We start from the raw sequence: 57,149 nt of genomic DNA, 5'->3' as shown, positions 1-57,149 counted from the left end.
CGTACTCAGGCGTCGGCTGATTCATGAAGGTGTGGTAGATCTCGCTGCTGGCAACCACTGCACCGAGCGGGATGGCGCCGTTGGTGACTTGCTTGGCGATGCACATCAAGTCCGGGGTGACGCCGAACGCTTCGGCACCGGTCATGGCGCCCATGCGGCCGAAACCGGTGATCACTTCGTCGAAGATCAGCAGAATATTGTGCTGGGTGCAGATTTCACGCAGGCGCTTGAGGTACCCCTTCGGCGGCGGCAATACACCCGCCGAGCCAGCCAGCGGCTCGACGATCACCGCAGCGATATTGGAGGCATCGTGCAGCTCGATCAGCTTGAGCATCTCGTCGGCCAGGGCGATCCCGCCCTCTTCCGGCAAGCCCTTGGTGAAGGCGTTGACCGGCAGCACGGTGTGCGGCAAGTGGTCGACATCGAGCAGCTGACCAAACATCTTGCGGTTGCCGTTGACGCCACCCAGGCTGGTACCGGCGATGTTCACCCCATGATAGCCACGGGCGCGACCGATCATCTTGGTCTTGGTCGCCTGGCCTTTCAGGCGCCAGTAGGCACGCACCATTTTCAGCGCGGTATCGGCGCACTCGGAGCCGGAGTTGGTAAAGAACACGTGATTCAGATCACCCGGGGTCAGCTGGGTAATCTTTTCAGCCAGCTGGAACGACAGCGGATGGCCGTACTGGAATGCCGGGGAGTAGTCGAGCACGCCAACCTGGCGCGCGACCGCTTCGCTGATTTCCTTGCGGGTATGCCCGGCACCGCAAGTCCACAGCCCAGACAGGGCATCGAAGATGCGCCGGCCCTTGTCGTCGACCAGATAGTTGCCATCGGCGGCAACGATCAGGCGCGGATCGCGCTGGAAATTACGGTTGGCGGTGTACGGCATCCAGTGCGCGTCCAGCTTGAGCTGGCTAGCGATACCGGAAGGCGCGGTTTCGGGCATGTTCATCGGGCGGTTCCTCGGCAAACGAATAGGCAACGATGGATGTTGTTGCAGCTAAATTGGCACGGAGATAAAGTCTAGAAAAGCCTACTTTTCAAATCTTCAGTTAGCAGTGGACTAAACTAATGAGCCGACGCCCCGATCCACTCGCGCAAGTCAGCGATTTTGACATCCGCCTGCTCAAGATCTACCGCAGTGTGGTCGAGTGCGGCGGTTTTTCGGCAGCGGAGAACGTGCTGGGCATCGGCCGCTCGGCGATCAGCCAGCAAATGAGCGACCTTGAGCAGCGCCTCGGCCTGCGCCTGTGCCAACGCGGCCGCGCCGGTTTTTCGCTGACCGAAGAAGGCCGCGACGTGTACCACTCGGCGCTGCAACTGCTGAGCGCCATCGAGACCTTTCGTACCGAGGTCAACGGCTTGCACCAACACCTGCGCGGCGAGCTTAATATCGGCCTGACCGACAACCTGGTGACACTGCCGCACATGCGCATCACCCATGCCCTGGCCGAGCTCAAGGACCGCGGCCCGGACGTGCGCATCCAGATCCGCATGATCGCCCCCAGCCAGGTCGAACAAGGCGTGCTCGATGGCAGCCTGCATGTTGGCGTGGTGCCGCAGGCCAGCCCGCTGTCGGGCCTGGAGTACCAGCCGCTGTACAGCGAGCGTTCGTTGCTCTACTGCGCCGTTGGCCACCCGCTGTTCTATGCCGACGACCACAAGATCGACGATGAGCGGCTCAACAGTCAGGATGCGATCGCGCCGACCTTCCGCCTGCCCGGTGAAATCCAGGCGCACTATCAGGCGCTGCACTGCACGGCGAGTGCGTCCGACCGCGAGGGCATGGCGTTCTTGATCCTGACCGGGCGTTACATCGGCTACCTGCCCGATCATTACGCCAGCACCTGGGTACAACAAGGCCGCCTGCGGGCCCTGAAACCTGCGCAGCGCCATTACGACCTGAGCCTGAATTGGGTGACACGCAAAGGCCGGCGGCCAAACCTGGTACTGGAAAGCTTCCTTGAAAGCCTTGCTGCCACACGCTAAAGGCTTGTCACTTCGGCACAGGCAGGTAATCTGTCGGACAATCCCGTTGCCTCAGCCCGTTCGGAACCGTCCATGACCCTAGAAGTCCCAGCGCATCGCCTCTCCGCCTCGGGCAAGCCCGCCGGCCGCATTCGCCAAAAGAACGAGCAGGCGATCATCCAGGCCGCCGAAGACGAGTTTGCCCGCCACGGTTTCAAGGGCACCAGCATGAATACCATCGCGCTCAAGGCCGGCTTGCCCAAGGCCAACCTGCACTACTACTTCACCAACAAGCTCGGCCTGTATATCGCCGTGCTGAGCAACATCATCGAGCTGTGGGACAGCACCTTCAACGCCCTGAGCGTTGATGATGACCCTGGCCAGGCGCTGAGCCAGTACCTGCGCACCAAGATGGAGTTCTCGCGGCGCAACCCGCAGGCCTCACGGATCTTCGCCATGGAAGTAATCAGCGGTGGTCAGTGTCTGACCGAATACTTCAGCGCCGATTACCGTGAGTGGTTCCGCGGCCGTGCCGCTGTGTTCCAGGCCTGGATCGACGCCGGCAAGATGGATCCGGTCGACCCGGTGCACTTGATCTTCCTGCTCTGGGGCAGCACCCAGCACTACGCCGACTTCGCCACTCAGATCTGCCAGGTTACCGGCCGCAGCCGCCTGACCAAGCAGGACATGGAAGACGCCAGTAACAATCTTATCCACATCATTCTCAAAGGTTGCGGCATCCAACTGCCCGCCTGACCCGGACTTATGCCATCTACCCTGCTCGACCTCTGCGAGTTTCGCGAAGAGATCCGCAAGAGCCGCTTCATCACCCTCGCCGGCCCGATCAACAGCCCTGCCGAAGCGCAGAGTTTCATCGAGCGCCACAGCGACCTCGCCGCCACCCACAACTGCTGGGCCTGGAAAATCGGCGGGCAATACCGCAGCAATGACGACGGCGAACCCGGCGGCACCGCCGGCCGGCCGATCCTCGCCGCGATCGAGGCGCAGGACTGCGATCAGGTGGTGGTACTGGTGATCCGCTGGTACGGCGGTATCCAGATAGGCACCGGCGGCCTCGCCCGCGCCTATGGCGGCGGCGCCAACAAATGCCTGCAACAGGCGCCCAAGCGTCTGTTGGTGCAGCGCAGCGAATACACCTGCAGCTGCAGTTTCAGCGAATTGGCCTTGGTCAAACTGCGTCTGGCTGACGTTGACGGGCTGGTCCTGGATGAACAGTTCACTGCCAATGGTGTAGATCTGCGGCTGGCTATCGGGCCCAGCCATCTGCCGGCACTGCAGCAGCAACTGGCCGACCTGAGCCGCGGCAGAATTGTCCTCAGCGCGTAACGCTGAAACATTACTCACAACTACTGTGCGCCTGCCTGTGGATAAGCTTGGGGCAGTCCGACCCAGGCCACGAATTACAAGGCGCGCAGAGCATTGATCATATTTTGATCACAGTTTCGTCACAGCGCTGAAAAGCTCCGCATTACAGTAAGTTATCCCCAGCCTGCAATGACAATACGCCCGCCGGCAGGCAAAACCTGGCCCGCCCGCTTGCGCACAAATACTGTGGAGCAGCCTGTGGATAAACCGTTAGCCACTGGCTCCGGCCCTGACGGCGCAAGGCCCGCAGCCTGCTGATCATTTTTTGCACAACCGTGCATCGGCTGCCACACGCTGGCAAACTGCAGCGACTACGCTGGCAGCTCTGGTGATGGCTGCCCGGCACGCGCTACCTCTGAAGGAGTACAGGAATGACCGCAACCAAGACCGCCCTGATCATTGGCGCCTCACGAGGCCTGGGCCTTGGCCTGGTGCAGCGCCTGCACGAAGATGGCTGGAAGGTAATCGCCACCGTACGCGACAAGGCCAACCCGGGCGACCTGGGCAGCATTGTCGGCGTGCACATCGAAACGCTCGAGATCAACAACACCGCCCAACTCGACAGCCTCAAGCAGCGCCTGCATGGCGAGACGCTGGATCTGCTGTTCGTCAACGCTGGCGTCATGGGGCCACTGCCGCAGGATCTGGAAGCGGTCAGCGAAGAGCAGATCGGCGCCTTGTTCATGACCAATGCCGTGGCGCCGATCCGAATCGCCCGCCGCCTGGCCGGGCAACTGCGCGAAGGCAGCGGCGTGCTGGCCTTCATGAGTTCGGTACTGGGTAGCGTGAGCATCCCTGATGGCGGCGAGATTCCGTTGTACAAGGCCAGCAAGGCCGCCTTGAACTCGATGATCAACAGCTACGTCGGCGAACTGCAGCGCCCCGACCTCGCCGTGCTGGCCATGCACCCGGGCTGGGTGAAAACTGCAATGGGCGGAGAAAACGCTGAAATCGACGTGTTCACCAGTACCAGCGGCATGCTCAAGCAGATCAAGGCGCACAGCGGCAATGGCGGCCTGCGCTTCATCAATTACAAGGGCGAACCATTGGTCTGGTGAATTGAAAGCTGCGGGGCGAGGCAGTAGACTCGACGCCTCGCCCCCGCGGCGAACCTGGATCAGCAGACAGGGCAAAACTGAGCTGGCTTACCTGAACCCACTTTCAGAGGAGCCGGCACCATGCCTGCGACCCGTACCTGGTTGAAATCCCCCCTTGCCATCTTCACCGCCAACGACAGCGACGCGCGCGGCGGGCTGGTTATCGAAGACGGCAAAATCGTGCAACTGCTGGCCCTGGGCGAAAGCCCTAGCATCCCTTGCTCACAGGTGTTCGACGCCCGCGAGCACGTGATCCTGCCTGGTCTGATCAACACCCATCATCACTTCTATCAAACCCTGACCCGCGCCTGGGCGCCGGTGGTCAATCAGCCGCTGTTCCCCTGGCTGAAGACTTTATATCCGGTCTGGGCACGCCTGACTCCGGCCAAGCTCGAGCTGGCCAGTAAAGTGGCCTTGGCCGAGCTGCTGCTGTCGGGCTGCACCACCGCCGCCGACCACCACTACCTGTTCCCGCAGGGCCTGGACAACGCCATTGATGTACAGGTCGAAGCAGTCCGCGGGCTGGGCATGCGCGCCATGCTGACCCGCGGCTCGATGAGCCTGGGCGAAGACGACGGGGGCCTGCCACCGCAGCAGACCGTGCAACAGGGCGAGGTGATCCTGGCCGACAGCCAGCGACTTATCCACAGCTACCACGAACGTGGCGAAGGCGCGCAGATCCAGATCGCCCTGGCGCCCTGCTCACCGTTCTCGGTAACCCCGGAAATCATGCGCGCCAGTGCCGAATTGGCCGCAGAGTTGGACGTGCGCCTGCACACCCACCTGGCCGAAACCCTTGATGAAGAGGAGTTCTGCCTGCAGCGCTTTGGCCTGCGTACCGTGGATTACCTGGACAGCGTCGGCTGGCTGGGCCCGCGCACCTGGCTGGCGCACGGCATCCACTTCAACCCCGACGAAATCGCCCGCCTCGGCGCTGCCGGTACCGGCATCTGCCATTGCCCAAGCTCGAATATGCGTCTTGCTTCGGGGATTGCACCCACGGTGGATCTGGAAGCTGCCGGCGCCACGGTTGGCCTCGGCGTCGATGGTTCGGCCTCCAACGATGCCTCGAACATGATCCTCGAAGCGCGTCAGGCGCTGTATCTGCAACGGCTGCGGTATGGCGCCGAACAGATCACCCCGGAGCGCGCCCTGGGCTGGGCCACCCGTGGCTCGGCGCACTTGCTGGGGCGCAGCGACATTGGCCAGCTGGCGGTTGGCAAACAGGCTGACCTGGCCCTGTTCAAGCTCGACGAGCTGCGCTTCTCTGGCAGCCATGATCCGCTGTCGGCACTGCTGCTGTGCGGCGCCGACCGTGCCGATCGGGTCATGATCGGCGGCAAATGGCGCGTGATTGACGGCCAAATCGAAGGCCTCGACGTCAAAGGCCTGATCGCCGACCACCGCCAGGCCGCAGCGCAGCTGATCGCCGGTTGATATGCGCAGGCCAGGCCGGGCGCATTGCCCGGCCTGGCCCTGTAGAATGGCGACAACCGTTCCTGATCGAGATCACACACATGTACGACTGGCTGAACGCCTTGCCCAAGGCGGAACTGCACATGCACCTGGAAGGCTCGCTCGAGCCCGAGCTGCTGTTCGCCCTGGCCGAACGCAACAAGATCGCCCTGCCCTGGGCGGATGTAGAAACCCTGCGCGGCGCCTATGCCTTCAACAACCTGCAGGAGTTTCTCGACCTCTATTACCAGGGCGCCGATGTCCTGCGTACCGAGCAGGACTTCTACGACCTGACCTGGGCCTACCTGCAACGCTGCAAGGCGCAGAACGTTATTCACACCGAACCGTTCTTCGACCCGCAGACCCACACTGACCGGGGCATCCCCTTCGAAGTGGTCATGGCCGGCCTGAGCAAAGCACTGAAGGATGGCCGTGAGCAACTGGGCATCAGCAGCGGGCTGATCCTCAGCTTCCTGCGCCACCTCAGCGAAGAAGAAGCGCAAAAAACCCTAGACCAGGCGCTGCCGTTCCGCGATGCATTCATTGCCGTGGGCCTCGACAGCTCGGAGAAAGGCCATCCGCCGAGCAAGTTCCAGCGCGTATTCGAGCGCGCCCGCAGCGAAGGCTTTGACGCAGTAGCCCACGCCGGCGAAGAAGGCCCGCCCGAGTACATATGGGAAGCCCTCGACCTGCTCAAGATCAAGCGCATCGACCATGGTGTACGCGCCATCGAAGATGAGCGGCTGATGCAGCGCATCATCGATGAGCAGATCCCGCTGACGGTGTGCCCGCTATCCAATACCAAACTCTGTGTATTCGAACACATGGGCCAGCACAACATCCTCGAGATGCTCGAGCGTGGCGTCAAAGTCACGGTCAACTCCGACGACCCGGCCTACTTCGGCGGTTATGTCACCGAGAACTTCCACGCGCTACACACCCACCTGGGCATGACCGAAGATCAAGCTCGGCGCCTGGCGCAGAACAGCCTGGACGCTCGCCTGGCCTGACCGGCAACGGTCGCCGGCAGCTCAACCGACCAGCAAGGACGGCTCTGCGCGAGCGATACGATTGATCTGCTGGATACCCAGCGGTGATATCTGCAGCCCGCGCGCACCGTCCTGTTCCTGCAGCCAGCCCGACTGCAGGAACAACGTCAGCAAGGCCTGCCCCAGGCTTCCGCCCAGATGCGGCCCCTGATCGCTCCACTCATTGCAGTGACAGATCACACAGTTGCTCAGGGGCCGCTGTGCCAAGGCCTCGATGTACACGCCGACATTGGCCAACTGCGTGCGACCTGCAAAACTTACCCGCAGCTCACCGTCGTACCCCTCCAGCCAGCCGGCAGTGACCATTCGTTGCAGCAATTCAGCCGCCAGCTCACCGCCCATATGCCCATTGCACAGGCGCGCACGGCGCATCGACAGCGGCACCTGCAGCGGTTTGACCTGAGTTACCCGCGGGCGCAACTCATTCAGATGCAGGCTGGCCAACGCCTCGATCGCCGCCCCCACAGCAGGCGTCGCCAGACGGAAATAGCGTTTGCGGCCACGGGCTTCCAGCCGCAGCAAGCCTGCCGAGGAGAGCAGGGACAAATGCGCACACGCTGAAGACGAACTCACGCCGGTCATCACCGCCAGCTCGTCGGCAGGGCGGGGCGTGCCATCGATCAACGCCCACAACATGGCGCTGCGCTTGGGATCGGCCATCAGGCTGGCGATCTGGCTGATACTGCTGACTGCTTTCATAAGGTAACTCCCTGCTGAATCATGTCTGGGTCCATTGGCCAAACACGCCAGCGCGCCGACCTGCTTACGGTCTTGGCATAGCATTCCCTGGCAGGGAAGTCCCTCTCGCTGACGCTGGCTGCTGGGGCCAGTATAAGCCGGGCAAAGTCCCGCGATAGCGCTTCCCGGTTCCTCTACAGACGGGACAAGGCGGTGGGTGGGGCGACCCTCGACGCATTCCCCAGCAGGGCAGACCTGGCCGGCCAGAACCACCCAGCAGGCGCGAGCCTGTCTGGCCAAGGCCAAAAGCGCCCTTAACGCGAGATGAAAAGAGAAATATCCTCAGACGCTGCCGACATCGCCTTTCCGCAAATATGGCAAACAGAAGCGAAGGATCCACTGGGATTGCGCCTCAGCACAACTAGACAGGGCTTGTGGGAAAGGTCCACAGGCTACCGTCAGTCCGGAGCGAGCCAAGGATTGGTGGCGCCTGGGGGCAGTAGCGCTAGACTGAATCGGCACCTGTTCTGTGGAGGTATGCGATGAAGATCGTCGTCAGTAGATCTGACCGTCACCCCAACTGCCCGTGGCAGGTTCGGCTCGACCAGCACGTGGTGAGCTTTCGCAGTGAGAGTGAAGCGCGGGCCTTTGTCGCAACACTGCAGAAGCGCCTGCAGGCCCCTCACTCGTTCAGCCTTGACGCCTGGCCTGCAAGCGCCGAGTCAGCGTCGCGACACTGACCACCAGAGCCCCGCACAGGCTGATCACCATGGCCATTGGTACCGCACTGCCATCATGCAGCAAGCTGACCAGCGCCGCCGAGCCAGCGGCAACGCTGAACTGCAGGCAGCCCATCAATGCCGACGCGCTGCCTGCGCGTTGGCCCTGACCGCTCATGGCCAACGCCGAGGCGTTGGGGATGATGCAGCCCAGGCTGGCGATGCACACGAACAACGGCAACAACAGGGGCCACAATTGCGTCGGCCGCAACGCCGCCACGCCGAGCAGGGTCAGCGCCGCCGCCAGGTACAACCACACTGCTCGCCCCAGCAATACTGCCGGGCCGCGCTTGGCCAACAAGCGTGCATTGACCTGTGCAATCAGAATGAAACCCGCTGCGTTGGCACCGAACAGCCAGCCGTAATGCTCTGTCGGTACCCCGTACAGCTTGATGAACACGAACGGCGAGCCGGCGATGTAGGCAAACATGCCGGCAATGGCGGTGCCGCCAGTCAACGCGTGGCCGATAAACACTCGGTCAGCAAACAGCCGCAGGTATTGGCGAAACGCCCCTGACAGCGGCTGGCGCGGCATATCCGCCGGCATGCTCTCGGGCAAGCCGAAGCTGATCGCCAGCAGGCAGCCTGCGCTGAACAGGCTCAAGGCCAGGAAGATCGACTGCCAGCCAGCCAGGTTGACCAATACCCCGCCAAGCATTGGCGCAAGAATCGGCGCCAGGCCCATCACCAGCATCAATTGCGAGAAGACCTTGGCCGAGGCAACCGGGTCGCACTTGTCGCTGACAATCGCCCGTGACAGCACCATCCCCGCGCAGCCACCCAAGGCCTGGACGAAGCGCGCGACAATCAATGTATCCAGATTGGGCGCATAAGCGCAGGCCAGTGAGGCCAGGGTGAACAAGGTCACCCCGAACAGCAGCGGGATGCGCCGACCAAAGCGATCGGCTACCGGGCCGTAGGCCAACTGGCCCAGCGAAAGGCCAAGGAAGTACGCAGCCAGGGTAGTCTGGATGTGTTTTTCGTCAGTCAGAAAGGCCTGGGCCATGGCCGGGAATGCTGGCAGGTAAAAGTCGATCGCCAGCGGCCCGAACGCACTCAAGGCGCCGAGAATCAGCACGTAACGCAGGTTCATCAGGAATCCATTAGCAGGCTAAGCAAGCTGCCAAGTCTAACTGCAAAGGCGGATTCTGGCGAAAACCTTTGTGACAATTCCCTGCCCAGAAGCGGCACCGGTGACATTCAGCAGCATGCTCGATCACCGCCACCGCAACACTCCAGCGTCGTCAGGCCGATTGCGCCTCGTAGCCTTCCTCACGAATGGCGGCAAGAATCTGCTCGCTGGACAACTGGCTGTCGACAGTCACTTGCCTGGCAGCCAGATCCACCTTCACCTCGGCCTTGGCATCCTGCCCCTGTACTGCCGCAGTCACTGCTTTGACACAGTGGCCACAGGTCATGCCTTGTACATTGAATACTTGCATTGGTCAGTCTCCTTCGTGGGTTTGCCACAGTTTCAAGCTTGCCATCGGGTCAAGGTCAAGTTATGCCGTCATCGGCCGGACTGGCAATCCGCGCCTGGCTCAGCCAAGCTGCGCCTTTGACGGTTTATGAAGCAGGAGATTGTTCATGATCAGGCCAGCACTGAGCCTTGTCGGCTTGCTCGCCGCTTTGACCGTGGTGCCTGCGGCCAGCGCCGCTGGCAACTCGGACTACAGCGTGCTGATTATTTCGCGCGAGCGGCTCGAGGTGGCGACCACCTGCGAGATCGGCGTGTACCTCAATGACCAGCTGTCCGGGCGCGTGTTCCAGGAACAATCGACCTCGTTCAACCTGCCGCCCGGCCCGGTGGATATCCGCTTGCGCCTGTTACCGGGGCAAGCCCCCGGTTGCAACCCTGGCCTGGAGAACCAGCACAATCAGCGCCTGACCCTGCAGGCCGGACAGATCAACAAGTATCGCATCGCCATGGACCACAGCGGCCTGCACCTGACCCGAGCCAGCCTGGACTATTGACCTTGCCCCTGTGGCAGGGTTGATGCTGCAGGCCTGTCCAAGGAGGCCAGCCATGTCTGCATCTACTGTTTTTGACCTGCCCATCAGCGGCATGACCTGCGCCAGCTGCGCCGGGCGTGTCGAGCGCGCCCTGCGCAAGGTGCCCGGCGCGGCGCAGGTGAGCGTCAACCTGGCAACCGAGACCGCCCGTGTCGAAGCTCCAGCGCAAGCCCTGCCTGCGCTGGTCGAGGCTGTACGTCAGGCCGGCTACGAGGCATCCATGCCGGATGCCGCTGCTCCCGACCCTGATGATGCCCAGCGCCATTTGCGCAATGAGCGCCTGGCCGTGACCGCTGCGGTGCTGCTGGCGCTGCCACTGGTGTTGCCGATGCTCCTGCAGCCGTTCGGCGTGCACTGGATGCTGCCGGCTTGGGCGCAGTTTGCCTTGGCTACGCCGGTGCAGTTCATCCTCGGTGCACGTTTTTACAGAGCGGCCTGGAAAGCCGTGCGCGCAGCCGCCGGCAACATGGACCTGCTGGTTGCGCTCGGCACCAGTGCCGGTTACGGCCTGAGCCTGTATCAATGGGCCAATGCTCCGCTAGGGGTAGAGCCGCACCTGTACTTCGAGGCCTCGGCAGTGGTCATCGCCCTGGTGCTGCTCGGCAAATACCTCGAAAGCCGCGCCAAACGCCAGACCGCCAGCGCCATCCGCGCCCTCGAGGCGCTGCGCCCGGAGCGCGCCCTGCGCGTGCTCGATGGGCGTGAGGAGGATGTGCCGATCAGCCAACTGCGCCTGCACGACCTGGTCCGGGTCAAACCCGGCGAGCGCTTCCCGGTCGACGGCGAAGTCATCGAAGGCAGCAGCCACGCCGACGAGGCGCTGATCAGCGGCGAGAGCCTGCCGGTACCCAAGCACCCCGGCGACCCGGTCACCGGCGGCGCCATCAATGGCGAAGGCCAATTGCTGGTGCGCACCCTGGCACTCGGCACCGAAACGGTACTCGCGAGGATCATTCGCCTGGTCGAGGATGCCCAGGCGGCCAAGGCGCCGATTCAGAAACTGGTCGACCGGGTCAGCCAGGTGTTCGTCCCGGCGGTGCTGGTGATCGCTCTGATTACCCTGCTCGGCTGGTGGTGGTATGGCGCACCGCTGGAAACCGCCTTGATCAACGCCGTCGCCGTACTGGTAATTGCCTGCCCATGTGCGCTTGGCCTGGCGACGCCTGCAGCGATCATGGCCGGCACTGGCGTGGCCGCCCGCCACGGCATTCTGATCAAGGATGCCGAAGCGCTGGAGCGCGCCCACGCCGTCAACCGCGTGGTGTTCGACAAGACCGGTACGCTGACCTCAGGCAGCCCGCGCATTGTCCACAGCCTGGCCGCAGTTGCCGATGAAGCGCAACTGTTGCGTCTGGCCGGGGCACTGCAACAGGGCAGTGAGCACCCGCTGGCCAAAGCGGTACTCAGCGCCTGCAGCGAACACGGCCTGGACGTGCCGTCCGTCAGCGACAGCCAGTCACTGACCGGGCGCGGCATCGCCGGCGTGGTCGAGCAACGCCAGTTGGCCCTCGGCAACCGGCGTTTGCTTGAAGACAGCCAGCTGCAACCCGGCGAGCTTGCAGGCAAAGCGCACGCTTGGGAAGCAGAAGGCCGCACCTTGTCATGGCTGATCGAACGGGCGCCGCAGCCGCAGGTGCTCGGCCTGCTGGCCTTTGGCGACAGCCTCAAGCCCGGTGCCGCAGAGGCCGTGCGCAGTCTGCGCGCGCGTGGCGTCAGCAGCCACCTGCTGACCGGCGACAACCGCGGCAGTGCCAAGGTGGTTGCCGACGCGCTGGGCATCGAGGATGTCTACGCCGAAGTACTCCCGGCCGACAAAGCCGCTACCGTGGCCGTGCTCAAACGCGACGGCGTGGTGGCCATGGTCGGTGACGGCATCAACGACGCCCCGGCCCTGGCTGCCGCCGACATCGGTATCGCCATGGGCGGTGGCACCGATGTCGCCATGCAGGCCGCCGGCATTACTCTGATGCGCGGTGACCCGCGGCTGGTGCCGGCAGCCCTGGAAATCAGCCGCAAGACCTACGCCAAGATCCGCCAGAACCTGTTCTGGGCCTTCATCTACAACCTGGTCGGCATACCGTTGGCCGCGTTTGGCCTGCTCAACCCGGTTCTGGCAGGCGCGGCCATGGCCCTGTCGAGCGTCAGCGTCGTGAGCAATGCGCTGTGGCTGAAAACCTGGAAACCCGACAACGATCAGCAGGAGGCACCATGAATATCGGCCAGGCTGCCCGCCTCAGCGGGCTGAGCAGCAAGATGATCCGTTATTACGAGTCGATCGGCCTGCTCAAACCGGCGCAACGCAGCGACAGCGGCTATCGTCTCTACCAACAGCAGGACCTGCACAGCCTGGCCTTCATCAAGCGCTCACGCGATCTTGGCTTTTCTCTGGAGGAAGTCGCCAGGCTGCTGACTCTGTGGCAAGACCGTGAACGCGCCAGCGCCGATGTCAAAGCCCTGGCCAACGAGCACATCGCTGCGCTGAACACGCGCATCGAAGAGCTGGTCAGCCTGCGTGACACTCTCAGCCAGCTGGTTGCCGATTGCCACGGCGATGACCGCCCCGACTGCCCGATCCTCAAGGATCTGGCCAGCGGCAAAGCCTGTTGTAGCTAAGAGCACGCTGCCCTGCCCAGTTTTGGTATGCCGTATTAGCCCAATCACGACCGAATCGTCGCCAAATGCGACGTCGGCCAATAAATACAGGGATTTGACCTCTATAAATCACCCACGCTGCCGATGCCCTGAAGTGCCTGTTTCATGCGTCGATAAAAAATACTCCGGGAGCGTGGATGAACATCAAACAAAAACTGACTTGGGCGTTTGCGGTGATTGCCGGCTTGCCCATCGTCCTCGTAGCTACCCTGGTAGTGGTCAACCTGCGCGGCGAGGCCCGCGATGATTTTCTCGACAACAGCAGCCGAGAGATTCGCCAGGTCAGCAATGCGATGAACATCTTCTTCCAGGGCATCGACCAGAACGTCAACTACATGGCCGCGCAGCCAATGGTTGCCGCCACCGGCAGCGAGCTGAACAAGTACACCAGCGCCAACCCGTCCTACACCCTGGGCGAGCAAGACGCCAAGGTGCTCGACTTCTTCACCCGCCTGGCCGACGCCCACCCGGCATACGCCTACCTCTCCTACGGGGTCGCCGACGGCGGCTACGTCGGCTGGCCGGCCGGGCAGAAGTTCGTCAATTACGATCCGCGCCAGCGCCCTTGGTACCAATTGGCGATGGCCAACCCCGGCAAGACCATCCGCACCGGCGCCTACTACTGGGCCGCCGATGATGCCGTGCTGGTCAGCACCGTGCGTACGGTAACCAACCAGCTGGGCAACCCCGGCGGTGTGGTCAACATCGACGTCTCGCTGAACGGCCTCACCGAAATCGTCAAGAAGATCAAGCTGGGCGAAAGCGGCTACCTGATCCTCATGGAAAACAACGGCAACGTGATGGTCGACCCACGCGACGCCAGCCACAACTTCAAGCAACTGAGCAGCTTTGGCGGCGGCTACGCCGAGCTGGCCAAGGCCGGCAAGGGTTTGGTTGAAGTCGAGATCAATGGCGAGCGCTACATGGCCAACATCTACCCGGATGAAACCCTCGGTTGGACCTTCATTGGCCTGATCCAGGAAGGCGAAGTGATGCAGACCACCACCCGCCTGACCTGGCTGATCGGCACCATTGCGCTGGTCCTGGCCGCGTTGTTCGCAATCGTCGGTGCCGCGTTCGCCAAGCTCATCGTGCGCCCGATCAACAGCGTCAGCAGCGGCCTGGAAGACATCGCCCAAGGCGAAGGCGACCTGACCCGCAGCCTGGAAGTCCGCGGCCGCGACGAAACCGCGCAACTGGCCGGCTGGTTCAACCAGTTCCTCGGCGCGATTCGTAGCCTGATCCAGCATATCGGCGCTGCCGCTGGCAAGATTCTCAGCACCTCCAGCAGCTCGACGCGCGTCTCCAACGACATGGCCGAAGCGGCCGGGCGTCAGCGCGAAGCAGTGGACATGGTGTCTACCGCCTTCCACGAAATGGTCGCCACCGCCAACGAAGTCGCCCGTTCCTGCAGCCAGGCAGCGCAGTCGGCCGACAGCGGCCAGCAGCAGGCGCGCGAAGGTCAACAGCAGATCGACGCCGCGGTGCAGAGCGTTGATCGCCTGAGCCAGGAGATCGAGCAATCAGCCCAGTCGATCCAGCAACTGGAGCGTGACAGCAACGCGATCCAGTCGATTCTGGGCACCATCCGCTCGATTGCCGAGCAGACCAACCTGCTCGCCCTCAACGCCGCCATCGAAGCCGCCCGGGCCGGCGAGCAAGGCCGCGGCTTTGCTGTGGTAGCCGACGAAGTCCGCGCGCTGGCCAAGCGCACGGCCGACTCCACCGCCGAAATCGACGGCCTGCTCGGCAACCTCGCCAGTCGCACCGCTGAAGTTGCCCAGCAGATGCACGCCAGCCTGGATGTCTCGCAGCAGTCGGTCAGCCGGATTGGCCTGGCCCGCGACAGCTTTGGCCAGATCCGTGAGTCGGTCGACGTGATCCGCGACATGAACACGCAGATCGCCACCGCCGCCGAAGAGCAGCATCAGGTCGCGGAAGACATCAACCGGCACATCAGCCAGATCCACGGTGATGCGCAGTTGGTGGCAGAACTGGCCCAGGCCGCGCGGCAGGACTCGGAGAGCCTGGCCGGCCTGTCGAACGAGCTGGACAGCCTGGTCCGCCGCTTCCGTACCTGATCAGCCGGCCCGCGCCTGCTCTTGGCCAACCGCCGTCAGAGCAGGCGCAGCTCGCCTGGGGTCACGCCGAACATCTGCTTGAACGCGGCGATGTAAGCTGAGGTTGAGTCATAGCCACAGCCCAGCGCCGCTTCGGTGACACTCTCTCCGGCTTCCAGCAACGCCAGGGATGACAGCAGCCGCATGCGCTGACGCCATACCCGAAAGCTCAGGCCGGTCTCGCGCTGCAACAGGCGCATCACGGTCTTCTCCGAACAGCCCAACTGCAGCGCCCAGTCTTGCAGGGTCTGCGCCTGATCCGGCGCGGCAATCAACTGGTTGCACAAGCGCAGCAGACCCGGATGCCGCGGCAGCGGCAAACTGAAGCCGACTTCCGGCAGCCCGCGTAACTGATCGAGCAGCACCGCAACCAAGCGCGCCTCTGCGCTATCTTCCTCTGGATAATGCGCAGGCAGCAGGCAGAACTGCTTGATCAGCTCGCGCGCCAGGGGCGTGACCTCAAGTACCCGGCATTGCTCGCTGGCCCACGGGCAGGCATCGCGGCGCACATACAGGCTGCGCATTTCGGCTTGCATCGAGGTGGCGACATCGTGCTCGAGGTCAGCCGGGATCCACACGCCCCACTGCGGCGGGGCGAAGTAGCTGCCGTCGCTGGTATAGACGCTCAAGACTCCACTGATGGCGTAGGAAAACTGCACCCAGTCATGCCGATGGCGAGTGGTCCATGAGCCGGCGCCGAGGCTCTCGGCGCGGGCATAGACGGGGCGTGGCAGGCGCTCCAGCGTAGGGATGGGGCGCGGGGCAGTCAGTTGTCCGTTGCTCGGCATGGCGTCGATCTAGTTGTTCTGATCAGACAAGCCTAACAGGTTTGCCCGAGCAGCCAGCCCAGGCTCAACGCTCGACGATCATGGTCACGCCCTGCCCGCCCGCCGCGCAGATCGAAATCAAACCGCGGCCCTTGCCGGCCGTTGCCAGAAGCTTGGCCATGTTCGCCAGCACCCGACCACCGGTCGCGGCAAACGGATGCCCCGCTGCCAGCGAACTGCCTTTGACGTTCAACTTGCTGCGGTCGATTGGCCCCAGCGCTGCATCCAGCCCCAGCCGCGTGCGGCAATACTCGTCATCTTCCCAGGCTTTGAGCGTGCACAGCACCTGGGCGGCAAACGCCTCGTGGATTTCGTAGTAGTCAAAGTCCTGCAAGCTCAGGCCATTGCGCGCCAGTAGACGCGGCACCGCATACACCGGCGCCATCAGCAGGCCTTCCTGACCTTTGACGAAGTCCACCGCCGCGCTCTCGCCATCGACCACATAGGCCAGCACCGACAGGCCTTGCTCGGCTGCCCATTGCTCGCTGCCCAGCAGCACCAGCGAGGCGCCGTCGGTCAACGGCGTCGAGTTGCCGGCAGTGAGCGTGCCGAGGCCGCTGCGATCGAACGCAGGCTTCAATTTGGCCAACTGGTCCAGGTTCAGCTCCGGACGCAGATTGTTGTCGCGGCTCAAGCCCAGGTAGGGCGTGAGCAAGTCATCGTGCCAGCCCTCGGCGTAAGCTGCAGCCAGCTTCTGGTGGCTGTGCAGAGCCAATTCGTCCTGGGCCTCGCGGCTGATCTGCCAGGTCTGCGCCATGCGCTCGCAATGCTCACCCATCGACAACCCAGTACGCGGCTCGCCAATGCTCGGCAAGGCCGGTTTGAGGTCGGCCGGGCGCAATTGCAGAAACGGTTTCAGGCGCTCGGCCAGATTTTTGCCACGCCCGGCCTGCAGGAGAATTCGCCGCAAGCCTTCACTGACCGCGATCGGCGCATCCGAGGTGGTGTCGACGCCACCGGCAATGCCACTGTCGATCTGCCCAAGGGCAATCTTGTTGGCCACCAACAAAGCAGCCTCAAGGCCGGTACCACAGGCCTGCTGAATATCGTAGGCCGGAGTTTGCGCCGACAAGCGTGAGCCGAGCACACATTCGCGGGTCAGGTTCATGTCGCGTGAATGCTTGAGCACCGCCCCGGCGACTACTTCACCCAGGCGCAGCCCGTGCAGACGGTAGCGCTCAAGCAGGCCTTCGAGGGCAGCGGTTAGCATCGCCTGGTTGCTGGCCTTGGCGTAGGCGCCATTGGAGCGGGCGAACGGGATTCGATTGCTGCCCAGAATTGCGACCCGGCGAGATGAACGCATGCGGTTATTCCTCCTGAAACAATTTGATCCGTACAGACTAGGTGTTTTTAACCCGGTCGAACGACCGTTACATAAACTTGGTCCACACTTGCATGCTTGCCTTACGGGAGACCCGCAATGACTGACCGCTACCTCGGCTTCGCCAACTCCAACCTGGGCCGTCGCCTGGTCGACGCCCTCGGCCTGCCGCAACCAGCACCGCTGGAGCGTTGGAGCGCTGGCCGCCTGCGCCCGGTCGAGGGCGCGCTGGTGTTGGGCGGCGGGCCGCTGGCCAATCGGGTCGAAACCATTGCCGCTCGGCTCACCGACGAACTCTACAGCTTTGCCGGCGATGGGCTGCAAGCGCAGCCTTGGGTAGCGGGCCTGGGGCCCAAGCTCAAGGCTGTGGTGTTCGACGCCAGCCATTTGTCCGACAGCGATCAGCTCTGCCAGTTGCGCGAGTTTTTCCAGCCGCTGCTGCGCAGCCTGGCGCCAAGTGCCCATGTCGTCATCCTAGGGCGCGCTCCGGAGAGCCTCAGCGATCCGCTGGCCAGCGTCGCCCAACGCGCGCTGGAAGGCTTCAGCCGCTCGCTGGGCAAAGAGCTGCGCAACGGCGCCACCGCGCAGTTGCTGTATGTCAGCGAAGAGGCCGACGAGCAGCTGGAAGGCGCATTGCGCTTCTTTCTGTCTCCCAAGAGCGCCTTTATTTCTGGCCAGGTGTTGCGCCTGCAAGGCTGCGCCAGCCAGGTACAGGACTGGACCCGCCCGCTGGCCGGGCGCCGCGCCTTGGTCACCGGCGCTGCCCGTGGGATCGGCGCGGCCATTGCGCAAACCCTCGCTCGAGATGGCGCCGAGGTGATCCTGCTCGACGTGCCGCAGGCCCGCCAGGACCTCGAAGCACTCGCGGCACGCCTGGGTGGCCGCGCACTGGCGCTGGATATCTGTGCCAGTGATGCCGCCGAGCAACTGCTGGCAGGCTTGCCCGAAGGTATCGACATCGTCGTGCACAACGCTGGCATCACCCGCGACAAGACCCTGGCCAACATGACCCCGGATTACTGGGACGCAGTCATGGCAGTCAACCTCAAGGCCCCGCAGGTGCTGACCCAGGCGCTGCTGGACGCCGGCGCGCTCGGCGACAACGCACGGATCATCCTGCTCGCCTCGGTCAGCGGCATCGCCGGCAACCGCGGCCAGTCCAACTACGCCGCCAGCAAGGCCGGCTTGATCGGCCTGGCCCAGGCCTGGGCACCTATCCTGGCCAGCCGGGGCGCCAGCATCAATGCCGTAGCACCCGGGTTTATTGAAACGCACATGACCGCATCGATGCCGATGGGCCTGCGCGAGGCTGGCCGGCGCCTGAGTTCGCTGGGCCAGGGCGGGCGCCCGGAAGACGTTGCCGAAGCGGTTGCCTGGCTCAGTCAGCCCGGTTCCGGCGCAGTCACCGGCCAGGCCCTGCGGGTATGTGGCCAGGCCTTGATGGGAGCATGAGCATGACGCGCCAATGGCAAGACCTGCACAGCCCCGATTCCAGCGCCAGCCTGTACTTACGGGCCTTGAGCAAACGCAAGATCAGCGGCGACCAGTTACCCACCAGCGGCTTGCGCTGCCGGTTGCGGGTGCAGCCTGACAATCTCACGGCCTATCGCCGGCTGTGTCACTTCACCGACAACGGCCGTTTGCCGGCCACCTATCCGCATGTAATGGCCTTTACCCTGCAACTGCAACTGCTGACTGCGGCAGACTTCCCCTTCCCGCTGCTGGGGCTGGTTCACCTGCACAACAGCATTCAGGTACAGCGCCCGCTCGGCGGCATCGACGGGCTGCACTTCGCGGTCTATGCCGACAACCTGCAGCCTCACCCCAAGGGCGGCACCTTCGAATTGATCACCGAAGCCGAAGACGGCCTCGGCCTGCTCTGGCGCGAAACCAGCCGCATGCTGGTGCGCGGCCTCAAGCTTGAAGCAGCGGCCAGTGAGCCGGTCGAGGCCGAGCCCGCCAGGGAGCTGGCCGAGGTCACCCGCTGGTACGCCGACAGCGATATCGGCCGGCGCTACGCCAAGGTCTGTGGCGACTACAACCCGATCCACCTGAGTGCGCCAACCGCCAAGCTGTTCGGCTTCCCCAAGGCGATCGCCCATGGCATGTGGAGCAAGGCCATGGCCATGGCTGCGCTGTCCGGGCACCTGCCGGCGGCCGGCTATGTGTTCGAAGTGGATTTTCTCAAGCCGGTGCGCTTGCCGTCGGAGGTAGTGCTCAGCGCCAGTGCTGCCGGCGCGCAAGGCGAGCTGCGCCTGGATGGCCACGCTGACCTGCTGCACATGCTGGGCCGCTGGCAGCCGATTGCGCCGAACTGATCGGCAAACTTGCTTTACGTCGGGGCTGGCCGGAAGCTATGCGCCATTAGGAGAGCCCCGATGAACTTGCAAGAACTGACCACACGTCTGCACCAGATCCGCGACAACAACGACTGGCGCGGCTTTCACAGTCCGAAAAACCTGGCCATGGCCGCCAGCGTGGAAATGGCCGAGCTGGTCGAAATCTTCCAGTGGCTGACCGAAGACCAGTCGCGCCAGCTGGCCCCCGAGCAACTCGCCCATGCCGGCCAAGAGGTCGGCGACGTGGTCCTCTATCTGCTGTTGCTGTGCAGCGAGCTAGGCCTGGACATGGAGCAGGTGGTGCGGGCCAAGCTGGCCGACAGCGAAAGGCGCTTCGCTCGATGAACGACCGTCATTTCGATCACCTGGCCACGCGCTTCGCAGAAAAAATCTACGGCGGTGCCAAAGGTGCCATCCGCTTGGCTGTGCTACAAGCCGACCTCGCCGAAGCCTTGCCCGATCGCCCGCTGCGTATTCTCGACATCGGCGCCGGCCTTGGCCACATGGCGCTGTGGCTGGCCGAGCGCGGGCATCAAGTGACCCTCGCCGAGCCGGCGGCACCGATGCTCGATGGCGCCAGGGCCCGCTTTGCCGAAGCCGGGCAGACCGCGACTTTCATCCAGGCCCCCTGGCAAGATCTGCTGGGCCAGTTAACCGAGCCTTATGACCTGGTGCTGTGCCATGCCGTGCTCGAGTGGTTGGCCGAACCCGAGACCATTCTGCCGGTGCTGCATCAACTGACGGCGCCGGGTGGCTGGCTGTCGCTGGCATTCTACAACCGCGATGCACTGGTTTACCGCAACCTGCTCAAGGGCCATTTCCGCAAGCTGCGCAGCAATCACCTGGCCGGCGAGAAGCAAAGCCTGACCCCGCAGAAGCCACTTGATCCGCGCGAACTGCGAGCGCAACTTGAAGGCCTGTGGGCGGTCGAAACTGAAAGCGGCGTCCGTGTGTTCCACGACTACATGCCCAAAGACTTCCAGGACAAGGCCGAGCTGCTCGACCTGCTCGAGATGGAGCTGGCTCACCGCCGCCACCCAAGCTTCGCCGGCCTGGGCCGCTACCTGCATTGGGTCTGCCGCCCGCTCTGACTGCACCGCGCCAGGAGGAACCATGCTCAACCGTCTCGTCTGCCTGGCCCTGCTTCCCTTCGCCCTGGCAGCGTGCCAGGGCAGCAACCCGTATGTGGCCAGCGGCAAGCCGATCCCGCCCGCCCCGGCCAGTGCCGCGACCACCTTTGATCGCAGCGCCTACCCAAGCGCGCCACGCGACTACGGCCGCTACCGCAGCTGGGGCTGGCGCAATGGTCAGTTGCCCAGCGGCACAGCCAACGCCGACCCCGCGCAACTGGCCGATGCCGTCAGCGGCGCGCTCGATCAACACGGGCTGCGTCCGGCGCACAATGGCCAGGCGGATCTGTTGGTCAGCGCTGACCTTCGCCTGGAGCGACGCCTGCGCCAGGTCCGGGATTACGACTACGATCCTTACTACGGTGGCGCACCGTATGGTGGCATCGGTTATGGCGGCTACCGCAACGGCTACGGCGCCTACGGCAGCGTGCCGATCGTGCGCACGTACCAGGTTGAGGTGATGGTGGTGCACATCGCCTTTTTCGATGCCCGTGACGGTCAGCCAGTGTGGAGCGCCAGCGCCGAAAGCGGCGCCGACAACGACTCGCCACGCGACCGCGAGAGCGCCCTGCGCGAATCCGTGCACAAGGCACTCAACGGCTATCCTCCCAGTTAACGCTTAACGGAGAAACCACCATGCTGCGCAGTCTCGTTGTGTTGTCCCTGGCGTTGCTGCTAGGCGCCTGTTCGAGCAATAACGTCCAGCAGGATTTCGACGCCAGTCGCGATTTTGCCGGCTATCGCACCTGGGCCTGGCAGGAGCCGGCCTTGCAATACCGTCCGGACGATCCACGGATCAAGAGCGACCTTACTGAACAGCGGATTCGCCAGGCGGTCGAGCAGCAGCTCGATCAACGCGGCTTGCGCCTGGCCCAGGGTAACGCTCGCGCAGACCTCAAGCTGCGCGCCTACCTGATCGTCGAGCAGCGCCAGCAGCAGATCACCACCAACTATGGCGGCGGCTGGGGCGGTTACTGGGGTGGCTATTGGGGCGGGCCGATGTACAACGAAACGCGCAATGTCGACTACAAGGTCGCGACCATTCAGGTCGACATGTTCGACGGCCGCGATGACAAGCTGGTCTGGCGCGGCAGCGCCGAGCAGATCATGAACCGCTACCCGCCAAGCCCGCAAGAGCGTAACCAAGCGATTCAGAAGACCGTCGACCAGGTCCTCAGCCAGTATCCACCAGGCCGCGCCAAATAGCCCTGAGCGCCACAGGTTCGCCTGTGGCGCATCACGCGCTGCCATCAAGGCAACTCGCCATCACCTTGACTACACTCCTGACACCGCCGCCACGCTGCATGGCTGAAGGTCGGCAAAGGAGTGCCTGTGGGTACGCGTTCTGCCCTGCGCCAACGCGGCGCAATCGGCCTGATGGCGGCGATGACGCTCGGCCTGGCGTTGCTGTTTCTATTGTTGGTAGTCGACAGCGGCAGGCTCTATCTTGAGCAACGCAAGTTGCAGCGGATTGCCGACATGGCGGCGCTGGAAGCCGCCGGCCAATCCGCCGTGTGCACGGGCAGCGGCCCACAAGCCAGCGCCATTGCCCGCGCTGCAGCGACCCGCAACGGCCACTTGCCGGAGGATCCGCTGCAGGCGCTTTGTGGCTACCTGCAGACCGGCGCCAACAGCGTGCGCGCCTTTACCAGCAACAATGCCCGTGCCGAGGTGATCAAGGTTGATGTCAGCCATACGGTCACTACCAGCATTGCCGGCGGCGTGTTCGCGCTGGTGCGCAACGGCCAGCTGCCAGCCACCTCGACCTTGCGCGCCAGCGCCGTAGCGGCCAAGCCCCTCCCCGCCCAGGCCATGCTGCGCATTCGCACGACCCTGGTAAATCTCGATTCGCGCCAGTCGGAATTGCTCAATGGCCTGTTGAGTGCGCTTGGGAGTAGTACGCAACTCAGCCTCGTCGGCTGGCAGGGTATCGCCGACACAGACATCAACCTGCTCAAATACCTCGATCAGTTGGCCATCGACCTCAAGCTCAATGCCGGCGACTATCAGCAACTGCTCAACGCCGACGCCACCCTGAGCCAGTTACTCAACGCCGCCGCCAAGGTCTTGCAGCAAGGCGGCGCTGCAGCGGATGTAGTGACCAATCTGGGCAATCTGGCGGCCGGCAGCGCCAACGGTACCCTGCTCAATCTGGGCGAACTGCTGAACATTCAGAACGGCACCGCCCAAGCCGGCCTGGATGCGAACGTCCAGTTGCTGCAACTGGTGCAGGGGGTGATCCAGCTGGCCGCCAGGGACAGCGCGATAACCGCCGATCTGCCGCTCAGCGTGCTGGGGCTGCTCAACGGCCGCGTGCGCATCAAGGTGATCGAGCCGCAGCAGATCTCGGCAATCGGCGACCCGAGCAAGGATCAACTGGCTGTCCACACTGCACAGATCCGGGCACTGATCTCCCTTGACCTGCCCCTGCTGGGTGGCATCGCCGGGCTGCTCAATGCAGTGCTCGACCTGGCGGCGCCGTTGACCAATATCCTCAACAATCTGCTCAGCCTCAATCTGTCCGGCACGCTGCAATCGGTAGGCTGCGCGCTCGGGATACCGTGCAAGGTCAGCGACATCAAACTGCTCGAAGACAAGCTGCACATCGACATCGGCCTGGATGTGGCCGAGGCCAGCGCGATGCTCACGCCCACTGCGGCGGATGCGTTCAGTTGCTCACCCAAGAGCCTGAAAACAGCGTCGCGCAAATCAGCGATAAAAATCGCGGTCGGCAAATTCGATACCCCTGAGACCTTCTTCACCCAAGGCACCACAGCAGTCAAGGCGCTGCCGCTGATCGACATCGGTACCAACTATTGCAGCCGCCTGCTGATCCTGCCGCCCTCGTGCGGCACCCGGGTGCCGTATGCCGGTGGCGGCATCGGTGTGCGGGTCAACAGCAAAATCCTCGGCAGCGGCCCGCTGGACCTGCCGTTGTTGTTCAAAGCCAGCAGCGAACCGCCGAACATCGGCCTGCCGCCGGCGTATCTGCCGTTGGCGGACACCCTGGTGGTCGCCAGCCTCAGCGACACCCTGATGGGGATTCATCTGGAGGCCTACAAGCCCACCAGCAACAGCGGCCTGGGGGACATTCTGGTGCTGACCGCCGGCCTGCTCGACGGCGTCAAGCTGCTGCTGGAGCCGGTGATCAAAAGCCTGCTCAGCCCCCTCCTTGATCCGTTGGTCAACGCCCTGCTGAAGGTACTCGGGATCGACCTCAACAACGCGGCCGTAGGTGCCAACCTGACCTGCGCCGGGGGCCGCGCTCAGCTGATGCTGTGACATGGCAGGCGAATACAGAAACAGGCACCGTCGCCCTGGTTGCTCACCTGCAGGCTGCCGCCCATGGCGCTGACGATGCCATGACTGACCGACAGGCCAAGGCCGGTACCGACGCCGGCAGGCTTGGTGGTGAAGAACGGCTCAAAGATGCGCTCATGCAGCTGGGGATCGATGCCGCCGCCATTATCCTGCACCCACAGCACCACGCTGCCCGGCTCAAGGCTCTGGTGCAGGCTGATCGCCGCGTCGCGCCGCCCCAGCCCGAGCAATGCATCGCGGGCGTTGACCAGCAGGTTGATCAACACCTGTTCGAGCTGATCTTGATGGCCAAGCACTTGCGGCTGCTCATCTGGCACGCTGACCTGCACGCTCACGCCTTTGCCGCGCAGGCCTTCTTCGAGCAACGCCACCGCAGCCGTCACTGCGGCCCAGGCCGGGAACCACTCGCGCTCTACCTCCGAGCGCCGGCCGAACACGCGCATATGGTCAACCAGCCGCGCCACGCGATCGGTCTGCGCCTCGATTCGGCGCAGCTTCTCCAACAGATAGTCGGCCTCGGCCAGGCCGTTTTCCACTCGCTTGATGGTGTTGACGGTAGCCATCCGGATGACATTGAGCGGCTGATTGATCTCGTGCAGCAGGCCGGTCGCCAGTTCACCCAAGGTCGCCATCTTGGCCCCTTGCAGCAGTTGCTGCTGGCTGCGCCGCACTTCGGTGTTGTCGCGTCCGACGGCCTGGATTTCCAGCAATTGGCCGTGCTCGTCGAACAGGCCGCGGTCGGCCCAGATCCACCAGGCGTGCTCGCGGCCGGGCAGCTGCAGACAGATTTCGCTGCTGCTCAGCGGCTGCTCCGGGGTCAGCTGCCGCAGCCGCTCGACAAACGCTGCGCGCTGCGCCGGCGACAACCACTGCCCCAGATCCATCCCTGCCAGTTGCTCCGGCGTGCATTGCAGGTAGTCGGCCAGTGGCCGGTTGCCGAACATCAGGCTCAGGTCAGGCCGGTAGCGGCAGATCATCGCAGGCGAGTCTTCTACCAGCACCCGATAGCGCTCTTCGCTCTGGCGCACGCGCTCAGCCGCTTCGGTGGCCTCGCTGACATCCAGCCACAGGCCGACCACTTCCAGCGGCTGGCCGAGGTCATCACGCAGCAAGCGCGCTTCATCAAGAATCCAGTGATAACCGCCGCGGCTGTCGCGCAGGCGCACGCGGCAGCGGGCCTGGCCCTCGCGCAGCAGGTCGCGGGTGCGTTGCAACCACAGCGCATGATCATCCGGGTGCACGGCCAGGCCAGGCTGGCGCGCCTGCTCGCTGTCGGCCGCCCAGCCAAGCATGGGCTGCAAGCTGGCGCTGAAGAATTCACTGTGCAGCGCGCCGTCGCTGCAGCGCTGCACATAGATCACTGCCGGCGAGCTGGCGATCAGGTTTTCCAGCCGGGCCCGCGCGGCGCTGGTTTGCAGCTCCTGGGCCTTGAGCGCACTGACGTCGAGGATGAAGCCGCGCAACTGGCGGCCCTGCAATTGCCCTGCCCAATGCAACCACCGCGGTGCGTCAGTGCCCGGAAGGCGCAGGCTCACACTCAGCTCGCGGCCCGCCCAGGCTTGCTCAAGCGCCAACTGCACCGGTTCGCGGTCGGCCGGATGCAGCCGCGCCAACCATTGTTCCAGGCTCACTTGCGCAGGCAGCTCAAGGCTGGCGGCAAGGCCTGGATCGAGCTGCAGCGGGCCATGCAGCGACCACTCCCACCAACCCGCGCCCAACTGCTGCTGCAGCTGCTGCAGATGCCGCGCCTGATGCACACTGCGCGCGTGGTGCAGGTGGCCTAGCAGCGGTTGCAGCAGCGCCTGCATCAGGGCCTGTGCTGGCTCGCCGTGCAGCGGCATGGCGACACCGGCGCACAGCAGCCAGGCTTGCACCTGCGGCCCTTGCCGATAAGGCAGCAGGCATAGGCCGGGGTCGGCACACAGCGCCTGCAACTCGGCAGACGCAGGGCCATCGAGCAAGCCCTGCGCGGGCAACTGCGCCAACCACGGCTGCAAACGGCTGGGGTCAGGCCAGGGCCAGGTTGCGTCACTGCGGGCGTAGCTGCGCCACTGTTGATCGTCGCAGAGTAACAACTGCAGCGAGGCCGCTTGCCAGTACTCGGCCAGGCGCTGCAGTTGTTCGCTGACGGTTTGCTGCAGATGCGCTTCACTGCAGTCGCGCAGGGCACGGCTGATGTCGGCTGCAAGCTGCTGCTCGACCTGTTGCTGCTGCGTGCTGGCGTGTTCGTGCAGCAGGTCACCGATATCGAACAGCTGCAGCATCCAGCCCTCGCTCTGGCGCAGCAGCCAGCCGCGGGTGTGCAATGGCTGGCCAAGCACGCCATGAAAATCCAGGTCCAGTGGCTGCCCTTGCCAATCGGCCGGCGCCCCTTCGATCACCAGCCAGCTGCGCCGCTGCAGGTAATCGTGCAGTCGCCCAGCGCCCGGCGCGGGCAAAGCGAGCACGCTGCGCAGCGGGCCGGCCAGGCGCAATACCCGCGCTTGATCGTCCAGCCAGACCTGCAAGCCGATCGGCATCGCTGGGTGATAGTCTGCGGCCGGCTCGGCCGCCGTGCGCCAACGATCGAACAGGCCGCTCATAATTGCAGGCTCGCTTCGGCCTTGAGCCGCGCCGGCAGGCGCGGCACCTCGCCGATCAAGGGCAAGCGCAGCACCGGCACCAACGCGGTCAGGCGCTCACGGGGATAGTCGATGGTCACCGTCAGCAGCTTGTTCGCCGCCAGGCTGACCTGGGCATCGGTGGCCGAGCGAAAACCCAGCGCCGCCGGCATCCACGCCAGTTGCTGGTCGATGGCCTGACGGGCAACGTTTTGCACATCACTGGCATACGAGGCACTGGTGGGGTCGAGGGCTACACAGCGGCGTACCGCCTCGCTGCTGGCCTGATTGAACGATTGCAGCATGAGCATCGGTAGCGCATAGCTGACCAGCCCATAGAACACTGCAAAAAACACCATGAATACAGCGACAAATTCGATGGCTGCTGCGCCTTTTTGCCGTCCCGCCGGGCCTGCTTGCATGTTCGCGTCTACCCTGACTATGAAACCTGCCTCTGAGCATAGAAGTGTTCAACGAATAGGGATGGCGATTTGCCAATGCACAGCATAGTTGTCTTGATGTGGCTGGCCTTGTGTACTGAACAGGATGTCCGTGAACGGCAGATCTCCAACACGCTCACCCTGGGCGTGGCTGCCTGCGCCCTGGCCTGGCTGTTCGCCACCGGCCAGAGCTGGATCGGCGCCGATGCCAGTGAAGCCGGCTGGGCCCTGGCCATCGTCATGCTGTTGACCTTGCCCGGCTATATGCTCGGGCGCTTCGGCGCGGGCGACGTCAAGCTGATGGGCGCCCTGGCTCTGGCCACCAGTCATTACTACGTACTCGGCACCTTCATCGGCGCCGGCGTGGCTGTGTTGCTCTGGCTGCTGACGCGTCGGCGGTTGTGGAGCCTGCTCAACCCCAAAGTGAAAAAACGCCTGCAGACCCTCGCCGAACAGGTTGGCGACAAGCAGCCATTTGCCCCTTACGTGCTGGTCGGCTTCCTCTTGGCATCTGTATGGATCCAATAGCGCGACCTGCTGTCGCATAAGTTGTACAGGCTTTGTACATAATCACGAGGTCGGACTACTGTCCATAGCGTGAGCATGTCTGGCATGGGAGCGGCAAATGTTGAACAGGGAGTTGAGCGTGAGCAAATCGGTAAGCGAGGTGAAGGTGCTGGTAGTCGACGACCAGCCGGTAATCGTCGAAGAGCTGTGTGAGTTTCTCGAGAATCAAGGCTACACCTGTTTTGCCGCCCACTCGACGGCGGAGGCGCTGGAGCACTTTCAGGCCGACGATGGCATTGGCCTGGTCCTCAGCGACCTGCACATGCCGGAGCGCGATGGTATCGAGCTGATGCGCGCCCTGAAGGAGCTGGCCGGACGCCAGCGTATGTTCGAGGCAATCATGCTGACCGGCCGCGCCGACAAGCAGGACGTCATCCGCGCCCTGCGCGAAGGCTTTGCCGACTACTACCAGAAACCCATGGACCTCAACGAGCTGCTGGCCGGCGTGCGCCGGCAGGAACAGGCCCTGCTTGAGCGGCGGCGCAACTTCCGCGAGCTGGGCACCTTGAATGAGCGTCTGCAGTACCTGGCCGACTCGATCGATGACCTTTATCAGGACCTGGAAAAAGCCCGCGGCCAAGGCGTTCACCGCCGCGCCGGCGATGCACCAGAAGGCGAAAGCGAACTGCCAGCCGTGTTCGACAAGCTCTCGCCGCGCCAGCTTGAAGTGGCCAAGCTGGTTAGCAAGGGCAAGACCAATTACCAGATTGCCTGCGAGCTGGGCATCACCGAAAACACGGTAAAACTGTACGTGTCGCAGGCGCTGCGCCTGACCCACATGCACAACCGTACCCAACTGGCCCTGGCGCTGACGCCGCGGGCATCACCGCTGCATCAGCGCTTCACCACCCACTAGTTTTTCTCGGAGCTGACCTTCTCCCAGCGGAAGAAGTCCGGGATCTGATACTTGTAGCTGTCCAGCCAGCGCTGCATGGACTGGTCGCGTTCGCGAGCAGTCTGCTGCTGGGGCCTGCTCGACGCCTGCTGATTGCTCGACTGCACCCGCAGCAGTGCTTCGGTGGCAGTCTCGGCTGGCGGCGGATAGGTGGTTTCAGCCGCCAACGCGTCAATTGGGAAGGCGATGTAGGCAAGCAGGATCAACGATTTGAGCATGACGACTGTCTCCATATAGGCCGGTTGCCAGCGCCGCTGGCGTTGGCGATCAGCTGACTGGCGCCCGCGCAATGGCCTGCAATTGCTTGGCCCGCGCCTGGGCCTCGGCGAACTGCTGCGGCTTGAGGCGCAACCGGGCGACCAGATCAGCCGCCTGCTGCCAGTTGTCCTGCAGCAGCGACAAGGTCACCAGGTTGACTGCCGGCAGCTGGTTGTCGTCCTTGAGCTCCAGCGCCGTGAGAAACTCGAAGCGGGCCTGTTCATGCCGGCCCAGACTCATCAGCACCACGCCCAGGTCATTGCGCACCTTTTCATCGGTCGGTGCCAGGCGCACGGCACGCTGCAGGTTCTGCAGCGCCTGCACATCATCGCCGCGGGCCGAGGCCAACTGGCCCAGACCATGTTCGCCCTCGGCCGCCAGGCAGCCGCCGAGCAGGCTGTGGTACAACGGCTCGGCTTCGCTGCGACCAAGCAGGCGCGACACCTTGGCTTTGCGCAGGCGCACCTGGGCAAAGCTGTCAGGCAGCTCCTGCAGGTGCGCCAGGCTCGCGTGCGGGCGGCCTTCATTGAGCATTTCATCGGCAAGGTTGAGCGCCAGTTGCTGGTCAGCGTCCGGCTTGGCGCAACCGCCGCTGCCGAGCATCTGTGCCAAGCTGCCAGGCGCCTGTCCGGCGCAACCACTCAGGGCGAGCACGCCCAGCAGTACCATCAATCGCTTCATCAGCCCTCCCCTCACGAGCCCAATGCCCGTGCCAACGCAGTCAAACCCGGCCCCGCCAGCACGATCAGCAAGGCCGGGAACAGAAACACCATCATCACTGCCGACATCTTCGCCGACATCTTCGATACACGCTCTTGCAGGCGTGTCAGGCGCCGGTCATCGAGCAGGTTTTTCAGTGCCAGCAGTGACTTCAACGCACCGCTGCCCTGTACCAGCAGTTGGCGCAGAATCACGCAGGTGTCGCTGAACTCGTCGACAGCCAGCAGGTTGGCGGTTTTCTCCAGCTCGCCAGCCAAGGTCAGGCCGGAGTCGACCCGTTGCAGAATCAGGCGCAACTCTTCGCTGATCTGCCGCACCAGCGTGCGGCCTTCCTGGCTCAACACCCGTAGCGCCTGCTCGACGGTCAGCCCGGTCTCGAAGAGGATGCGCAGCAACGGGATCAGCAAGCTGATTTCATGGGCGATCCGCTGCTGACGACGCGCGGCGGCCACCGCCAGGAATCGCTTGGGCAGCAGATAACCCATGCCCAACGCGCACAGCGGCAGCACCAGCCAGTGGCCAGCCCAAACCCCGTCCACGCCATGCTGAAGCAGCAGCGCCAACACCACCGCCAGCAGCGGCAGACCCAGTTGCACCGCCGCAAACAGTGCGCGCTGGCGGCTGCGGCGCCAGCCCAGGCGATCGAGCAAGGTCTGGGTTTCGCCATCGAGCTTTTGCAGGCGCCGGCCCAGGCCAGTGCTACCCAGCCATTGCAGCCAGTCACCAAAACGCTCTTGCCGTGCCAACTGGCCCTGCAAGCGCCGGGCAATCAGCAAGCGCGTGCGCAGCCGGCGCAGCAACTGCGCAGCCAGCAGCCCGCAGCCGGCCAACAGGCACAGCGCGCACAGCAGCCAGGCCGCGCTCACAGGCTCCTCATCATGCGCCACAACACCAGGCAGCCGAGCAACTGCAGGGCAAATGCCAGCAACAACAGCATCTGGCCCTGACTGTCGCGCCACATGCCCAGCAGGTAACTGGGATTACCGACCAAGAAATAGCCGACCATGGTCAGCGGCAGCGCGCCGAGAATGCATGCGGTCACGCGGGTTTCGCCGGTCATTGCCTTGAGCTGGCGTGCACCCTGCTCACGCTCGCGAATCAACTTGATCAGGTTTTCCATCAGCTCGCTGGCATTGCCGCCGTACTGCTGATTGATGCGCAGGCCCATGGCAAACAGGCGCAGCTCGGCCTGGTCGTACAGCTCGGCCAGCTCGCTCACGGCAACGTCCAGGCTCACCCCCAGGCGCACATTGCGGCGTACCCGCTGCATGGCCGACTGCAACGGCTCGCGCGTACCATCGATACCGCCGAGCACAGCGTCATTGAGCGTGCGGCCGGCCTTCAGGCTGCGCACGCTGTAGTCGAGCAGGCCGGGCAGTTGCTCGATGATCAAACGCACCCGGCGCCGATAACGCCAGCTCAGGTACAGCCGACCCAGCACAGGCACACTCAGCGCAAGCATCAGTGCCGCCGTCCAGCCCGCTGCCAGTTGCGCGACGATCACCCCGGCCAGCCAGCCCAGCAGCCACGGCTTGGGGTTGAACTGCGCGGTGTCGAAACCTGCGCGTTGCAGCAGCGGATCAAACCAGTCGCGGCGGGCCTTGCCGCTGCGCACAAGGCTAAAAGCGCGGCCCAGGCGCAGCAACGTGCGCTCTTCGCCGCGCTTGTACAGGCCCTGGCGCAACAGCAGCAGTGCCACCCCCAGCAGCAGGGGCGACAGGGCCAGCAGCAGCGCCCCGCTCACAGCACACCGTCGTTGCGCAGCTTGGCCCCGGCGGGGTTCGGCGCATCGCGCAAGAACACATCGCCGCCGCGCCGCTCGAGGCGGAACAGGGTGTTGGTGACGTAGACGTCGTCGCGCACCCCGACCACTTCCAGCACCTCGCTGACACAGCGCCGGCCATCGGCCAGGCGGGTCAGCTGGATGACCACGTCGAGCGCGGCGCAGATCATCTGGCGCAGGGTCTTCTCGGCAATCTGCCGACCACTCAGGCCGACCAGCGTCTCCAGCCGCAGCAAGGCGTCCTGGGCGGTGTTGGCGTGCACCGTGCTCATCGAGCCGTCATGCCCGGTGTTCATCGCGGTCAGCACGTCGAGCACTTCGCCGCCCCGGATCTCGCCAAGCAGGATGCGGTCCGGGCGCATGCGCAGGGCGTTGCGGATCAGCTCGCTGGACTTGATCTCGCCATGCCCTTCGACATTCGGCGGGCGCGTCTCCAGGCGCACCACATGGGGGTGATGCAATTGCAGTTCGGCCACATCCTCGATGGTCACCAGACGCTCCTGCGGGGCGATCATCTGGCTGAGGATATTCAGCAGGGTGGTCTTGCCGGTACCGGTACCGCCGCTGACGAGGATATTGCAGCGCCGGCCCACCGCCCGTTCGAGGAAGTCGAAGATGGCCTGGTCAATGGCCCGAGTGGCAAGCAGGTCGGCGCCCTTGAGCATGTCGCTGCGAAACTTGCGAATCGACAGGCACGGCCCGTCCAACGCCACCGGCGGGATAATCGCGTTGACCCGACTGCCATCCGGCAGGCGCGCATCAACCATTGGCGATGATTCATCCAGGCGCCGCCCGAGTGGCGCAAGAATGCGCTGCATGACCCGCTCGACATGCTGCGCATCGATGAAGCGCAGGTCGGTCAATTGCAGCAAACCGGCGCGTTCGACAAATACCCGGTGCGGCCCGTTGACCAGAATTTCGGTCACGCTGGGGTCGCGCAGCAGCACCTCCAGCGGGCCATATCCGGTCAGCTCATCGACCAGTTCCTCGGCCATGCGCTCCATTTCATAACGCGAAAGGGCCAGGCGCAGGCGCGCGACATAGTCGCCGACCTGCTCGTAGACGAACTGGGTCAGCGCCGGTCGGGCGCCTTCGAGCAGGCTGCGGCCGCTGTCTTCGATGCTGTCGATCACATGCCGGTGCAGTGCGCGCTTGAGCGCCTGCGGTTCAGCTGCAGCATGGCGTGGCCCGCCGAACAGTTCGTCGCTGCTCATTTGCTCCACCACAGGCGGCGCAGCCAGGTCAGGGACGGTCGCTCAAGGCTCTCGGAGCGATGCGCCAGGCGCTCGCCAAGGCTGTGCAAGGCTTGCGTGAGGGCCTCGCGCGGGGCCAGCTCGAACAGGCTCAAGCCCTGATTCTTGGCATTCAGGCGCAGCTCCGGGCTGTACGGCAGTGCCTTGAGCAGCGGCAAGCCATAGCGCTTGGCCAGGGCATCGGCATCCGGCGCCAGGTTGCGCAGGTAGCAGTCGACCAGCAGGCTGGCGTGCTCCAGCTTGATGCCGCGGTCGCGCCATTGATCGAGCACTTCCAGGTTGCGCCGGCAGTCGAGGATGTTCTGGTCGGTATACACGATCAGCTTGTCGCAGTGGCTGATGATGGTGCGCAGGGCTTCGCTGTCGGCCTGCCCGGTCAGGTTGACGACGATATGCTGAAAGTGCTGGCGCAAGGCGCTGAGCAGCATGTACAGCTCGGCGGCGCTGGTATTGCGCAAGGGCTCGTCGGTGTCGGCGTAGGCCAGAATGCGCAGACCGCTGTTGTCACGGCTAAACGCGCTGTCGATCAATGAGGTGTCGAGGCGCCGCAGGTGGCGCAAGGCGTCGCCAAAAAAGAACGAGGCTTCCAGCCCGAGCAGCGCCAGGCTGTCGCCACGCGGCAGGCCCAGGTCGAGCAGCAGGGTCTGCTGGCCGCTGTCTTGTACTACCCGCGCCAGATGGGTGGTGAGCAAGGCACCGTCCGCTCCACGCTGAGCACCATAGAGCACAGTGAGGCCGCCCAGGCTGGGGTTGCTGGACACCGCCGGCAGACGTTTGCCGAGGCGCCGCACCAGCCCGGCAACTTCACTCGAGCGCGAGCCGTAGGCAACGAAGTCACGCGCCCCGGCGCGCATGGCGTGCAACACCAGCTGGTTGTCCATGCCGTCGCCAAGGGCAACGATGGCCAGCATCGGCTTGGCCTCGAGTACGCCTTCGATCAGCGCGCACTGGTTGACCAACTGCTCACGGTCCAGGCCGATGAACACCAGGTTGCTGAAGGTCACGTCGACCAGTGCCAGCAGTTCATCGAGGCTGCCGCCGCTGGCGCCGATGACCTGGCCGAGCGGTGCCAAGGCGCCCTGCAACCAGTGCAGGTCTTCTTCATTGCGGGTGATCGCCAGGTAGGTCTGGTTGAGGCTGTCAGTCATCGTGATAACCCGCTACGGCCGTCGAAGTTGCCGTTTTCCATGAAAAACAAGCGGCCCCAGCTGGGGTCGTAACTGCGCAGACTTTCGCCGGGCAGCTCCGGCAGCCGGGCGTTGGCGGCCAGGGGCTGGACCAGATGGGGGGTGACGATCATCAGCAGTTCGGTCTCTTCACGCACCAGTGCCGACTGACGAAAGAACGCACCAAGCACAGGCAGGTTGCCGAGCCCTGGCAGCTTGTCTACAGAGGAGCGGGTATTACTGCTGACCAGCCCGCTGATGATGAAGCTCTCGCCATCGGCCAGCGAAATGCTGGTGTCGGTACGCCGCACACTCAGCCCGGGCACCAAGGTACCAGCGATATTCACGGCATTGTTGTAGTCCAGCTCGCTGACCTCGGGTGCCACTTTGAGGGTGATGCGATCACGGCTGACCACCGTCGGCGTCAGCGCCAGACGCACGCCGAACTCCTTGTACTCGATCGACACGTTGTCGCTGCCGGCGCTCGGCACCGGGATAGGGATTTCGCCACCGGCGAGAAAACTTGCAGTCAGGCCGCTGAGCACGGTCAGGCTGGGACGGGCCAGGGTATAGGCGAACCCGCTGTTTTCCAGCGCACTGATGGCTGCCAGAAAGCGGCTGCTGCCGCCACCCCAGACGATGTTGAAGACATTGTCGTTGAGCGGGATCAGCGGCCGCGCCACCGGCACGTTGCCCGGCGAGACATTGACGCCCGGCACACTGCCTGGCGAGCCGATCAGGCTGTTGTTCGATCCACTGAAGAACAACCGCGCACCGGCTTCCTTGTATTTGCTGCGGTGCACTTCGACAAAGCGGATGTCGGCCTGTACCTGGATCGGCAGTTGCTCATCCTGCGAGGGCAGCGCCATGTCCACCGAGGCACTGCCTTTGACGAACAACATCGCTCGGTGCGGCGTCGCCGCGCAGGCAGTCCACAGCATCAGGCTGGTGCTGCCAGGCGCCAGCGCCGTCAGCAATACCGCGCGCGGGCCGCTGGCCTGCACGTCGGCCACCTTGGGTTCGCCGACGGCCACCCGGCTGATGGCCAGCGGCAGACGCAGCTCCTGCTGCAGGCCTTGGTCCATCTCGATCACCGAGGGCAACTCGGCCACCGCGGCACAGCCTTTGTCAGCCGCTTGTGCACAAGGCGCGGCGCCGAGCAGCGTCAACGCCAGGCACAACGGAGTGAATAACCGCGAGGAACTACGCATGGCTGCATCCTTGCTGGGTCAGGGGGTGTCTGCTGGCGCTTGGTTGTGGGCACCACGAATAATCTGCATGCCGGCCACAGCGCCGCTGGGCGCGGCCTTGGCTGGCGGCACCTGCGACAACTGACTGAACCGGAACAGCTCGCGGTTGGCGCTTTGCAACTGTGACTCGGCCTGGCGCTCGGCCCAGTAGCCGGCCAGCAGCTGCTCATCGGCACTGCGCACTGCCAGGCGCAAGGTGCCGGCCTGGGCGGCGAGCATCAGCCGACTGGCCAGCGCCTCGGGCACGGCCAGGGCCACGGTGCGCGTGCCACCCGTGCCCAGCGCATCGCGCCGCGCCTGCTGCTCATCGGCGCTTTGCGCAGGTCGGCCGTCATTGGCCAGGCCGGTCTGGTCACCGACGCTGAGCACCCGCAGCGCGGGCAGCACGACTTGCGCCGACGCCTGTGGGTTGTTGTTTTCTTCGCGCAGAAACAGCAGCACATCGACATAATCGCCCGGGCGCAACTGCCCTGCCGCGCCGATCACATCGTCTACCGCCAACGCGACGGCGCGCTCATGTCGACGGATCATCCGCGCCAGCGGGCCACCGCTCTGAAAGCTTTGTTCATCCAGCCACAAGCCCTGCGGCAAGGGTCGCGCGCTGCTGCGCCCGAGCACTTGGTCGAGCTGGCTGAAGGCGCCAGCAGGGACTACCTGCAAACGCTCGATCAGCACATCTTCAGCGCTGAGTGGGGTGTTGGCCGGGACCTGCCGAGCCATGATCACGATGGGGAAACGCGTAGGCTCCGGCACGGCCACGGGCGCCGGAGCAGCAACTGGCGGCGCACTGGTCTCGACCACCGGCGGTGCGGCGACAGGCTCGGCCGGGCGGCTCAGCATCAGCCCCCAATAGCCGGCGAGCAGTGCTGCCAGCAGGAACAGACCGGCGAGGATCATGGTCAAGCGACTGCTCATTAACGCTCCCCTGTCCCTGGAAAACCATGATGGCCAAAAGTAACTATTTCGCTATTGCACGGTAGCGCAGAGCAGCTATTTCGCCATGAATGCGGGGGGAAATTTGCAGCCGACAAATTGACGCTGAACAAAAACAGGGATTTAGCGCAGCTGTTCAAACCTAATACTTTGTAGTTAACGCCTTCTTACATTTGCAGGTCTGCACAGTTTGACGATGCTCTAATGGCAAAGGGGTATCACTACACGCCGCGCCGCCACCGGCGCCCACCGCGCAAGGAGATGTGCCATGTTGCTGTTGAAGATCTATACCCGCTGCAAAACCTTTATCGAACGCAAGGACGGCGCCTCGGGTATCGAGTACGCAGTGATCGCGGCGATGGTGGCCGTAGCGCTGGCGGCGTTCGTCACGCCGATATCGACCCAGGTAACGGCGTTGATGACGACCATCCAGACTGCGATTACCCGTTGAGTGGCCCAACCCTCAATTCTGCTGCGCACTCTCAAGCGACCAGGAGCGTTCCATGCTGACTTCTTCCTTGCGTCAACAGATTCTTCTGGTCGACGATGAGGAAGAGGCCCTGCTGGAGCTGGCCGAGTTGCTCGAGAACGAGGGGTTCACCTGCCATACCGCCAATTCGGTCAAGGCCGCGCTGGTGCTGCTCACCCAGCACCCGGACATGGCCCTGGTGATCACCGACCTGCGCATGCCCGAGGAGAACGGCATCGCCTTGATCAAACGCCTGCGCGATCACACGGCCCGCCAGCACCTGCCGGTGATCGTGATGTCCGGGCATGCCGATATGGACGATGTCAGCGACCTGCTGCGCCTGCATGTGCTGGACCTGTTCCGCAAGCCGATCTATCACGCCCGCCTGCTGGAAACCCTGGATAACCTGTTCCCCAAGCCACGCATGCAGTCGGTCGGCTAGCGCCGCGACCGATATACCTTCGATGACCCGTACGGCACGCTGATCAGCCCTCAGCCACCGGCATCCACCTGAAACTCCACCCGCGCCGTCTCGCCGCTTTCATCGAGCACGCTCAGTTCGACCCGCCCGACCTGCTCAAAGCGCACCAGCAGGCTGTCCTGACCGGAAGTTTCGCCAAGCGGCTGGCCGTTGCGGAACCACCAGCGTTGGCCACCACCGCCCAGCGCCGAGACATAGAATTGCAACGGCTCGCTGCTAGTCCTTGGGCGGCGCAGGTTATCGCCGTTGCGCACCCCGACGATCGACAGCGGCGGCGCGCTGGCGGGCACCTGCGGCGGGCAGCTCTGGTCAATTGTCGGCAGCCGGGCGGCACGCCGTTCGACCCGCGCCAGCCAAGGTTCCAGTGGCGCTGGCCAGAGCGCGATCTGTTGCGCCGTGGCACCTGGGCAACTGGCATCCACGCGCAACCCCTGCGGGTTGACCCAGACCGTGTCGCGCAGGCCCAGGCCGAGCGGCTGGTCTGCCGCCTGCAAGGTCGGCGGCGTGGTGCCGTCGAGGGTCCAGGCGAAGCGCTGGCGCCGGCAGTTGGCGTCCTGGCGCGGCATGGGCTGGCCGAGCGGCCAGCAGATCGCGGCCACCCCGACCGACGCCGGCACCTGCTCCACCGGTGGGCGAATACCGCGCTGGCTGTCGCGGTTGCTCAGCAGGTCGTGCACTTGCAGCATCAGCGGCGCCGCCGAGGCCAGGCCGAACTGGCCAGGCACCGGAGTGCCATCCGGGCGGCCGATCCACACCCCGATCAGGTAGCGCGGGCCGACCCCGACCGACCAGGCATCCCGAAAGCCATAGCTGGTGCCGGTCTTCCAGGCCAGTTGCGGGCGCTGCACCAGTTCGGCGTGAGGATCGCGGTCGGGCCGTGCCTGGCCGCTGAGAATCCGCCGGATGATCCACGCCGCACCGGGCGACAACAGCCGCCGTTCGAGCAGCGGATCCTGTGGCTGCAGGCGCACCTGGGCACTCTGCCCGGCACGGGCCAGGGCTGCATAACCGCCGACCAGATCTTCCAGCCGGCTGCCGGCGCCACCGAGGATCAGCGACAGGTTGGGCTCGGCCAGTGGCGGCAGTATCAACGGCATACCGCCCATGCGCATCTGCGCGGCAAAGCGTTTGGGGCCGTAGGCTTCGAGCAGTTGCACGGCGGGCAGGTTGAGCGACAACGCCAGCGCCGAGCTGGCTGACACCGGGCCGCTGAAACCCATCGAGAAGTTGCCCGGCCTGTAGTCGCCATAGCGCCGCGGCACATCCTGCAGAAGGGATTCGGAATGGATCAGGCCGTCGTCCAGGGCCATGCCATACAGGAACGGTTTCAGGGTCGAGCCGGGCGAGCGCAGGGCGTGCACCATATCGACATGACCAAAGCGGCGGGCATCGCCGATGTCGATCGAGCCGATGTAGGCGCGGGTGGCCATGGTTTGTGTCTCGACCACCAGGATCGCCGCCGAGGTGCGCTCGGGCAGCCGTGCGCGCCAGCCCAGCAGCAAGTCTTCGAGCCGGCGCTGCAGCGAGGCATCCAGGGTGGTGCGGATCAGCGGCGGGCTGTTCGCCGTGTTCAGCCTCCGAGCCAGCAGCGGCGCCAGTGCCGGCTCCTGGCGCGGGGCGAGCAGCAGCGGCTCCTCACGGGCCTCGGCGACTTGCTGGGCTGACCATACCTGGTACTCGCCAAGGCGCTGCAAGACCTTGTCGCGGGCCTGCTGCGCACGCTGCGGATGACGGTCCGGGCGCAGCCGGCTGGGGGCCTGGGGCAGCACCGCAAGCAAGGCCGCTTCGGCTGGGGTGAGCTGTTTTGGCGACTTGCCCAGATAAGCCCAACTGGCCGCCGCCACGCCTTGCAGGGTGCCGCCAAAGGGCGCACGGTTCAGGTAGATCTGCAGGATCTGCTGCTTCGACAGGTGCCATTCCAGCTGTAAGGTGCGCCACAGTTGCCGCGACTTGCCGGCCAGGGTCCGCTCATGCGGATCGAGCAGGCGCGCTACCTGCATCGACAGGGTGCTGCCGCCGGACACCACGCGGCCGCCGCTAAGGTTGAGCCAGGCAGCCCGCGCCAGGGCCAGCGGGTTGACCCCGGGATGGCTATAGAACCAGCGGTCCTCGTAGGTCAGCAGCGCTTGCAGGTACAGCGGCGACACTTCATCGGGGCTGACCGGATAACGCCATACGCCATCGGCATCGGCAAAGCGCCAGAGCGGCGTACCGTCCTCGGCCAGGACTACCCGGGCAAGGTCGTCGGCCGGCATCGGCAGCGGCCAAATGCGATCGGCCAGCCACAGCAGGCCGACCAGCAGCAGTGCACTGGCAATACTGGTTTGCAATACACGCAACGCACGAGGGCGCGGGCGTATTAAGCTTGGCATGGGGAACCGACCTGGCCAGGTAATGGCCAAAGCCTTGGAATGATCATCAGGACGCGACTATGCATGTAGAAGGTTTTTTTGAATGGCTGGGGCAGGCACTGGGGGCGGTGATCCGCTTCATTGTCGATGGCTTGAGCGGGCTGTTCAATCTGCTGGCCAATGCCGGCGGCAATTTCATCGACGGGCTGGCGCGCACGCTGGGCATGGATACCTCGCTGGTCAGCATCCTCGCCTTGATCGTCGGTTTGCTGCTGTTGTACTCGGCAATCCGCGCGTTCATGCGCGCCTCGATCATCGCCGGGATCATCTGGCTGATTCTCGGCTTGTGGGTCATGAGCTGGATCATTCATTGACTGGAGATTGCCGGGAGGGCTGCGCCCTCCTTTCGCGACGCAAGGCCGCTCACAGATGACCGCGTCGCTCGGGCGTTACGCGGTCTGTGTCGCGAAAGGGCCGCGCAGCGGCCCCGGCGATCTCGAACGAGGCAAGAATCCCGCCTCAGCGCCCCTTAACCGTCATATCCCCCTGACTCTCACCCACCGCCTGCAGGTTAGGTCGATACATCGACTCAACCTGCGGCGGCGGCACCCGGTAGGTACCCGGGGTCACGGCGCGGGCCAGGTACAACAGGTGGGTGGTACCGTAGCTGTCCAGTTTCAGGGCAGCGACATAGCGGTCATCACGGTACTCCTGATGCACCACGCTGGCGTTCTGCATCGACTCGCGCCATTCCTTCACCGCACTGCTGGCGTTGTCCAGGCTGGCTGCGCTCTGCGCCAGGTTCTGGTTTTCCAGCTCAAGCCCCGCCGGCAGCAGGTCAACCACCAGTGCATCCGGCACTTGGGTCGAGGCACGCAAGGCCAGGTGCACCAGCACCAGCTCACCGCTACGCAGATTGCGCAGATCCAGCGGCTGACCGTTCATGCCCAGGTACTCGCGGCGGATCTCCATACCGTTACTGCTGGCCGGCGGCGCTTGGCGCGGGTAACCGGACAGGGTCAGTTGCTGATAAAGGGTGTCGCTGCCCTGGTTCTGCAAGGTCAGCGGCGATGCCAGTAACGGCCCTTCGAGCTTCATCCCCGATTCGACGTTGTTGAACTCGCGCACCTCGCCGGCGCTGTCCAGCCGCGCCTGCCACTTGCCTTCAGGTTTACCCAGCAGGCCGCGGCCCGCGAGGAACAGCGCATTGCGCTCCTGGGTCGACAACCAGCGGTTGGCGGCCAGTTCGTCAGACAAGGCAAACAGGCGCTGATCGACCTGATTGGTGGCCAGGTTGTTTTCCTGGAGCAAGGCGAGGATCAACGCCTGGTCACGCACTGCACTGCCGTAGTCGGCCATCCAGCCCTTGCCGCGGCTGATCGCCAGGCCCGCTTGCAGCGCTTGCTGGGCACGTGGCTTGTCGCCCATCTTGTCCAGTGCCACGGCCAACTGCACCAGCGGCAGACCGGAACGGGCATCGCTCCGGCGCTCGAACACTGCGCGCAGGGCACCCAGCGGCGCCTGCTGACTGCGCGCCAGTACCAAGGCGGCGTAGGCTTGCACGGCAAAACGGGTGTGCTCGGCGTTGTCGCTGTAGTTGACCTCGATCAGATTGCGCTCCTGCAAGTACCGCAGCAGCCGCTCGTTGGCCTTTTTCAGCGCTTCGGCCGGCACGCCATAGCCCTGCTCGCGAGCACGCAGGAGGAAGTCGGTGACGTAGGCAGTCAGCCAGTATTCTTCTTCACTGTCGGAGCTCCACAGGCCAAAGCCACCGTTGTAGCGTTGCATGCCCAACAGATGCTCGATGCCCATCTCGATCTTGCGCTTGCGCACATCGGCAGGCTCGCCCTTGATGCCGAGGCGCTTGAGACTTTCGGCATCGGCATAGAGCGACGGGTACAGGCCGCTGGTGGTCTGTTCCAGGCAACCATAGGGATAGGCCTCGAGCGCACGGATCTGCTCGGCCAGGTTCAGCGGCGGCCGGCTCGACAGGGCCAGGCTGGCCTCAAGACCGGCCGGCTCGAACTCAGCCAGATCGCTCTCCGGCAGGCTCCACGGCTGATCCTTGAGTGCCACGCGGTAGTGTTTGAGCATCGCCGGATAAGCCGGACGCACGCCCAGTTTCCACTCACGCTCAAAGCTGCTGGCGGCTTCACCCGGCAGTTGCAGGCCGTTGACGCGCACGCGCAGGGTGCCCTGGCCGAGACCGCCCAAGGCCTGCACCGGGATCATCAGAGTCTTGCGCTGGCCCTCGGCCAGGGCAACATTCTGCTGACTGCCGGCCGCCAGGCTCAACTGGCCTTCGCCGCTGAGTTCGACCGTCAGCTGCTGGGCGCGCCCGGACAGGTTGGCCAGATCCAGCGCCAGGCTGGTGCGGTCACCACCGGCGAGGAAGCGCGGTGCCGACAGCTCGGCGATCAGCGGCGCGGCGACCACGGTCTTGCCTTCGGCCATGCCGAACTGCTCGTCGCTCCAGGCCTGGGCCATGATCCGCAGTTCACCGTTGAAGTCGGGGATATCAACCGTTGCTTCGCCCTCGCCCTTGTCGTTGAGGGTCACCGGCAGGCTCTGCTGGGCAACGATGGTCACCGTGGTATTGGGCCGCTTGCCGCCCTTGGCCAGCGCGGCGTCACCACCAAAGGCCAGGCTGGCCAGACGGCCCTGCCCGGCTTCGATCAACTGGCCATAGATATCCAGTTGGTCAGCGCCATAGGCCTTGCGCCCGAACAGGCTGGCGAAAGGATCAGGGGTCTTGAAGTCGGTGATATTGAGGATACCGATATCCACTGCGCTGAGCAGCACGTGCACCTGTTTAGGCACGCTGCCGTCGGCAGCGGTAGCCTTGAACTTGACCGTCAAAGGCTGCTTGGGGCGCATCTTCTCAGGCGTCTGCAGGGTCAGGGCCAGCTTGCGCTCGGTCCGATCCAGTGGCATATGGAGCACGCCGACCGCCCGTTTTGGCGTGGCGTTGGCCTTGCGCTCACCTGGGCGAATCACCAGCGCACTGATGTACAGGTCGTGCCGCGCCCACTTCTTGTCCAACTGCACGTCGAAGGTCTTGCCTTCGGCGGGCACGTCGATTTCCTGCCACCACAGCGGCCCATCGCTGGATTCGATCATCAGGTAGCCGCTGCCGGCTGCAGGCGGCGTGACCGTGACCTTGGCCGTGGCGCCGTCGGCATAGGACGGTTTGTCCAGGGCGAGCTTGACCTGATCCGGGCGCACGGCGCCGCCTTCGGCATTGTCCTGAGCGCGGTAACCGGCCCAGAAGCGTGCACTGGACACCAGCCCGGTCTGCGGGTCTTCAACCTCGACCCGGTAAGGGCCCCACTCGACCTGGAAGTTCAGCTTGGCGGTGGAGCCGGCTTTGACGCTGACGGTCTCTTCGCTCTGGGTCAGGTACTTCTCGTTGTAGTTGTAGCTCCAGCCGTCGCTCTGCGAGTAGTTCCAGTAGTAGTCGCGGCGCTCACGGATCAGCCGCACCTTGAGGTCGTCGGCGGCCAGCTTGGCACCGTTGCGGTCGGCTACCAGCACTTCGAATTCGACCGGGCCATCGCCATCGGTTTCTTCACCGTCGAACAAACCGCGCAGGCCAGGCAGGCGCTCGGCCGGCCAGATCGGTTGCTCAAGGCGGCGGGTAATCGGTCGGCCGCCGGACTCCTGCAGGCTGGCCTGCACACTCAACTGCAGCGGCGAACGGGCCTCGCTCCAGCGGCTTTCGATGTCGATGGTGGCCTTGCCGGCCTGGTCGAGGGTGACTTCGTCCAGCTCCAGATCCTGACTCAGCTCGGTTTCGGTGATCGACCCGAACTGGTAGCCGGGCAACGCCGGCACTGCTTCACGCAGCGGCCGCACGTAGGCCTGGCCACTGAGGCGGTTGCCCGCTGCCGGGGCGCCATACAGGTAGCGGCCATTGACTTTGATCTGCGCGGTCTGCTCAGGGCTCAGCGGCGTGGCGCTGCCCTTGAGTTCAAGCGCCAGACGCTCGGGCAGGAAGTCTTCGACGAGGATCTCGAAAACCTGCTTGCGGCCACCGCCGAGATCGAGCAGCAACTGCCAGCGGCCGGTCGGTGCCTCGCTCGCCAGTTGCAGCTGATATTGATAGAGGCCATTGGCATCGGCCTCCCAGACAAACTTGCGGCTGACCTGCTCATCCGGCCGGCGCACCTCGACGCTGACTGGCTGCGCCTTGACCGGCTTGCCATCCTGATCACGCAACAGGCCATTGAGCAGCACGGTCTCGCCCGGGCGATAGAGGTCACGCGGACCGAACACGAAGAACTGCAGCGGGTTGGCCTGCGGCCCGGTGATGTCGAACTCGGCCAGGTCGAGGGCGGCGGTATTGAGCCGCAATAGAGTGGTGTGCACGCCCTGGGTGGCGATCAGGGTATCGGCCTTGTCGGTGATCGGCAGCTGGGCATGGCCATCACTGTCGGTCTTGGCCTGAGCCAGCAGCTTGCCCTTGTCGTCGTGCAGTTCGAGGTTGACGCCACTGAGCGCCTTGCCGCCTTCCAGTGCCTGGGCGAACACATCCAGGCGGTCACGGTAACGGTGCGCCGAGACGCCGATATCACTCAGGGTGAACAGGGTTGCTGGCTGGGAATAGTCATAGGTGCCAGATGCACGCATCACCGCCAGGTACACGCCTGGCTCCTGCAGCGGCTTGATCCCGGCAATCGGCAACAACACGGTCTCGCGGGTGTTGCGGGCAGGGTTGAGGTCGAAGCGCCCGCCGTAGACCAACTCGGCCATGTCCAGGGTTTCTTGGGACTGGTAGTAGTACAGGCTGCTGTTGCGGCCCCAGTTGGCCAAGAAGGTCGAGAGCATCTCCGGCTTGATGCGGAAGAACTCGACATCGACTTTGTCGACGTTCAGGGCAATCACCGGCAGGCCTTCGGCCAGGCGCGTCGGCAGCAACGAGCCACGGCTGGCAAAGCCGATGGTGGCCTGCATGTCGCGGGTTTCCAGGCGGCTGACCGACTCGGCCGCGAGGCTGTTGCCATTCACCGCGAGCAGGCCCTTGTCCAGGGTCAGCACCAGCTTGCGCTGCGGTTCAAGGTGGCGCAGGCGCAATTCCATCTGGTTGTCGGAAAGCTCCCAGGCGCCGTCCACCTTGCCCTTGACGGTGTCGACCAGGTGCACCTTGCTGGCGAAGTCCTGCTTGGCATCGAGCGGCGCCGAGAAACTGATCGACAGCGCGCTGGCGCCGTCGAGCTGGGTTTCCGAGACATCGAGCACGGTCAGCTCGCGGCCTGCGTAGCGCTTGGCGAGCAATGCCGGGTCTTCCCGTTTGGCGGCCTTGGCTTCGGCCGGGGCCGTTGCTGCAGGCTTTTCGACAGGGGCAGCGGTGTCCTTCGACGAGGAATCACAAGCACTGAGCAATGCCAGCGCGCAGGCCAGCAACAATCCTTTGTTGAACATGGAGAGAAGACTCTTGGGCAGCGTGTTCTTGAGGGCTGCAACTATAGCGCAACGGCCAGCGGCTTACCTGCTGTCGCGTGGTAACTGCGAGCTTGTTCGCACGGGCGGCCGGGCAGCTCGCTAGAATAGCCTCGGCGGCGCCCCGCCAATCTCAGCTTTGATCGCAACAGGAGTCCGTATGCCCCCGCTGTCCGCCGACTGGCGCCACCGCCTGACCCACCGCAAGGTCTGGGCGCTGGCCGCACCGATGATCCTCTCAAACATCTCGGTGCCGTTGGTTGCATTGGTCGACAGCACGGTGATTGGCCACCTGCCGCATGCGCATCAGCTCGGCGCGGTGGCCGTGGGCGCGACCTTGTTCACCTTCATGGTGGGTTTGATGGGCTTCCTGCGCATGGGCTCCACGGGCTTCGCCGCCCAGGCCGCCGGGCGCAACGATGGCGCGGCGCTACGCCAAGTGCTGGTGCAGGGATTGCTGCTGGCGCTGGGTTTTGCCGCGCTGATCGGGGTGTTGGCACTGCCCTTCAGCCAACTGGCGTTGCAGGTAATCAACCCAAGTGCGGCGCTGCATCAATCCACCGAAGATTTCTTCCACACTCGATTGCTCGGCTTGCCGGCAGCCTTGGCCAGTTACGCCCTGGTCGGCTGGTTTCTCGGCACGCAGAACGCGCGCGCGCCGTTGGCGATCCTGCTGACCACCAACCTGCTCAACATCGTGCTCAATCTGTGGTTCGTGCTGGGCCTGGACTGGGGCGTGATTGGCTCGGCGCGGGCTTCGGTGATTTCCGAATGGAGCGCCGCCCTGCTCGGCCTGGCTCTGACCCGACCGGCGTTACGCCGCTATCCTGGGCAGCTCGCCTGGGCGGCACTGCGCCGCTGGCAGGCCTGGCGGCCGCTGCTGTCGGTCAACCGCGATATCTTCCTGCGCAGCCTGGCGTTGCAGTTGGTATTCCTGCTGCTTACGGTGCAAGGCGCACGCCTCGGTGAAGCGACGGTGGCGGCCAATGCCCTGCTGCTCAATGGCCTGTTGCTGACTGCCTATGCCCTCGACGGCCTGGCCCATGCGGTTGAAGCGCTGTGCGGTCACGCCATCGGCGCCCGCGACCGGCAGACCCTGCGCCGCTCGCTGGTGGTCGCCGGTGGCTGGTCACTGCTTGTCAGTATTGGTTTTGCCGGGGTGTTTCTGCTCGGCGGGCACTTGTTCATCAACCTGCAAACCGACATCGCCAGCGTACGCGAGGCGGCCTATCCGTACCTGCCGTACCTGGCAGTGCTGCCGCTGATTGCCGTGTGGAGCTACTTGCTCGACGGCCTGTTCATCGGCGCGACCCGCGCGCGTGAGATGCGCAATGCGATGCTGCTGAGCTTGCTGCTGGCGGCGCCGTTGGCGTGGATGGCCAGCGGGTATGGCAATCATGGGTTATGGCTGGCGTTTCTTGGGTTCATGGCGTTGCGCGGGGTGACGCTGGGGTGGGTTGGCTGGCGGATGCAGCGAGAGGGGCGGTGGTTGGGGTGATTTAGGGCGATCTTTTCAACGGCCAGTTCGAGGATGGCCATATCCACTGGGGCGCTGGCCGAGTAAAGCTGGGGCCGCTCTGCGGCCCTTCGCGGGTGAACCCGCTCCCACAGGGGTCACCTGTGGGAGCGGGCTTGCCCGCGAAGGGTCGCGGAGCGCCCCCAAAGTCTCAGGTGCAGCAAAGGCTGCTAGCAGCCCCTTTTGTACATCACGACGACAGGTACGAAGACCGGGTCAAGCCCAACCGCAGCGCATCCAGGTACTGGGTGCGTTCGCGGGCGGTGATCTTGGCGCTGGCGACCTTGTCGCGGTAGTGAGTCATCAACTCCTCCGGCGACAAGTGCACGTAGCGCAGCATGTCTTCGATGGTGTCATGGGTCTCGATACCGGCGTGGTAGGCGCTGCCGTCGGCGTTCTGGTAGATGTTCACCGAGTCGGTGTCACCGAACAGGTTGTGCATGTCACCGAGGATTTCCTGATAGGCACCGACCAGGAAGATCCCCAGCAGGTAGTCCTCACCCTCGTTGATACCATGCACCGGCAGGCTGGTTTCGATGCTTTGCTCGTCGACGTACTGGTTGATCTTGCCGTCCGAGTCGCAGGTCAGGTCCTGCAGCACGGCGCGGCGCAGCGGCTCTTCGTCCAGGCGGTGCAGCGGCAGGATCGGCAGTACCTGGCCAATCGCCCAGGTATCCGGCAGGCTCTGGAACACCGAGAAGTTGCAGATGTACTTGTCGGCGAGCTTGTCGTTAAGTTCGTCGAGCACCTGGCGGTGCGAGCGCTGACGGGCCTTGAGCGAGTTGTGCAAGCGGCGGCACACGGCGAAGTAGCACTGCTCGGCGAGGGCCTTTTCCGACAGGGTGAGTTTACCGTCGGCATACTGCGCCGCCACGTCACCCATGTAGTGGGTGGCACGCCAGTAGGTCTCGGTGACCATCTCGATATCGGTTGGGCCGAGCAGGTCGACCAGCCATTGCACGGTCTCGGGCAGGGCTTCCTTGTTGTCGATGGTCGGCACTTCGTCGTTGTGCTTCTCGACGTCGGTCACCTGCACCACCAGCATCGCGTGGTGCGCGGTCAGGGCACGGCCGCTTTCGGAAAAGATGTGCGGATGCGGCAGGCCCTGCGCATCGCAGAACTCCTTGAGCATTCCCACCACGACGGCGGCGTAGTCGTCGATGTCATAGTTGATCGAGCTGGCATTGCGCGAGTGGGTGCCGTCGTAGTCGACCCCAAGGCCACCGCCAACGTCGATATGGTCGACCGGCAAGCCCAGTGAACGCAGCTCGCCGTAATAACGGATCGCTTCCTTGAAGCCATGCTGGTAGTCGGCCAGGTTGGCGATCTGCGAACCCATATGGAAGTGCAGCAGGCGGATGCCCTGATCCAGTCCGGCAGCGCGGAAGCGCTCGACCACTGACAGCAACTGCGCCGCCGACAGACCGAACTTGGACTTCTCACCGCCGGTGTCGGCCCACTTGCTCGATGCCAGCGACGACAGGCGTACGCGCAAGCCGACCTGTGGCTTGACCTTGAGCTCGGCAGCCTCTTCGATCACCAGCGCGACCTCGGACTCCTTTTCGATAACGATGAATACGTTATGACCAAGCTTCTGGCCCATCAGCGCGAGGCGGATGAACTCACGGTCCTTGTAGCCGTTGCAGACGATGGTGCCGCCCTTCGGCGCCAGCGCCAGCACCGCCAGCAGCTCTGGCTTGGAGCCGGCTTCAAGGCCGATCGATACGTTCTGGGTGGCGATGATGTTCTCGACAACCGCTTCCTGCTGGTTGACCTTGATCGGGTACAGAGCGGTGTACTCGCTCTGGTATTCCAGGCGCGCGATGTTGGCGTCGAAAGCGCCGGTCAACTGGCGGACGCGGTCTTGCAGGATGTCCGGGAAACGCACCAGCAATGGCAGCGAAAGGCCACTCTGGCGCAGCTCGTCAACCTGTTCGAAGAGGTCGATGGGGGCACTGTCGGGGCCGTTGGGGCGCACTTCGACGCGCCCGGCTTCATTGATGGCGAAATAACCAGCGCCCCAATGGCGGATGCCATAAACACTGCGGCTGTCGGCCACGGTCCACTGGCTACCATCGTCTTTGCGTGTGCGTCGTACGGACATTCAAGTCCCCTGTAGATAAGTCGAAGACACTGCCTTGGCGACAAGGCGACGGCAGTGTAAAAGCGAAAAATGACGATTCGTCCATGCCAGGGGTAGACCCTGGTTACGGAATCGAGTTTAGAAAGCTCGGCGGAAAAAATCGCCTGGTGATTCAACCACCGGACTTTTTCGCCTTGAAGCCTTGCTTGGTCAGCTCTGCCAGCAACAGCTCGACGTGGTCGCCCTGGATCTCGATAACGCCGTCTTTCAAGGCGCCACCGGTGCCACAACGCCGCTTGAGGCTGGCAGCCAGCTCTTTCAAGGGTTCGAGCGCCAACGGCACACCGCTGATGGTGGTCACCGTCTTGCCGCCGCGGCCTTTGCTTTCGCGGCGCACACGGGCAATACCGTCACCTTCGGGGATGGCTTGCTGCTTGCAGATACAGGCATCCGCCGGCTGGCCACAGTCGGGGCAGTGCCGACCGGCATCGGTGGAATAAACGAGACCGCTCAAGGCGGAAAAGGAAGAAGCTTTCTTGGCCACTTTTGTTCCTCTTGCTGAGGACAAAAACTGGTCGATTCCGTTGCCTGGAGCCGACCGCGAAGCCCCACTCTGGCAGGGGCGGCGCTACTGACGCAAAAGCTGCGACAGCCCGAAAAGGGCGCGCAGTGTAACGATAATTGCGCCGCTTGCTAAGTACTGGATTGCGCCATTTTGCGCAGGTTTTACGACCTGACGCAGACTCCTGGCCGCAGACTAGCTCAAGCCTGCCTGATAGCGCTGCAGCGCAACCAGCGAATCCGGGCAATAAGGCAAACGCTGACGCTCATCGTCGACCTGCGCCAGGCTGACGAAGCGCGCCTCGCTGACCTCCTCCGGCTGCAAGCTTAGCGGCCCGTCCCAGACCGCCGAAAACACGCCGCACCAGAGCCGATTGCCCGGCTGGTCAAAATAGAACCGCTCATGAAAGCGCAGCCCGACGCCGGTCACCCCGAGTTCCTCGGCCAGCTCGCGAGCCGCCGATTCGGCATAGCTCTCATCGGTCGCCACCATGCCGCCAGCGGCCACGTCCCAGTACCCCGGGTAGACCGCCTTGCTCAGGGAGCGGCGGTTGATGCAGAGCAAGCCGGCGCTGTTGAACAGCAGAATGAATGTGCAGCGGCCAATCAGCCCTGCCTCACGCAGCTGTGCACGCGGCATGGCGCCGAGCAGTTGATCATGCTCGTCGACCCAGGCGATCAGTTCGAGGTCCGAGGCCGCCCGGTGGGCAGCCTCGGCTGGGGTGATGGTCATGCTCAGCCTTGCGACAGCAGCTGACGCAGGTCGATCACTGCGGCGTTGGCGCGGGAGATGTAGTTGGCCATCACCAGCGAGTGGTTGGCCCACATGCCGAAGCCGCTACCGTTGAGCACCATTGGGCTCCACAGCGCTTCCTGCGAAGCTTCCAGCTCACGAATGATCTGGCGCACGCTAACCGTGGCGTTCTTTTTGGCCAGGACGTCGGCGAAGTCCACTTCAATGGCGCGCAACAGGTGCGACAGCGCCCAGGCCTGACCGCGTGCTTCATAGAAGACGTTGTCGATCTGCATCCATGGTGTTTCCACCAGCTCTTCATCAAGCTGCGGCACCTGGCCAGCCACCACGGTTTCAGTCTTCAAGGTGCTGTTCAGCTTGACCCGGCCGACACTGGCCGACAGCCGCTGCGACAGCGAACCCAGACGGGTGGCTACGTCACCCAGCCAGTTGTTCAGGTTATCGGCACGGGTATAGAAGATCGCGCCCTTGTCGCCTGCGGCCAGACGCGTCTGATAACGCTCGAGCGACTTGATGCCTTCAGAGAACTCGGACTCGCTCGAAGGCAGAATCCAGCTCTTGTTGTCGAAGTTGAAGCGCGGCTCGGCCTTGGCCAGGTCGGCGTCTTCGGTCGACTGCGACTGCGAACGGGCGAAGTCCTTGCGCAGTGCCCGCGACAAGTCGCGCACCTGCACTAGCACGCCATATTCCCAGCTCGGCATGTTGTCCATCCATAGCCCAGGCGGGAAGCGGTCGTTGGAAATATAACCGCCCGGCTTGTCGAGCAGGGTGGCGGCAACGGTTTTCAGCGTCTCGACGGTGGTGTAACCAATGACCATCTTCTGCCCGCTGCGCTCGGCGCTGGCCTGGGCATTCTGCTGCACCGGGAACAGGTCAGGCTCCTGGCTCCAGTACCAGCCAAGGCCGATACAGACCAGCAGGTACAGCCCGATCACAACCCCAAGAGCGCGGCTCCAGAGGCCGCCAAGGTAGCTACGGGCGGCGGCGCGACGGGAGTCGGGCCGCTCACGAGGCTCGGCAGTGGCCTCACGGTTTTTCCAGTCCAGCATGGCATTGTCCTTAATCAGTCACGACGGTTCAGAGCTTGGACCTCAGGCTACGGCCAGGGTGCCACGGCAAGCCCACATCGACCCACTATAAAGCAGACACCGGCTTGCGCATAAGCGACCGGGTGGTCGGCAACTGAATAACAGGACCAGACGCAATGTTGACCTGGTACACGCGCAGCTTGCAGAAGTGGTGCTAGCATACAGCCATCATCGAAGCTGCATTCCCCCATAATAAGTAGTCAGCCATGATCCAGTCACCACAGCCCAGCCAAGAGCGCGCCAAGCGCAGCAGCGATTACGTCGACGACGTGCCGCTGCCGCCGTTGCGCAAACCGGTGTATATCCTGCTGCAGGATCATGACCGCGCCGAACGCCTGGCGCAGCAGCTGGAATTCTTTGGCCTGGGGGTGCACGCACTGGCCACTGCCGAGGTGTTCTGCGCGGCGATGCGCGAGCGCTTGCCGGCGGCGATAGTCATGGACGTCGACTTCAGCGGCCCGGGCTGTGGCCTGCTGCTGGCGGCGCAGGCCCAGCTGGGGCTGGATCAGGCTGTGCCGCTGCTGTTCTTCAGCCTGCACGAAACCGACACGCCGACGCGCCTGGCCGCCGTGCGCGCCGGTGGCCAGGCGTTCATGACCGGTACGCTGGAAGCATCGAGCCTGCTGGAAAAGGTCGAGATGCTGACCAACGCCACTCAGTACGACCCATTTCGAGTACTGATCATCGATGACTCGCGCACCCAGGCACTGCATACCGAGCGCGTGCTCAACAGCGCCGGGATGATCACTCGCAGCCTGACCGAGCCGATCCGCGCCATGGCCGAGCTGGCTGACTTCCAGCCCGACCTGATCATCCTCGACCTCTATATGCCCGACTGTACCGGGCCGGAGCTGGCCAAGGTGATCCGCCACAATGACCGCTATGTCAGCGTGCCGATCATCTACCTGTCGGCCGAGGACGACCTGAACAAGCAGCTCGATGCCATGAGCGAAGGCGGTGATGATTTTCTGACCAAGCCGGTGCGTTCACGCCAGCTGCTGACCACGGTACGCAACCGCGCCGTGCGCGCGCGTCATCTCAAGGCGAGGATGGTCCGCGACAGCCTGACCGGTCTGTACAACCACACGCATATCCTGCAATTGCTGGAAGACTGCCGCTTGCGCGCCCGCCGCGAACAGCAGCCGCTGAGCTTTGCCATGCTCGACATCGACCACTTCAAGAAGATCAACGACCGCCACGGCCACCCCATGGGCGACCGGGTGATCAAGAGCCTGGCATTGTTCCTCAAGCAACGCCTGCGCAAGACCGATTACATCGGCCGTTACGGCGGTGAGGAATTCGCCATTGTGCTGCCCAATACGCCGCTGAGCGCGGCCTACAAGGTGCTCGACGAGATCCGCCGGCGCTTTGCCGAGATCATCTATCCCGCCCAACCCCACGACCTGCACTGCACCTTCAGCGCCGGCGTGGTGCAGTTGGATCAAGCGCACGATGCCCTGAGCATGGCCAGTGCCGCTGACGAAGCGCTGTACCGGGCCAAGCATGCCGGGCGCAACTGCGTGGTGCGGGTAGACCCCGCGTAAACGGCGCCAGGCCCGATCAAGGCAAAAGGCCACAATTCTCCAGCGCAGCACCCTCCTCCGTCATCACCCCGTCATGAAATCGCAATAACTTCAGGCACCTACCTCTCTCCACGCTGCCGGAAGCCTGCGCCATGCGCCTGAAGTGGTTGACCAATTGCAACACCCTGTTGCTCGTTGCCGTGTGCATTGCCCTGGGCGCAACCCTGTGGTGGTCACAACGAGCGCTGGAGCGTCCCTATCTGCTGATGGAACGCTATCTGGGCTTGTCGCAGCAGTTTCAGAACCATATCGAGCGCGATACCCAGGCCTACCTGGCCAGCGGCGACGCCGTACGCCACGCCGCCGCTGTGCAGGGCAACCAGCAGTTGCAGGCAGCGCTTGCTGACTGGCCCGGAGCTCTGGCCGAGCAACTGCGCCCCAGCCTCGCCGAGTTGCAGGCATTCACCGGCAATCAGCTACTGGCCGCCGGCAAGCTGGCGGGTGATCCGCAAGCCTTGCTGCTGCAGGCCGAGCGCGAACTGGGCGGCACTCTCGAACAGCTGGCTGGCTACGCCCAAGGTAGCACCAGCGAGCAGGCCCAGCGCTACCTGGCGCCCTTGCTGGACGCAGCGATGCATTTGGGCCGTTTATCGCTGGCCCGCGACAAGCTGGTCAGCAGTGGTCGCGCCGAGCTGGCTGAAGAAGTCGAACGCGAATTGCAGCAGGTACGTGTTCAGGCCGAGCAGATTGCAGCATTGCCGCTACTGGGCGTGACCCGCGCGGCCGAGTCCGGCGCTGACGACTTCGCCGCGCTGATGGGGCTGCAAAGCCAGGCTAGCGAGCAGCGCGAAGACGTCGCCGTGGCCCTCAAGCGCGATCTGCAGAGCCTGCTCAGCCGCTATCGCGCCGAACTGCAGCGCACCCGCGAACAGATCGATCAGCGCGCAACCCTGGCCAACAGCACCCGCGAGCGGCTCGAGGCGGTGCAGCAAGTGCTTGCCGGGCTGGAGCCGCAGGTACGCGCGCAACACGCCAGCATCGCCGCCGAGGTGCGCATCATTCAGGGCGTGATGATCGTCTTGATTCTGTTCATCGCGCTGCTCATCGACAGCCTCCAGCGGCGCCTGGCGGGAACCCTCGGCAGCCTTGCACCAGCACTGTCACGCTGGGCCGAGGGCGATTTTGCCCAGCCCATTTCCTTGGGCAAGACCAACCGCGAACTGCACGACATCGAAGATTCGCTCAACCACCTGCGCCAGTATCTGGTGCAACTTGTGGCGACCTTGCGCGCCAACGCCGAGCAGGTTGCCGGCAGCAGTCATGCTCTGGCCGGCATGAGCAGCGGCCTGCACCAAGGCGCCGAACGCCAGGCCGGTGACACGGCGCAGATCCGCGATGCCCTGGGCGAGCTGGAAGCGACCATTCAGCAAGTGGCGGGCGATGCCAGCGCTGCGGCCCAGGCCAGTCGCGAGGCCGGCAGTGCCGTCGAGCACGGTCAGCGGGTGATCGGCCAGAGCCTGTCTGGGCTGCGTACGCTGGTTGATGAAGTCCAGGGCAATGCGCAGATGATCGAACAACTGGCACACGAGTCGGCGACCATCGGCGGTGTGCTCACGGTGATTCGCTCGATTGCCGAACAGACCAACCTGCTGGCGCTCAACGCCGCAATCGAAGCGGCTCGCGCCGGCGAGATGGGCCGCGGCTTTGCCGTGGTCGCCGATGAGGTGCGCTCGCTGGCGCAACGCACAACTGGCGCTACCGGCGAAATCCAGGCACTGATCGACCGCCTGCAACTGGCCGCGCGCGACTCGGTGAATGGCATGCGCACCCAGCTCGAGCATGCCGAGGCCACTGCCAGCCAGGCGCAGACGGCAGATGGCGCTCTGGATGAAATCGTCACGGCAATCCGCACCATCGCCGACACCGCTGGGCGTATCGCCGATGTGACGGCGCAACAAACCGGCGCCGTGAGCGACATCCGCGACCACAGCGAGCGCATTCACCAACTTGGCGAAGACAACCTGCAGCGCATCGGCGAAGGCCGTGAACAAGGCGAGCAATTGCTCAAGCTGGGCGGTGAGCTGAACACTGCAGTGGCTGCATTCCGCCTCTGAGCAGGCCGGGCGGCCGCCCCCAATGCCCGCCAAGTCCGCTATCATGCGCCCACGTTCGACCTCGCGAGTCCGCCATGCGCCGCCTGTTTTTCCTGCTGTTTCTGCTGCTGGCCAGCCCGGCTTTCGCCGCTGGCCTGCTCGACAACCGCCCCAGTGCCACGCTCGGTGCCTCTGCCCTGAGTAACAACAGCGACTTCCTGCCGGTGCATGAAGCGTTCAAGTTGAGCCTGGTCAGCAGTGATGCGCAGAACATCACCCTGCGTTTCGTCGCCAGCGACGGTTACTACCTCTATCGCCACCGCTTCCAGTTCCGCAGCGAGCCTGCCGATGTAGCTCTGGGCACGGCGCAGATTCCGCCCGGCGAGGCCAAGCACGACGAGTTTTTTGGTGATGTCGAGGTGTATCACGGCGTGCTCGATATCGTCGTGCCGCGACCTGCCGCTGACAGCCGCGGCTTTACCCTGCTGGTGGGCTACCAGGGCTGTGCCGACAAAGGCCTGTGCTATCCGCCGGAAACCGCAAGGATTGCCATCGATGCGGCTGGTACAGCCAGCTCGCCAAGCAGCGCGCCCGGCTGGGACTGGCAAGCGTTGCTGCTGTTCTTCCTCGCCGGTGTCGGCCTGACCTTCACCCCCTGCGTACTGCCGATGCTGCCGATCCTGTCGGGTGTGGTCTTGCGCGGTCAGGTCGGCGGCTGGCGTGGTTTCAGCCTGTCGCTGGCCTATGTGCTGCCGATGGCGGTGTGCTTCGCCACCCTCGGCGCGCTGATGGGCGTGTTTGGCGCGGGGCTGAACCTGCAGGCGCGGCTGCAATCGGCCTGGGTGCTGGTGCCGTTTGCGCTGTTCTTCGTGCTGTTTGCCCTGGCCATGTTCGGCCTGTTCGAGCTGAAGCTACCGCAAGCCCTGAGCAATCGCCTGGACCGCGTGGCCAATCGCACCCAGGGCGGCTCGCTGCTCGGTGCCGCGGTGCTCGGCGTGCTCTCCAGCCTGCTGGTTTCACCCTGTGTGTCGGCGCCGCTGGCCGGCGCCCTGCTGTACATCAGCGCCAGTGGTGACGCTTTGGGCGGCGCGCTGAAACTGTTCGCCCTGGGCCTGGGCATGGGCGCGCCATTGCTGCTGATCGGCACCGGCGGCGCGGCCTGGCTGCCGAAGAGTGGGCCGTGGCTGAACACCGTCAAGAATGCCATCGGCGTGCTGTTGCTGGGTCTGGCTATCGGCCTGCTCAGCCGAGTTTTGCCCGGGCCGCTGACCTTGCTCTTGATCGGCCTGCTGGCGGCGGGCGTAGCGCTGTTCCTCGGCGCCCTTGAGCTGGTGGTGAAAACGCCACGCGAGCGCCTCGCGCAATTGGCCGGCCTAGCCTTGCTGGTGTACGCCCTGGCGTGCTGGTACGGCGCCCTCAGCGGTCAGGGTGACCCATTGCGGCCACTGCCCAGCGCGGCTCCAGCCGCTGCTGCAGGCGCAGTCAGCGCCGACGCCTGGCAGACCATCACCACTCCGGCGGCGCTCGACGCAGCCCTGGCGGCCGCCTCGGCCGCCGGCCAACCGGTGCTGCTCGACTGGTACGCCGACTGGTGCATCAGCTGCAAGGTGATAGAACATGAGGTGCTCAGCGCACCGCAGGTGCAGGCGCAGTTGGGCGCCTTCAAGCTGCTGCGTTTCGACATCACCGAAAGCAATGTCGAGCAACGCAGCCTGCTCGACCGCTATCGCTTGTTCGGCCCGCCGGCACTGCTGTTCTTTGCCGCAAACGGCAGCGAAATGAGCAGCGATCGTGTGGTTGGTGAAATAAACGCCGGCGATTTTGCACAGATCCTCACCCGCGTACGCGGCCAACTCGGGCTATAACTTCCTGCTGACTGCGCTGTGCGCAGCCTGCGGTGACCAAATTTAAACATCTGGTCACATACTTTGCGCGAATCTCGGGCAACGTGCTGGCTATTGCCGGGAACTGGACACACCTACTCGCTTTGCGGCATAGTCGCCGCGCATGTCGTATTGCCCTACAAGACCAAGGAACCCGCAGATGGCTACCCTACTGGTGCTGCACGGCCCCAACCTCAACCTGCTCGGTACCCGCGAGCCGGGTCATTACGGTGCCGCCACCCTCGCCCAGATCAACCAGGATCTGGAGCAGCGTGCCCGTGCCGCAGGCCACCATCTGCAGTACCTGCAGAGCAATGCCGAGTATGAGCTGATCGATCGGATTCACGCCGCGCGCAACGAAGGCGTCGATTTCATCCTGATCAATCCGGCTGCTTTCACCCACACCAGCGTCGCATTACGTGACGCATTGCTGGCGGTGAGCATCCCATTCATCGAAGTGCACCTGTCCAACGTGCACAAGCGTGAACCGTTCCGGCATCACTCCTACTTCTCCGACGTTGCGGTAGGGGTGATCTGCGGTCTCGGCGCCAGCGGTTATCGACTGGCCCTGGAAGCTGCTCTGGAACAGCTGGCTGCAAGCGCACAGCCCTGATGAAACAAGGCCTCGGCCCTCCGGGCCGAGGTCATAGAGAAACGTTTTCGACACGTTTTCAATTTACGTCCCCGACCGAACCTTGGGAGTTGCTGATTAATGGATATCCGTAAAGTCAAAAAGCTGATCGAACTGCTGGAAGAGTCCGGCATCGACGAACTGGAGATCAAGGAAGGCGAAGAGTCCGTTCGCATCAGCCGTCACAGCAAGACCCCAGCTGCTCAGCAGTACTTCGCGCCACAACCGATGGCCGCCGCTCCAGTAGCTGCGCCTGCTCCGGTTGCCGCTGCCG

Annotated in this window: 51 protein-coding genes and 1 pseudogene (2 of these 52 cut by a window edge); 30 read left to right on the top strand and 22 right to left on the bottom strand. The window is 64.1% G+C overall.

The window, feature by feature from the left end:
* Positions 1-955, bottom strand: the 5' portion of a protein-coding gene (locus tag FW789_RS16490; protein ID WP_103435945.1) for an aspartate aminotransferase family protein. Its footprint begins 392 nt before the window's first position; 955 of the gene's 1,347 nt are visible here — the first part of the coding sequence; its start codon is at positions 953-955; the stop codon falls past the left edge of the window.
* A gap of 119 nt (positions 956-1,074) precedes the next feature.
* On the opposite strand from FW789_RS16490, the gene FW789_RS16485 reads away from it, so the two are divergent.
* The 6 genes from FW789_RS16485 (at position 1,075) to FW789_RS16460 (ending at position 6,919) form a co-directional block, all read left to right on the top strand.
* Positions 1,075-1,992: a LysR family transcriptional regulator gene (locus FW789_RS16485; RefSeq protein ID WP_103435944.1), complete on the top strand. Its 918-nt coding sequence runs from the start codon at positions 1,075-1,077 to the stop codon at positions 1,990-1,992.
* 72 nt (positions 1,993-2,064) lie between these two features.
* A complete protein-coding gene (locus tag FW789_RS16480; RefSeq protein WP_103435943.1) occupies positions 2,065-2,727 on the top strand; it encodes a TetR/AcrR family transcriptional regulator in 663 nt (220 codons plus the stop codon).
* Between the two features lie 9 nt (positions 2,728-2,736).
* The gene (locus FW789_RS16475) at positions 2,737-3,318 is read left to right on the top strand and encodes an IMPACT family protein (protein WP_446431763.1); all 582 of its coding nucleotides are present in this window, start codon (positions 2,737-2,739) and stop codon (positions 3,316-3,318) included.
* 410 nt (positions 3,319-3,728) lie between these two features.
* Positions 3,729-4,415 (top strand): SDR family oxidoreductase, encoded by a 687-nt coding sequence (locus tag FW789_RS16470; protein ID WP_103435941.1) that lies wholly within the window; start codon positions 3,729-3,731, stop codon positions 4,413-4,415.
* A 120-nt stretch (positions 4,416-4,535) separates the two neighbouring features.
* Positions 4,536-5,891 carry an 8-oxoguanine deaminase gene (locus FW789_RS16465; protein ID WP_101316166.1) on the top strand — a complete coding sequence of 452 codons (1,356 nt, stop codon included), beginning with the start codon at positions 4,536-4,538 and terminating at the stop codon, positions 5,889-5,891.
* 80 nt (positions 5,892-5,971) lie between these two features.
* Entirely contained in the window at positions 5,972-6,919 is a 948-nt protein-coding gene (locus tag FW789_RS16460; protein WP_103435940.1) for an adenosine deaminase, read from the top strand.
* Positions 6,920-6,940: 21 nt separating this feature from the next.
* Here FW789_RS16460 and FW789_RS16455 read toward each other — a convergent pair whose 3' ends face one another.
* A complete protein-coding gene (locus tag FW789_RS16455; protein WP_103435939.1) occupies positions 6,941-7,657 on the bottom strand; it encodes an ArsR/SmtB family transcription factor in 717 nt (238 codons plus the stop codon).
* A gap of 521 nt (positions 7,658-8,178) precedes the next feature.
* Between FW789_RS16455 and FW789_RS16450 the strand changes: the two genes are divergently transcribed.
* Positions 8,179-8,376: a hypothetical protein gene (locus FW789_RS16450; RefSeq protein WP_103435938.1), complete on the top strand. Its 198-nt coding sequence runs from the start codon at positions 8,179-8,181 to the stop codon at positions 8,374-8,376.
* Here FW789_RS16450 and FW789_RS16445 read toward each other — a convergent pair.
* Together FW789_RS16445 and FW789_RS16440 are read right to left on the bottom strand one after the other, a co-directional pair.
* The gene (locus tag FW789_RS16445) at positions 8,327-9,508 is read right to left on the bottom strand and encodes a multidrug effflux MFS transporter (RefSeq protein WP_446431762.1); all 1,182 of its coding nucleotides are present in this window, start codon (positions 9,506-9,508) and stop codon (positions 8,327-8,329) included. The genes FW789_RS16450 and FW789_RS16445 overlap by 50 nt on opposite strands.
* 151 nt (positions 9,509-9,659) lie before the next feature.
* Positions 9,660-9,857, bottom strand: a complete 198-nt coding sequence (locus FW789_RS16440) for a cation transporter (RefSeq protein WP_207073793.1) — start codon at positions 9,855-9,857, stop codon at positions 9,660-9,662.
* A gap of 145 nt (positions 9,858-10,002) precedes the next feature.
* On the opposite strand from FW789_RS16440, the gene FW789_RS16435 reads away from it, so the two are divergent.
* The 5 genes and pseudogenes from FW789_RS16435 (at position 10,003) to FW789_RS16415 (ending at position 15,161) form a co-directional block, all read left to right on the top strand.
* Positions 10,003-10,389, top strand: coding sequence for a hypothetical protein (locus FW789_RS16435; protein ID WP_186700552.1), 387 nt, complete (start codon positions 10,003-10,005; stop codon positions 10,387-10,389).
* Between the two features lie 52 nt (positions 10,390-10,441).
* Positions 10,442-12,640 (top strand): heavy metal translocating P-type ATPase, encoded by a 2,199-nt coding sequence (locus tag FW789_RS16430; RefSeq protein WP_207073792.1) that lies wholly within the window; start codon positions 10,442-10,444, stop codon positions 12,638-12,640.
* The gene (gene cueR, locus FW789_RS16425; RefSeq protein WP_101316150.1) at positions 12,637-13,041 is read left to right on the top strand and encodes a Cu(I)-responsive transcriptional regulator; all 405 of its coding nucleotides are present in this window, start codon (positions 12,637-12,639) and stop codon (positions 13,039-13,041) included. The genes FW789_RS16430 and cueR overlap by 4 nt, the downstream gene beginning before the upstream one ends.
* Positions 13,042-13,217: 176 nt before the next feature.
* Positions 13,218-14,303, top strand: a pseudogene (locus FW789_RS16420) (cache domain-containing protein); the annotation flags it as partial.
* A gap of 90 nt (positions 14,304-14,393) precedes the next feature.
* Positions 14,394-15,161 carry a methyl-accepting chemotaxis protein gene (locus FW789_RS16415; RefSeq protein WP_371411600.1) on the top strand — a complete coding sequence of 256 codons (768 nt, stop codon included), beginning with the start codon at positions 14,394-14,396 and terminating at the stop codon, positions 15,159-15,161.
* Positions 15,162-15,196: 35 nt separating this feature from the next.
* Here the strand turns inward: FW789_RS16415 and FW789_RS16410 are convergent, their stop codons facing one another.
* Positions 15,197-15,988, bottom strand: a complete 792-nt coding sequence (locus FW789_RS16410; protein ID WP_181107361.1) for an AraC family transcriptional regulator — start codon at positions 15,986-15,988, stop codon at positions 15,197-15,199.
* 64 nt (positions 15,989-16,052) lie between these two features.
* The gene (locus FW789_RS16405; RefSeq protein WP_446431761.1) at positions 16,053-17,330 is read right to left on the bottom strand and encodes an acetyl-CoA C-acetyltransferase; all 1,278 of its coding nucleotides are present in this window, start codon (positions 17,328-17,330) and stop codon (positions 16,053-16,055) included.
* Positions 17,331-17,447: 117 nt separating this feature from the next.
* Between FW789_RS16405 and FW789_RS16400 the strand changes: the two genes are divergently transcribed.
* From FW789_RS16400 to FW789_RS16370, 7 genes are all read left to right on the top strand, one after another.
* Positions 17,448-18,800 (top strand): 3-oxoacyl-ACP reductase, encoded by a 1,353-nt coding sequence (locus tag FW789_RS16400; RefSeq protein WP_186700560.1) that lies wholly within the window; start codon positions 17,448-17,450, stop codon positions 18,798-18,800.
* A 2-nt stretch (positions 18,801-18,802) separates the two neighbouring features.
* Positions 18,803-19,666, top strand: a complete 864-nt coding sequence (locus FW789_RS16395; protein ID WP_446431760.1) for a MaoC family dehydratase — start codon at positions 18,803-18,805, stop codon at positions 19,664-19,666.
* A 60-nt stretch (positions 19,667-19,726) separates the two neighbouring features.
* A complete protein-coding gene (locus tag FW789_RS16390; protein ID WP_103435930.1) occupies positions 19,727-20,032 on the top strand; it encodes a MazG-like family protein in 306 nt (101 codons plus the stop codon).
* Complete coding sequence (locus FW789_RS16385) at positions 20,029-20,778, top strand: methyltransferase domain-containing protein (protein WP_150571465.1); 750 nt, start codon at positions 20,029-20,031, stop codon at positions 20,776-20,778. The genes FW789_RS16390 and FW789_RS16385 overlap by 4 nt, the downstream gene beginning before the upstream one ends.
* Positions 20,779-20,800: 22 nt before the next feature.
* The gene (locus tag FW789_RS16380; RefSeq protein ID WP_150571464.1) at positions 20,801-21,433 is read left to right on the top strand and encodes a DUF4136 domain-containing protein; all 633 of its coding nucleotides are present in this window, start codon (positions 20,801-20,803) and stop codon (positions 21,431-21,433) included.
* A gap of 20 nt (positions 21,434-21,453) precedes the next feature.
* Positions 21,454-22,023 carry a DUF4136 domain-containing protein gene (locus tag FW789_RS16375; RefSeq protein ID WP_103435927.1) on the top strand — a complete coding sequence of 190 codons (570 nt, stop codon included), beginning with the start codon at positions 21,454-21,456 and terminating at the stop codon, positions 22,021-22,023.
* Between the two features lie 126 nt (positions 22,024-22,149).
* On the top strand, positions 22,150-24,099 hold the full coding sequence (locus FW789_RS16370) for a pilus assembly protein TadG-related protein (RefSeq protein ID WP_446431759.1): 1,950 nt from the start codon (positions 22,150-22,152) through the stop codon (positions 24,097-24,099).
* Here the strand turns inward: FW789_RS16370 and FW789_RS16365 are convergent.
* Positions 24,084-26,720, bottom strand: a complete 2,637-nt coding sequence (locus FW789_RS16365; RefSeq protein WP_446431758.1) for an ATP-binding protein — start codon at positions 26,718-26,720, stop codon at positions 24,084-24,086. The two genes, FW789_RS16370 and FW789_RS16365, sit on opposite strands and share 16 nt — an antisense overlap.
* Positions 26,717-27,160, bottom strand: a complete 444-nt coding sequence (locus FW789_RS16360; RefSeq protein WP_103435925.1) for a TadE/TadG family type IV pilus assembly protein — start codon at positions 27,158-27,160, stop codon at positions 26,717-26,719. The genes FW789_RS16365 and FW789_RS16360 overlap by 4 nt, the downstream gene beginning before the upstream one ends.
* 75 nt (positions 27,161-27,235) lie before the next feature.
* On the opposite strand from FW789_RS16360, the gene FW789_RS16355 reads away from it, so the two are divergent.
* Together FW789_RS16355 and FW789_RS16350 are read left to right on the top strand one after the other, a co-directional pair.
* Positions 27,236-27,706, top strand: coding sequence for an A24 family peptidase (locus FW789_RS16355; RefSeq protein ID WP_103435924.1), 471 nt, complete (start codon positions 27,236-27,238; stop codon positions 27,704-27,706).
* Positions 27,707-27,803: 97 nt separating this feature from the next.
* Positions 27,804-28,601, top strand: a complete 798-nt coding sequence (locus FW789_RS16350; protein ID WP_186700567.1) for a response regulator transcription factor — start codon at positions 27,804-27,806, stop codon at positions 28,599-28,601.
* Here the strand turns inward: FW789_RS16350 and FW789_RS16345 are convergent.
* From FW789_RS16345 to cpaB, 8 genes are read right to left on the bottom strand one after another with little or no spacing between them, the layout of a single operon-like run.
* Entirely contained in the window at positions 28,598-28,858 is a 261-nt protein-coding gene (locus FW789_RS16345) for a DUF3613 domain-containing protein (protein WP_446431757.1), read from the bottom strand. The genes FW789_RS16350 and FW789_RS16345 overlap by 4 nt on opposite strands.
* 49 nt (positions 28,859-28,907) lie before the next feature.
* On the bottom strand, positions 28,908-29,579 hold the full coding sequence (locus FW789_RS16340) for a tetratricopeptide repeat protein (RefSeq protein ID WP_186700568.1): 672 nt from the start codon (positions 29,577-29,579) through the stop codon (positions 28,908-28,910).
* Between the two features lie 11 nt (positions 29,580-29,590).
* Entirely contained in the window at positions 29,591-30,484 is an 894-nt protein-coding gene (locus tag FW789_RS16335; protein WP_446431756.1) for a type II secretion system F family protein, read from the bottom strand.
* Positions 30,481-31,362: a type II secretion system F family protein gene (locus FW789_RS16330; protein WP_103435921.1), complete on the bottom strand. Its 882-nt coding sequence runs from the start codon at positions 31,360-31,362 to the stop codon at positions 30,481-30,483. The genes FW789_RS16335 and FW789_RS16330 overlap by 4 nt, the downstream gene beginning before the upstream one ends.
* Entirely contained in the window at positions 31,359-32,615 is a 1,257-nt protein-coding gene (locus FW789_RS16325; protein ID WP_446431755.1) for a CpaF family protein, read from the bottom strand. The genes FW789_RS16330 and FW789_RS16325 overlap by 4 nt, the downstream gene beginning before the upstream one ends.
* The gene (locus FW789_RS16320; protein WP_103435919.1) at positions 32,612-33,802 is read right to left on the bottom strand and encodes a pilus assembly protein; all 1,191 of its coding nucleotides are present in this window, start codon (positions 33,800-33,802) and stop codon (positions 32,612-32,614) included. The genes FW789_RS16325 and FW789_RS16320 overlap by 4 nt, the downstream gene beginning before the upstream one ends.
* On the bottom strand, positions 33,799-35,031 hold the full coding sequence (locus tag FW789_RS16315; protein ID WP_188035263.1) for a type II and III secretion system protein family protein: 1,233 nt from the start codon (positions 35,029-35,031) through the stop codon (positions 33,799-33,801). The genes FW789_RS16320 and FW789_RS16315 overlap by 4 nt, the downstream gene beginning before the upstream one ends.
* 18 nt (positions 35,032-35,049) lie before the next feature.
* Positions 35,050-35,985 (bottom strand): Flp pilus assembly protein CpaB, encoded by a 936-nt coding sequence (gene cpaB, locus FW789_RS16310; RefSeq protein WP_446431754.1) that lies wholly within the window; start codon positions 35,983-35,985, stop codon positions 35,050-35,052.
* A gap of 286 nt (positions 35,986-36,271) precedes the next feature.
* Between cpaB and FW789_RS16305 the strand changes: the two genes are divergently transcribed.
* Both FW789_RS16305 and FW789_RS16300 read left to right on the top strand, forming a co-directional pair.
* Positions 36,272-36,454 carry a Flp family type IVb pilin gene (locus FW789_RS16305; protein ID WP_340612787.1) on the top strand — a complete coding sequence of 61 codons (183 nt, stop codon included), beginning with the start codon at positions 36,272-36,274 and terminating at the stop codon, positions 36,452-36,454.
* 52 nt (positions 36,455-36,506) lie between these two features.
* Entirely contained in the window at positions 36,507-36,914 is a 408-nt protein-coding gene (locus FW789_RS16300; RefSeq protein ID WP_101316108.1) for a response regulator, read from the top strand.
* A 50-nt stretch (positions 36,915-36,964) separates the two neighbouring features.
* Here FW789_RS16300 and pbpC read toward each other — a convergent pair whose 3' ends face one another.
* On the bottom strand, positions 36,965-39,325 hold the full coding sequence (pbpC, locus tag FW789_RS16295) for a peptidoglycan glycosyltransferase PbpC (RefSeq protein ID WP_446431753.1): 2,361 nt from the start codon (positions 39,323-39,325) through the stop codon (positions 36,965-36,967).
* A gap of 59 nt (positions 39,326-39,384) precedes the next feature.
* Between pbpC and FW789_RS16290 the strand changes: the two genes are divergently transcribed.
* Positions 39,385-39,678 carry a hypothetical protein gene (locus FW789_RS16290; RefSeq protein ID WP_186700579.1) on the top strand — a complete coding sequence of 98 codons (294 nt, stop codon included), beginning with the start codon at positions 39,385-39,387 and terminating at the stop codon, positions 39,676-39,678.
* Positions 39,679-39,823: 145 nt separating this feature from the next.
* Here the strand turns inward: FW789_RS16290 and FW789_RS16285 are convergent, their stop codons facing one another.
* Entirely contained in the window at positions 39,824-44,725 is a 4,902-nt protein-coding gene (locus tag FW789_RS16285; protein ID WP_446431752.1) for an alpha-2-macroglobulin family protein, read from the bottom strand.
* 178 nt (positions 44,726-44,903) lie between these two features.
* Between FW789_RS16285 and FW789_RS16280 the strand changes: the two genes are divergently transcribed.
* Entirely contained in the window at positions 44,904-46,241 is a 1,338-nt protein-coding gene (locus tag FW789_RS16280; protein WP_186700581.1) for an MATE family efflux transporter, read from the top strand.
* Between the two features lie 208 nt (positions 46,242-46,449).
* On the opposite strand, the gene speA is transcribed toward FW789_RS16280, so the two are convergent.
* The 4 genes from speA to FW789_RS16260 form a co-directional block, all read right to left on the bottom strand.
* Positions 46,450-48,363 carry an arginine decarboxylase gene (gene speA / locus FW789_RS16275; protein WP_101316098.1) on the bottom strand — a complete coding sequence of 638 codons (1,914 nt, stop codon included), beginning with the start codon at positions 48,361-48,363 and terminating at the stop codon, positions 46,450-46,452.
* 151 nt (positions 48,364-48,514) lie between these two features.
* Positions 48,515-48,886, bottom strand: a complete 372-nt coding sequence (locus tag FW789_RS16270; protein WP_101316096.1) for a translation initiation factor Sui1 — start codon at positions 48,884-48,886, stop codon at positions 48,515-48,517.
* A 213-nt stretch (positions 48,887-49,099) separates the two neighbouring features.
* Positions 49,100-49,636 (bottom strand): NUDIX hydrolase, encoded by a 537-nt coding sequence (locus FW789_RS16265; protein WP_103435912.1) that lies wholly within the window; start codon positions 49,634-49,636, stop codon positions 49,100-49,102.
* Between the two features lie 2 nt (positions 49,637-49,638).
* Positions 49,639-50,706 (bottom strand): DUF2333 family protein, encoded by a 1,068-nt coding sequence (locus FW789_RS16260; protein ID WP_103435911.1) that lies wholly within the window; start codon positions 50,704-50,706, stop codon positions 49,639-49,641.
* A 245-nt stretch (positions 50,707-50,951) separates the two neighbouring features.
* Here FW789_RS16260 and FW789_RS16255 point away from each other — a divergent pair, with 245 nt between their 5' ends.
* The 5 genes from FW789_RS16255 to accB form a co-directional block, all read left to right on the top strand.
* Positions 50,952-52,289: a GGDEF domain-containing response regulator gene (locus FW789_RS16255; RefSeq protein WP_186700584.1), complete on the top strand. Its 1,338-nt coding sequence runs from the start codon at positions 50,952-50,954 to the stop codon at positions 52,287-52,289.
* Positions 52,290-52,420: 131 nt separating this feature from the next.
* Positions 52,421-54,382 carry a methyl-accepting chemotaxis protein gene (locus tag FW789_RS16250; RefSeq protein WP_446431751.1) on the top strand — a complete coding sequence of 654 codons (1,962 nt, stop codon included), beginning with the start codon at positions 52,421-52,423 and terminating at the stop codon, positions 54,380-54,382.
* Positions 54,383-54,456: 74 nt separating this feature from the next.
* Positions 54,457-56,226, top strand: a complete 1,770-nt coding sequence (locus FW789_RS16245) for a protein-disulfide reductase DsbD (RefSeq protein WP_186700587.1) — start codon at positions 54,457-54,459, stop codon at positions 56,224-56,226.
* A 178-nt stretch (positions 56,227-56,404) separates the two neighbouring features.
* Positions 56,405-56,857 (top strand): type II 3-dehydroquinate dehydratase, encoded by a 453-nt coding sequence (aroQ, locus tag FW789_RS16240; protein WP_103435907.1) that lies wholly within the window; start codon positions 56,405-56,407, stop codon positions 56,855-56,857.
* Between the two features lie 99 nt (positions 56,858-56,956).
* Positions 56,957-57,149 carry the 5' portion of an acetyl-CoA carboxylase biotin carboxyl carrier protein gene (gene accB, locus FW789_RS16235; protein ID WP_103435906.1) on the top strand. 266 nt of this gene lie beyond the right edge of the window, so the window shows 193 of its 459 coding nt (coding positions 1-193); the start codon lies at positions 56,957-56,959; its stop codon lies off the right edge, out of view.

This window comes from Pseudomonas sp. 1121_17, assembly GCF_052850745.1.
The sequence above is the reverse complement of the archived record's forward strand: the minus strand, read 5'-3'. Positions and strand labels throughout refer to the sequence as shown.

Bases quoted from the DNA above. Each gene is read 5' to 3' on its own strand.
- FW789_RS16465 (WP_101316166.1), top strand. From the start codon at position 4,536: ATGCCTGCGACCCGTACCTGGTTGAAATCCCCCCTTGCCATCTTCACC.
- FW789_RS16445 (WP_446431762.1), bottom strand. From the start codon at position 9,508: ATGAACCTGCGTTACGTGCTGATTCTCGGCGCCTTGAGTGCGTTCGGG.
- FW789_RS16380 (WP_150571464.1), top strand. From the start codon at position 20,801: ATGCTCAACCGTCTCGTCTGCCTGGCCCTGCTTCCCTTCGCCCTGGCA.
- FW789_RS16345 (WP_446431757.1), bottom strand. From the start codon at position 28,858: ATGCTCAAATCGTTGATCCTGCTTGCCTACATCGCCTTCCCAATTGAC.
- FW789_RS16485 (WP_103435944.1), top strand. From the start codon at position 1,075: ATGAGCCGACGCCCCGATCCACTCGCGCAAGTCAGCGATTTTGACATC.
- FW789_RS16300 (WP_101316108.1), top strand. From the start codon at position 36,507: ATGCTGACTTCTTCCTTGCGTCAACAGATTCTTCTGGTCGACGATGAG.
- FW789_RS16410 (WP_181107361.1), bottom strand. From the start codon at position 15,988: ATGCCGAGCAACGGACAACTGACTGCCCCGCGCCCCATCCCTACGCTG.
- FW789_RS16475 (WP_446431763.1), top strand. From the start codon at position 2,737: ATGCCATCTACCCTGCTCGACCTCTGCGAGTTTCGCGAAGAGATCCGC.
- FW789_RS16480 (WP_103435943.1), top strand. From the start codon at position 2,065: ATGACCCTAGAAGTCCCAGCGCATCGCCTCTCCGCCTCGGGCAAGCCC.
- FW789_RS16360 (WP_103435925.1), bottom strand. From the start codon at position 27,160: ATGCAAGCAGGCCCGGCGGGACGGCAAAAAGGCGCAGCAGCCATCGAA.
- aroQ (WP_103435907.1), top strand. From the start codon at position 56,405: ATGGCTACCCTACTGGTGCTGCACGGCCCCAACCTCAACCTGCTCGGT.
- FW789_RS16245 (WP_186700587.1), top strand. From the start codon at position 54,457: ATGCGCCGCCTGTTTTTCCTGCTGTTTCTGCTGCTGGCCAGCCCGGCT.
- FW789_RS16385 (WP_150571465.1), top strand. From the start codon at position 20,029: ATGAACGACCGTCATTTCGATCACCTGGCCACGCGCTTCGCAGAAAAA.
- FW789_RS16250 (WP_446431751.1), top strand. From the start codon at position 52,421: ATGCGCCTGAAGTGGTTGACCAATTGCAACACCCTGTTGCTCGTTGCC.
- FW789_RS16280 (WP_186700581.1), top strand. From the start codon at position 44,904: ATGCCCCCGCTGTCCGCCGACTGGCGCCACCGCCTGACCCACCGCAAG.
- FW789_RS16315 (WP_188035263.1), bottom strand. From the start codon at position 35,031: ATGCGTAGTTCCTCGCGGTTATTCACTCCGTTGTGCCTGGCGTTGACG.
- FW789_RS16435 (WP_186700552.1), top strand. From the start codon at position 10,003: ATGATCAGGCCAGCACTGAGCCTTGTCGGCTTGCTCGCCGCTTTGACC.
- FW789_RS16320 (WP_103435919.1), bottom strand. From the start codon at position 33,802: ATGACTGACAGCCTCAACCAGACCTACCTGGCGATCACCCGCAATGAA.
- FW789_RS16290 (WP_186700579.1), top strand. From the start codon at position 39,385: ATGCATGTAGAAGGTTTTTTTGAATGGCTGGGGCAGGCACTGGGGGCG.
- FW789_RS16415 (WP_371411600.1), top strand. From the start codon at position 14,394: ATGGCCGAAGCGGCCGGGCGTCAGCGCGAAGCAGTGGACATGGTGTCT.
- FW789_RS16455 (WP_103435939.1), bottom strand. From the start codon at position 7,657: ATGAAAGCAGTCAGCAGTATCAGCCAGATCGCCAGCCTGATGGCCGAT.
- FW789_RS16285 (WP_446431752.1), bottom strand. From the start codon at position 44,725: ATGTTCAACAAAGGATTGTTGCTGGCCTGCGCGCTGGCATTGCTCAGT.
- FW789_RS16350 (WP_186700567.1), top strand. From the start codon at position 27,804: ATGTTGAACAGGGAGTTGAGCGTGAGCAAATCGGTAAGCGAGGTGAAG.
- FW789_RS16440 (WP_207073793.1), bottom strand. From the start codon at position 9,857: ATGCAAGTATTCAATGTACAAGGCATGACCTGTGGCCACTGTGTCAAA.
- FW789_RS16450 (WP_103435938.1), top strand. From the start codon at position 8,179: ATGAAGATCGTCGTCAGTAGATCTGACCGTCACCCCAACTGCCCGTGG.
- FW789_RS16400 (WP_186700560.1), top strand. From the start codon at position 17,448: ATGACTGACCGCTACCTCGGCTTCGCCAACTCCAACCTGGGCCGTCGC.
- FW789_RS16405 (WP_446431761.1), bottom strand. From the start codon at position 17,330: ATGCGTTCATCTCGCCGGGTCGCAATTCTGGGCAGCAATCGAATCCCG.
- FW789_RS16430 (WP_207073792.1), top strand. From the start codon at position 10,442: ATGTCTGCATCTACTGTTTTTGACCTGCCCATCAGCGGCATGACCTGC.
- speA (WP_101316098.1), bottom strand. From the start codon at position 48,363: ATGTCCGTACGACGCACACGCAAAGACGATGGTAGCCAGTGGACCGTG.
- FW789_RS16460 (WP_103435940.1), top strand. From the start codon at position 5,972: ATGTACGACTGGCTGAACGCCTTGCCCAAGGCGGAACTGCACATGCAC.
- FW789_RS16305 (WP_340612787.1), top strand. From the start codon at position 36,272: ATGTTGCTGTTGAAGATCTATACCCGCTGCAAAACCTTTATCGAACGC.
- FW789_RS16470 (WP_103435941.1), top strand. From the start codon at position 3,729: ATGACCGCAACCAAGACCGCCCTGATCATTGGCGCCTCACGAGGCCTG.
- FW789_RS16365 (WP_446431758.1), bottom strand. From the start codon at position 26,720: ATGAGCGGCCTGTTCGATCGTTGGCGCACGGCGGCCGAGCCGGCCGCA.
- FW789_RS16395 (WP_446431760.1), top strand. From the start codon at position 18,803: ATGACGCGCCAATGGCAAGACCTGCACAGCCCCGATTCCAGCGCCAGC.
- FW789_RS16325 (WP_446431755.1), bottom strand. From the start codon at position 32,615: ATGAGCAGCGACGAACTGTTCGGCGGGCCACGCCATGCTGCAGCTGAA.
- pbpC (WP_446431753.1), bottom strand. From the start codon at position 39,325: ATGCCAAGCTTAATACGCCCGCGCCCTCGTGCGTTGCGTGTATTGCAA.
- FW789_RS16260 (WP_103435911.1), bottom strand. From the start codon at position 50,706: ATGCTGGACTGGAAAAACCGTGAGGCCACTGCCGAGCCTCGTGAGCGG.
- FW789_RS16375 (WP_103435927.1), top strand. From the start codon at position 21,454: ATGCTGCGCAGTCTCGTTGTGTTGTCCCTGGCGTTGCTGCTAGGCGCC.
- cueR (WP_101316150.1), top strand. From the start codon at position 12,637: ATGAATATCGGCCAGGCTGCCCGCCTCAGCGGGCTGAGCAGCAAGATG.
- cpaB (WP_446431754.1), bottom strand. From the start codon at position 35,985: ATGAGCAGTCGCTTGACCATGATCCTCGCCGGTCTGTTCCTGCTGGCA.
- FW789_RS16265 (WP_103435912.1), bottom strand. From the start codon at position 49,636: ATGACCATCACCCCAGCCGAGGCTGCCCACCGGGCGGCCTCGGACCTC.
- FW789_RS16340 (WP_186700568.1), bottom strand. From the start codon at position 29,579: ATGAAGCGATTGATGGTACTGCTGGGCGTGCTCGCCCTGAGTGGTTGC.
- FW789_RS16355 (WP_103435924.1), top strand. From the start codon at position 27,236: ATGCACAGCATAGTTGTCTTGATGTGGCTGGCCTTGTGTACTGAACAG.
- FW789_RS16255 (WP_186700584.1), top strand. From the start codon at position 50,952: ATGATCCAGTCACCACAGCCCAGCCAAGAGCGCGCCAAGCGCAGCAGC.
- FW789_RS16390 (WP_103435930.1), top strand. From the start codon at position 19,727: ATGAACTTGCAAGAACTGACCACACGTCTGCACCAGATCCGCGACAAC.